The following is a 56,971-nucleotide window of genomic DNA, read 5'->3' as shown; positions in this document are numbered from 1 at the left end:
GACGAGTCCGAGGAGGCCCACGCCGGTGGAGATGAAGAGGCCGAGTCCGGTGAAGAGACCCGGTTGCAGGGGGGCCGCCTCGGCGAGTTCGAAGCGGCCGCCCGCCAGATAGCGGGTGATCAGGGCGAGTCCGGCGACGAGTCCGGCGACGAACCCGCCGCCGGGCAGGCTCTCGGCGCAGAACAGCAGATAGACCGAGAGCACGAGGATCGGGTGGAACAGCAGCCGCGCCACCACTTCGAAGACGATCGAGCGGTGCTCGGGGGCGAGGGTGGCTCCGGCGGCCAGCCAGCCGCGTTCGGGGGCCACGTCGTCGCCCTGCGGCAGTCGGGTGGAGTGCTGGGCCGACAGCGACCAGGCGGTGCGGCCCCGCAACTCCTCCTGGACCATGGTGCCCTCGCTGCGGCGGTGCAGGTAGATGAGGCTGGTGACGCCGATCGCCGCCGCCGCGAGCACGGCGGACTCCCCCATCGTGTCCCAGGCGCGCAGGTCGACGAGGATGGTGGCCACGACGTCCTTGAGCCCGTGGTCGGCGACCTCCCGGACCATGGCGGCGCCGGCCGGCTCGGCGGTGCGCGCGGCGGCGGCGACCCACATGCCGACGCCGACGGTGGCGGCCGCCGCGAGGGCCATCGGGACGCGGGCGGCCCGCCGCCAGGTGCTCACGGTCTCCTGGAAGTGGACGGGCATCCGGCGCAGCACCAGCACGAAGACGATCATCGAGACGGTCTCGACGCAGAACTGGGTGAGCGCCAGGTCGGGCGCTCCCTGGACGACGAAGAGCAGGGCCGCGCCGTAGCCGGTGAGGCCGGCCAGGACGACGGCCTTCATGCGCCGTCGCACCGTCAGGCACAGCAGGGCGGCGGCGCAGGTCAGGGCCGCGACCGCGCCCTGGAGCGGGTTGTCCCAGAGCCGGGGGCGTACGGCCCCGTCCCAGGGGGTGTCGACCATGAGGACGGCGAACTGTCCGGCGAGCATGGCGAGGAGCGTGGTGGCGAGGTACACGGAGAGGGAGCCGCGCTGGATGAAGCCGGTGACCTGGAGGGCGAGACGTTCCTGCCCGAGCAGCAGGTGGCCGAAGACGCTGTCGGCGGTGGGCCAGGCGATCCGGCGGGAGAGCCGGGTGACGTGTGCGCGGCCGAGGAAGAGCACGGCGCCCGCGGCCCAGGCGAGGGCCGACAGGAGCAGCGCGAGGCCGAAGCCGTGCCAGAGGGCGAGGTGGTACGGCTTCCCGTCGGCCGGGAGCGTGTCGGCGTACGCGCCCAGCAGCCGGTCGGTCCAGCCGACGCCGGGGCCGAGGACCAGGCCGAGGGCGGCGAGCAGGGCGGGCGGGGCGAGGAAGGCCCACCCGACGCGGTGGACGGGGGTGTCGGGCACCCCTGGCTTGCGGGCGAAGGCGCCCCAGACGAACCGCAGGCTGTACGCGGTGGTCAGCGCGGACCCCGCGACGACGACGGCCAGCGCCCAGCGGTCGGCGGCGGATCCGTGCAGCAGCGCCTCGAACGCGGCCTCCTTCGCGGCGAAGCCGAGCAGCGGCGGGAGGGCGGCCATGGAGGCGGCGGCGAGCACGGCGACACCGGCGACGTACGGCAGGGAGCGGCCGACCCCGGACAGTTCGCGCAGGTCGCGGGTGCCGGCGGCGTGGTCGACGATGCCGGTGACGAGGAAGAGCGGGGCCTTGAAGAGGGCGTGCCCGAGGATCATCGCGGCGGCGGCGAGCGCGGCGTTCCGGTTGCCGGTCCCGGCGAGCAGGGTGAGGAAGCCGAGCTGGCTGACGGTCCCGTAGGCGAGGACGAGCTTGAGGTCGTTCAGGCGCAGCGCCCGCCAGCCGCCGAGCAGCATGGTCGCACCGCCGAGGACGATCACGACGGGTTTCCAGACGGGGACGTCGGCGAAGGCGGGGGCCAGCCGGGCGACCAGGTAGACACCGGCCTTGACCATCGCGGCGGCGTGCAGATAGGCGCTGACGGGGGTCGGTGCGGCCATGGCGTTCGGCAGCCACATGGAGAACGGCCAGATCGCGGACTTCGACAGGGCCCCGCACAGCACGAGGACCACGGCGACGGAGACGGCGAGGGTCGCCTCGGGCGGGTCGGCGACGATCGCGGAGATCCGGTACGTGCCGGCGGCCTGACCGAGGATCAGGAAGCCGACGAGCATGGCGAGGCCGCCGAACGTGGTGACGACGAGGGCCTGGAGGGCGGAGCGGCGGCTGTGCCGGTGTTCGCTGCCATGGCCGATGAGCAGGTAGGAGAAGACCGTGGTCAGCTCCCAGAACACATAGAGCGTGATCAGGTCGTCGGCGAGGACGAGGGCGAGCATCGTGCCCGCGAAGGCGAGCAGGTTCCCGGCGAAGCGGCCCAGCTGCGGGGTGTCGTCGGTGAAGTAGGAGGCGCAGTAGAGCAGGACGAGCGCGCCGACCCCGGCGGCGAGCAGCACCATCAGTTCGGCCAGCGCGTCCAGGCGCAGGTCGAGGGCGACGCCGTAGTCCGGGATCCACTGCCAGGACCAGGTGTCCGCGCCCCCGGACGCGGCGGTGCTCCAGCGGGTGAGGGCCCAGACGGTGGCCGCCGCCGGGGGCAGGGCCAGCACGACGAAGGCCCGTCGGCCGAGGCGGTGCACCAGCGGGCCCGCGCAGGCCGCGAGCGCGAAGTGGGCGACGATGAGCGCGATCACCGAGGGGTGTCCGGTTCGGGCGGCGGGGCATCCGGAATAAAATGCACTAAATACAGATATATCCCTCAGGCCGATTCACCCGACCGGCGCGCCGCGCACGTCCCGGCCACTGTCTCCGGAAGGGCGCCTCAGCCGTGTGCGGCGCAGGGTCCGCTGTGGTCGCAGTACGGCGTGTCGCCGGTGGCTCCGCAGCCGCAGAGCACCACCCGGGTCTCGTGGCGCGGTCCGTACGGGGTGGCGACTTCGAGATCCCCGCGCACGTGCAGCACCCCGTCGGCGTGGAGGGAGACGTGGGTGGGAACGTCCGGGACCTCGTCGGGCATCCCGTCGGTGCGGTGGTACTGGAGCGCGCCGCTCGGGCAGCGGTGGACGACGTCGGCGACCTCGTCGGCGGGGGCGTTGTCCGGCTGGATCCACGGGCGGCGGTCGACGTCGAAGACGGCGGGGAGCCCGCGCACGCACTCGGCGGCGTGCAGGCAGCGGTGCGCGTCGAAGCCGACGACGATGCCCTCGCCCTCGTAGGAGCGGGCGGCGGGGCTCGGGGGCGGCCGGCTGGTCACCGCTGACTCTCCTGGTCGGCTCGGCATCCGGTCCCCTTCAGCCTCGCCCCGCCGCCCTCCCGCCGCTACTCGGACGCCCGGCTCACGGCAGGACCGCGAACCCGTCGATCTCGACCATCGCCTGCTCGTCCCAGAGCCGGGCCACCCCGATGACGGCCATCGCCGGGTAGTCGCGCCCCGCGAGCCTGCGCCAGATCCGGCCCAGCTCGGGGGCGTGGGACCGGTAGTCGGCGAGGTCCGTGGCGTAGACGGTGACCCGGGCGAGGTCGGCGGGGGCGCCGCCGGCCGCGTGGAGGGCGGTGAGCAGGTTGCCCAGGGCGACGGCGAACTGGTCGGGCAGGGTGGCCCCGACGACCTTGCCGTCCGGGTCGAGTGCGGTCTGCCCGGCGAGGAAGACCAGGTGCCCGCCGGTGGCGACGACCGCGTGGCTGAAGCCGGTGGGCGGGGAGAGTTCGGCCGGGTTGATCCGGTGGGACGGACTCATGCGGGCGGCTCCTGGGTGCGGCCCGCGGGCTTCACGGGCTCCCGGGCGTCGGACTGCCGGGCGGCGGGGTGCCGGGCGTCGGGCGGCTGGGCGGCGGGCTGGTGGGCGGCGGGCCCGGAACGCTGGATATCGGGCCGGTGGGCCGGAGGGTCGGACCGCTGGGCATCGGGCCGGTGGGCCGGAGGGTCGGACCGCTGGGCATCGGGCCGGTCAGCCGGGTGCCCGGACCGGTGGGCGGCGTTCGCGTACAGCTCCTTGGCGATGATGGTGCGCTGCACCTCGCTCGCCCCCTCGTAGATCCGCGGCGCGCGGACCTCGCGGTAGAGGTGTTCGAGCAGATGCCCCCGGCGCAGGGCGCGGGCGCCGTGGAGCTGGACGGCGGCGTCGACGACGTACTGCGCGGTCTCGGTGGCGTACAGCTTGGCCATCGCCGCCCGGCGCGGCACGCCGCTCTCCCCCGCGTCGTACGCCGCGGCCGCCGCGTACACCAGGAGGCGGGCGGCCTCGGTGCGGGTGGCCATCTCCGCGACCTGGTGCGAGACCGCCTGGAGGTCGCTCAGCGGGCCGCCGAACGCGGTGCGGTGGGCGGTGTGGTCGAGGGTCGCGTCGAGGGCGGCGCGGGCCATGCCCACCGCGAACGCCCCGACGCTGGGCCGGAAGAGGTTGAGGGTGTTCATCGCGACGCGGAAGCCCCGGTCGGGCTCGCCGAGCACGTCGTCGGCGGTGACCGGTACGCCGTCGAACTCCAGGGTGCCGATGGGGTGCGGGGAGAGCATGTCGAGGGCGGAGCCGGTGAGTCCGGGGCGGTCGGACGGGACCAGGAACGCGGTGATGCCGCGCGATCCCGCCCCGGGGGTCGTCCGGGCGAAGACCACGGCGAAGTCGGCCTCGGGGGCGTTGGAGATCCAGCACTTCTCGCCGGTGAGCGCCCAGCCGGCCGGGGTGTGTCCGGCGGCCAGGCCCAGGGCCGCCGCGTCGGAGCCCGCGCCCGGCTCGCTCAGCGCGAAGGCGGCGACGGCCCGCCCGGACCGGACCTCGGGGAGCCAGCGCTCGCGGTGGGCGGCGGTGCCGGCCTGGACGATCGGGGTGGTGCCGAGGCCCTGGAGGGCGAGGGCCGTCTCCGCCTCGGTGCAGCCCCGGGCCAGGGACTCGCGCAGCAGGCACAGGTCCAGAGCCCCGGAGCCCAGCATCCGGCCGAGGAGGCCCAGCTCGCCGAGAGCGGCCAGCAGCGGACGGTTGACGCGCCCGGGCTCCCCCTTCTCCGCCAGCGGGCGCAGCTCCTGTGCGGCGAGGGTGCGGAGCTCCTCGCACCAGGCGGTCTGTTCCGGTTCGAGGGAGAATGCCGTCATGGCCGCGCCTCTCTTGTCGCGTCGTGTCGCATCGTTTCGCGCCGTGCCGGGTGCATGGCGGGTTGGTGCGTGTCGGGTGCGCTGTCGCGGCGCGCGGCATCTCGTCGCATCGCATCGCCCGTCCTGCCTTATCGCGGACCGTTGACTACCGTCACCCAAACGATACGCTCCAGAGGCGACAAGGGGGCGATCCTTCATGGAGCCGAATTCCTCGCCGAACACGCCCACAGCCGCCGCCGACGCGTCCGTACGCGTCCCCGGCGCGCATCCCGAGCCGTCCGGGCACGCCGCGGGCGCCCACGCCGACACCTTCACGCGCGACCATCTCCCGCCGCCGGAACAGTGGCCGGAGCTCCTCCTGGACGATCCCGCGCCGCGCTACCCCGACCGGCTGAACTGCGGGCACGAGCTGCTGGACCGCACCGTCGAGGAACGGGGCGCGGACCGCCCCGCGCTGCTCTCCGGCGACGGGAGCGCGTGGAGCTACGGCGAGCTGCTGGAGACGGTGGACCGCGTCGCCCATGTGCTGACCGAGGACCTGGGCGTCGTGCCGGGCAACCGGGTGCTGCTGCGCGGGCCGACGACGCCGTGGCTGGCCGCCTGCTGGCTCGCCGTCATGAAGGCGGGCGCGGTCGCCGTCACCGTACTGGCGCAGGCGAGAGCGGCGGAGCTGGCCACCATCTGCTCGCTGGCCCGGATCGGCCACGCCCTGTGCGACGCCCGGTCGGTGCGGGATCTGGCCGAGGCGGACGTGGACGGACTGCGGGTCACCTCGTTCGGCGGGGACGCGCCCGGGGACCTGACCCGGCTGGCCGAGGCCAGGCCCGGTCCGTACCGGGCGGTGGACACGGCCGCCGAGGAGGTCGCGCTCATCGCGTTCACCTCGGGGACCACCGGGCGGCCCAAGGGCTGCATGCACCTGCACCGGGACCTCCTGGCCATCGCCGACACCTTCTCCCGGCACGTCCTGCGCCCCTCGGCCGACGACGTGTTCGCGGGCAGCCCGCCGCTGGGCTTCACGTTCGGCCTGGGCGGGCTGCTGGTCTTCCCGCTGCGGGCCGGGGCCTCGACGCTGCTGCTGGAACAGGCGGGCCCGCGGCAGCTGCTGCCCGCCCTGGTCCGGCACCGGGTCTCGGTCCTCTTCACCGCGCCGACGGCCTACCGCACGATGCTCGGACAGCTGGAGGGCCACGACCTGTCGGCGCTGCGGCGCTGCGTGTCGGCCGGGGAGAACCTCCCCGAGGCGACCTGGCGGGCCTGGTACGAGGCGACGGGGCTGCGCATCATCAACGGCATCGGGGCCACCGAACTGCTGCACATCTTCATCTCCGCCGCCGACGACGCGATCCGGCCGGGCATGACGGGGGTGCCCGTACCGGGGTGGCAGGCCCGGGTGGTGGACGGGCACGGGGACGAACTGCCCGACGGCGAGCCGGGGCTGCTGGCCGTGCGCGGCCCGGTCGGCTGCCGCTATCTCGCCGACCCCCGGCAGACGGAGTACGTCCGGCACGGCTGGAACATGACCGGCGACACCTTCGTCCGCGAACCGGACGGCTACTTCCGTTACGTGGCCCGCGCCGACGACATGATCATCTCCTCCGGCTACAACATCGCGGGCCCCGAGGTGGAGGACGCGCTGCTGCGTCATCCGGAGGTCGCGGAGGCGGCCGTGGTGGGCCGGGCGGACGAGCTGCGCGGCGAGATCGTGGTGGCGCACGTGGTGCTGACGGAGGGCTCGGAGCAGACCCCGGACTCGCTGCGCGCCCATATGAAGGCCCGTCTGGCCCCGCACAAGTGCCCGCGCGTCTTCGTCTTCCCGGAGTCCCTGCCACGGACGGCGACCGGCAAACTCCAGCGGTTCCTGCTGCGGGACCAGCCCGACTCTCCCCCGGCCCGGCCTCTAGAGTGATCACGTGGCCGAGTTGCGCACCCCCCGTTCCCTGATCGTCACGCTCTACGGCGCCTACGGCCGCCCGCCGGACGGCGCCCCGTTCGCGGTGTCGGAGCTGATCCGGCTGCTGCACGCCGTCGGCGTCGACGCCCCCTCCGTACGCTCCTGCGTCTCGCGGCTGAAGCGGCGCGGGCTGCTGGTGGCCGCCCGTGCGGCGGACGGTTCGGCGGGGTACGCGCTGTCGCCGGACGCCCGGCAGCTGCTGGACGACGGGGACCGGCGGATCTACGGGCGGCCCGCACCGCGGCTCTCCGACGGCTGGGTGCTCGCGGTGTTCTCCGTGCCCGAGGCGGAGCGCAACAAGCGGCACCTGCTGCGCTCGCGGCTGGCCCGGCTCGGCTTCGGCACGGCCGCGCCAGGGGTGTGGATCGCGCCGGCCGGGCTGTACGAGGAGACCCGGCACACCCTGGAGCGGCTCGGACTCGCCCCGTACGTGGACCTGTTCCGCGGCGAGCACCTCGGCTTCGCCGCCACCCGCGAGGCGGTGGCCCGCTGGTGGGACCTGGCGGCGGTGGCGCGGCTGCACCAGGAGTTCCTGGAACTGCACGAGCCGGTGCTGCGGGACTGGGAGGCTTCCGAGGACGCCGGGGACACCGACGACCCGCCGCGCCCGCAGACCGCCTACCGGGACTATCTGCTGGCCCTGGACTCGTGGCGGCAACTCCCCTACGCGGACCCGGGTCTGCCGCCGGAGCTGCTGCCCGGGGACTGGCCGGGCGGCCGGTCGGCGGAGGTGTTCGGCCAACTGCACGAGCGGCTGCGGGACACCGGGGAGCGGTACGTACGGCCGTGAGCCCCGCCGGGGGTGAAATCCAGGTGCCCCGGGCCCCGGCCCACGGGCAGGATGAGGCATGGCCTGGACCTTCACGCACGACACCGGCACGTTCCTCGCCGCGGCCGGCGCGTCGCTCGCCGCGCGGCCCGTCGCGCACACGGTGACGCTGACGGTCACCGAGCGGCTGAGCCGCAGCGGCCCGCACCACTACGGCGAGGGCGATCCGGTGCTCGGCTGGTGGCGCGGGGCGGACGGGGCGGTGGCGGGGACCCTGCTGCGCACTCCGCCGCATCCGGCCCTGCTGGACTCCGTGCCCGCCGAAGCGGTGGGTCCACTGGCGGACGCCCTGGGCGCGGGCCCGGATCTGGACGCCGTCACCGCGGACCGGGACACCGCGGCACTGCTGGCCGCCCGGCTCCCCGGCTACCGGACCGAGCAGGAGCAGCGGCTGTACCGGCTGGGCCCGCCGCGACCGCCCTCCCCCGCGCCGGAGGGCCGGGCCAGGACGGCGACGCGGGCGGACCGGGCGCTGCTCGTGGAGTGGGTGCGCGGCTTCGCCGACGCGACCGGGCAGTCGAAGTCCTCGGCCGAGTGGCTGGTGGACGAGGGCACGGAACGCGGGGCGCTGACCCTCTGGGAGAGCGGCGGGGCTCCGGTGGCTCTCGCGGGGCGCTCCCGGATGCTGGCGGGCACGGTGCGGGTGACCTTGGTGTACACCCCGCCGGAGCTTCGCGGCCGGGGGTACGCGGCCGCCGTGACGGACGCGGCCGGACGGGCCGCCCGGGAGGCGGGGGCGGCGGAGGTCGTGCTGTTCGCCGACCTCGCCAACCCGACGAGCAACGGCGTGTATCTGCGGATCGGTTACGAACCGGTGGCGGACCGGATGCTGTTGAGGAGGAACCCGTGACGGAGCAGCCGACGGACGCGGAGCCCGTCACGGTGGAGCCCGTGGCGGCGGAGCCGTTGTGGCTCGTCGCCGCGAACGTGGTGCGGTGGCGGCGGTACGGGGACGGCGGGCAGGAACTGCGGCCCGGGACCAAGGCGTACCGGGGCGGGTCGAAGGTGCATGTCGTCGGCACCTACGGAGGCATGGGGCACGAGGAGCTGACCACCATCGGGCGCGGCCGGCACACCGGCGCGTACATCACCATCGACATGGCGACCCGCAATCTCCACACGTTCCGGCCCGTCGCGGTGTACAGCCCGGCGGTGCTGCGCCGCGCGGCGGCGGTGGGCGTCGACGGTTCCTGGGCCACGCGGGAGCACGCCGAGGAGCTGACCGCCCTGCTGGCCCGCCTGGCCCCGCGGTACCGCGAGGAGCACTGGGGTGCGGTGCCGCACCCGGTCCCGTGCCGGTGCCACGACTGCCTCAGCCCAGCGTGAGCCGGGGCTTCGGCCCGTCGGTGCGGCCGGTGGGCGGGGGGCGGCTGCCCGCGCCGTACGGAAGGGGCCAGGGCGCTCCGGGGCCCGAGTAGCCCTGTTCGGCCGCCGCGTGCAGGGTCCAGTGCGGGTCGTACAGATGCGGGCGGGCCAGGGCGCAGAGGTCGGCGCGGCCCGCCAGGAGCAGGGAGTTGACGTCGTCCCAGGAGGAGATCGCGCCGACCGCGATGACAGGAACGTCGACGGTGTTGCGGATCCGGTCGGCGTACGGGGTCTGGTAGGAGCGGCCGTACTCGGGGCGCTCCCCGGCGACGACCTGGCCGGTGGAGACGTCGATGGCGTCGGCCCCGTGGTCGGCGAAGGCGCGGGCGATCTCCACGGCGTCCGCCGCCTCCGTGCCGCCCTGGGCCCAGTCGGTGGCGGAGATCCGCACCGTCATCGGCCTCTCCCGCGGCCAGACTTCGCGTACGGCGTCGAAGACGTCGAGGGGGAAGCGGAGCCGTCCGGCGAGCGGTCCGCCGTAGGCGTCGGTGCGGCGGTTGGTGAGCGGGGAGAGGAAGCCGGAGAGCAAGTAGCCGTGGGCGCAGTGCAGTTCGAGGAGGTCGAAGCCGGAGTCGGCGGCGCGCCGGGCGGCCGCCACGAACTGCTCGCGCACGGCGTCCAGTCCGGCCCGGTCCAGCTCCGCGGGGACCTGGCTGACGCCCGGCTCGTACGGGAGCGGGGAGGCGGCCGTCAGTGGCCAGTTGCCGGTCTCCAGGGGCTGGTCGATGCCTTCCCACATCAGCTTCGTGGAGCCCTTGCGGCCGGAGTGGCCGAGCTGCACACCGATGGCGGCGCCGGGGGCACAGGTGTGGACGAAGTCGGTGATCCGCCGCCAGGCGGCGGCCTGTTCGTCGTTCCACAGGCCGGTGCAGCCGGGGGTGATGCGGCCCTCGGGGCTGACGCAGACCATCTCGGTCATGGTGAGTCCCGCGCCGCCGAGCGCGCGGGCCCCGAGGTGGACGAGGTGGAAGTCGGCGGGCAGCCCGTCGGTGGCGGAGTACATGTCCATGGGGGAGACGACGACGCGGTTGCGCAGTTCGAGGCCGCGCAGGCGCAGCGGGGTGAACATCGGCGGGGTGTCCGGCGGGCAGCCGAACTCCTCCTCGACGGCGGCGGTGAACGAGGCGTCGCGCAGCCGGAGGTTGTCGTGGGTGACCCGGCGGCTGCGGGTGAGCAGGTTGAACGCGAAGCGGCGGGGCGGCTGGTCCACGTAGGTGGCCAGCTCCTCGAACCAGCGGAGGCTGGCGGCGGCGGCGCGCTGGGTGGAGGCGACGACGGGGCGGCGCTCGGCCTCGTACGCGGCGAGGGCCGCCGGCAGGTCCGGCTGTTCCTCGACGCAGGCGGCCAGCGCCAGGGCGTCCTCGACGGCGAGCTTGGTGCCGGAGCCGATGGAGAAGTGGGCGGTGTGGGCCGCGTCGCCGATGAGCACGGTGTTGCCTTGTGACCAGCGGGAGTTGGTGACCGTGCGGAAGGCGAGCCAGGAGGACCTGTTGCCGCGCAGCGGGCGGCCGTCCAGCGCTTCGGTGAAGAACTTGGCGCAGCGGGCGGTGGATTCGGCCGCGTCACAGGTGTCGAGCCCGGCGGCGCGCCAGACCTCCTCGCGCATCTCGACGATGACGGTGGAGGCGTCCGCCGCGTAGGGGTAGCCGTGCAACTGCATGACGCCGTACGGGGTTTCGGCGATCTCGAAGCGGAAGGCGTCGAGCGCGAAGTCGGCGGCGAGCCAGATGTAGCGGTTGCGGTGTTCGGTGACGCTCGGGCCGAAGGAGTCGGCGTGGGCCGCGCGGGTGGCGCTGTGCACCCCGTCGGCGGCGATGACCAGGTCGTGGTGGGCGGCCAGCTCGGCGGCGGGCGGGGCCGGGGCGCGGAAGCGGAGGTCGACGCCGAGGCCGGCGCAGCGCTCGTGCAGGATCTCCAGGAGCCGGCGGCGGCCGAGGGCGGCGAAGCCGTGGCCGCCGGAGGTGTGGGTCCGGCCGCGGTGGACGATGTCGATGGTGTCCCAGCGGACGAACTCGGCCCTCAGCGCGCGGTACACCTCGGGGTCGGCGTGTTCGATGCCGCCGAGGGTCTCGTCGGAGAGGACGACGCCGAAGCCGAAGGTGTCGTCGGGGGCGTTGCGCTCGAAGACGGTGACGGCACGGTCCGGGTCCAGCCGCTTGAGGAGGGCCGCGGCCCAGAGCCCGCCGGGGCCGCCGCCGACGACCGCGATCCGGCGCACGCGGTCCGGCACGGCGGCGCCGGGGCGCCGGGCGGCCCCGGGGGCCGGTGCGGCGGCTGCCTCCCCCGCCGTTCCGGGAGCCGGCACGGCTACCTCCCCCGCCACTTCGGGGGCCGCTTCTCGGTGAAGGCGGCGTGGAACTCGGCGTAGTCCTCGCCGTGCATCAGGAGGGCCTGGGTGTTGGCGTCCAGCTCGACGGACGCGGCCAGCGGCATGTCCAGCTCGGCGGTGAGCAGGGCCTTGGTCTGGGCGAGCGCGAGGGCCGGTCCGTCGGCGAGGCGGCGGGCCAGCTCGGCGGCGCGTTCGCCGGCCCTCCCCTCCTCGACCAGCTCGCTGATCAGCCCGATCCGCTCCGCCTCGGGGGCGCGGACGGCGTCCCCGAGCATCAGGAGCCGGGTGGCGTGGCCGAGGCCGACGACCCGGGGCAGCAGGTAGGCCGCGCCCATGTCGCCGCCGGAGAGGCCGACCCGGGTGAAGAGAAAGGAGAAGCGGGCCGACGGATCGGCGATCCGGAAGTCCGCGGCCAGGGCCAGCACGGCTCCGGCTCCGGCGGCGACACCGTGGACGGCGGCGATGACCGGGAAGGGGCACTCCCGCAGGGCCCGGACGACCTGGCCGGTCATCCGGTTGAAGTCGAGGAGCCGCGCGGTGTCCATGGCCAGGGTGGCGCCGATGATCTCGTCGACATCGCCGCCGGAGCAGAAGCCGCGCCCCTCTCCGGCGAGGACGAGGGCGCGGACGGAGCGTTCCCGGGAGAGTTCGGCGAGGAGGTCGCGCAGATCCGCGTAGGCGCCGAAGGTGAGCGCGTTGAGTTTCTCGGGGCGGGCGAGTGTGACGGTGGCCACACCGTCGTCCCGGGTCAGCCGCAGATGACGCCATTCCTCGGCGCTCGGGGCCGAGCTGGGAAACGGGCTCATGGAGGGGTCCCCTTCAGCGATCGGGCTGGTGCCGGCCGTGCGCGGGTCGCGTTCCGCCTCCGAAGTTATCACCTTTGCGTGACTGCCGTCACGAGGTCGCAATACACCATCCATGAGACCGTTGTGGCGAAAGTCCCCTTTGCTCCGGCCGACCGCCTCTATGGCCGGCCCGGAGCGGTTCGTAAAGTTGAAACCAGGAAGTCTCGACACGAGTACCGCGTGAACCCCAGAAGTCGAGACCTCCCGCTTCGAGGAAGACCCGCTCCCGAACGGAACCCTGCCGTGCCGCCCGACGTCCCCGTCCCCGCCTCCTGGCGCATCGCCCTGCCGCACTCCACCGCGGCCGTGCCGATCGCCCGCGCTCTCATCCGTACGGCACTGTCGGACATCGACGCCCCGGCCGACAGCGACACCGCCGAGCTGCTGACCGCCGAGCTGGTGGCCAACGCGGTCGAGCACACGCTGGGCGGTGAGCCCATCGAGCTGGTCGTGGAGCTGCTGCCCACCGGCTGCCAGGTCGAGGTGCACGACCGCGACCCCGCTCCGCCGGGCGACCTGTCCCGGCCGCGACCGGGCTTCGAGGTCGATCCCTGGCAGGAGCACGGCCGCGGCCTGCTGCTGATCCGGACCCTCAGCTCCGCGTGCGGTCACCGCACCACGGAGCACGGCAAGGCCGTCTGGTTCACGCTTCCGGCGATACCGGCGCAGCCGGGTCCGTCCCCGGGGAGCTGACCAGCCGGGAGCGCTTGCGCCCGTAACCGGCGTACAGGAGCGAGCCCACGGCGAGGAAGACCGCGAACTGGACCCAGGTCGTCCAGCCGGTCCCGTACATCAGATACAGGCAGAACGCGACGCCCAGCAGCGGGCTCACCGGGTAGAGCGGCACCCGGAAGGTCCGCTTGAGCCCGGGGGCGCTCCGCCTGAGCACCACCACCGCGACATTGACGGCGACCATCGTGGCGAGTGTGCCGATGGTCGTCAGGTTCACGACGACGTCGAGCGGGACGAACGCGGCCGGGACCGCGAAGACGCAGGCCACGATCCAGGTGTTGGCGACCGGGGTGTGGGTCTTGGGCGAGACCCGCTCGAAGACGCGCGGGATGAGACCGTCGCGGGACATCGACATGAGGATGCGGGTCTGCCCGTACATCACGGCGAGCACCACCGAGGCGATGGCGACGACCGCGCCGAAGGCGATGATGCCGCCGCCGACCGTGGAGTCGGTGACCTGGTTGACGGCGATCGAGAGGGCCGCGCTCTTGTTCGCGACGGCGTCCGAGCCGATCGCGCCGATGGCCGAGAGCGCCACCGCGCAGTAGAGCAGGGTGACGACGCCGATGCAGACCAGGATGGCGATGGGGATGTTCCGCCGGGGGTTCTTGACCTCTTCGCCCGCGGTGGTGATGGCGTCGAAACCGATGTAGGAGAAGAACGCCAGTGAGGCGCCGGCGGTGATGCCGCCGAGCCCGTGGGTCGCGAACGGCATGAGGTTGTCGTCCTGGAACGCGCTGAACGCCACGGCGCAGAACGCCACCAGGATGCCGATCTTGAGGATCGCCATGGCGGCGGTCGCGGTGGCGCTCTCCCGGACACCGCGCACCAGCAGCGCGGCGGCCATGGCGATCACGACGACCGCGGGCAGGTTGACCACACCGCCGTCGGCGGGACCGGCGGACAGGGCCTCGGGGATTTCCCAGCCGATCACGCTGTTCAGCAGCTCGTTGACGTACTGGCTCCAGCCCACCGCGACGGCGGACACCGACACGCCGTACTCCAGCAGCAGGCACCAGCCGACGAGGAACGCGGTGCGCTCGCCGAGGGCCGCGTACGCGAAGGAGTACGAGCTTCCGGAGACCGGGATGGCGCTGCCCAGCTCCGCGAAGGACAGCGCGGTGAAGATGCACGTGATCGCGGCGAGGACGAAGGAGATCACGACGGCGGGGCCGGCCTCGGCGACGCTGTCGGACAGCCCGACGAAGATGCCGGTGCCGACGATCGCGCCGACCCCGAAGCAGACGAGCTGGAAGAGGCCCATCGTGCGCTTGAGGCCGTGGCCCTCCAGGTCGCCGCCGGACTCGGCGATGAGCTGATCGGGGCTCTTGCGGCGCAGCCCCGGCTTCGAGGGGCCGGGGCGCTGCGGGGTGCCGGAATCCGGCAGACCGGTGCTCATGCGGGACGTTCTCATCTCTGGTGGTGCAGTGGGGGGACGTTTCCCGGTGTGCACGGCGGCCGTGGGGACCGCGGTCGGCACATGGGAAGGGGTCCGGGCATCGCGAGCCCGAACCCCACCAAGAGGCGACATCGTAGCCACCACCGCGCATGTTCACCCAATCGGGCGTATGGGGATGCGCACCCCTGCTCCGTACCCGTACCGGCTGGTGCGGCGGCTGGGCTACTTCCCCGCGAGCGTCGCGACCAGCACGGCCTTGATCGTGTGCATCCGGTTCTCCGCCTGGTCGAAGACGACCGAGTGCGCGGACTCGAAGACCTCGTCGCTGACCTCCAGCTCGGTCAGCCCGTACCGGCTGTGGATGTCCCGGCCGACCTGGGTTCCGAGGTCGTGGAAGGCGGGCAGGCAGTGCAGGAACTTCACCTCCGGATTGCCGGTGGCCCGCAGGACGTCCATCGTCACGGCGTACGGCCCGAGGGCGGCGATGCGCTCGGCCCACACCTCCTTGGGCTCCCCCATGGAGACCCAGACGTCGGTGGCGACGAAGTCGGCGCCCCGGACGCCCTCGGCGACATCGCCGGTGAGGGTGATCGTCGCGCCGCTGACCTCGGCCAGCACCCGGGCCCGCGCCACGACGGCCTCGTCCGGCCAGTACGCCTCGGGGGCGACGATCCTGACGTCCAGACCCAGCAGGGCGCCGGTGATCAGGTAGGAGTTGCCCATGTTGAAGCGGGCGTCCCCGAGATAGGCGAAGGCGGTCCCCGCGACGGGCCCCTCGCGGAACTCGGTCATGGTGAGCACGTCGGCGAGCATCTGGGTCGGGTGCCAGTCGTCCGTGAGCCCGTTGAAGACCGGCACTCCGCCGTACGCGGCCAGCTCCTCGACCGCCTGCTGGCTGTCACCCCGGTACTCGATCCCGTCGAACATCCGGCCGAGCACCCGGGCGGTGTCCTTCACGGACTCCTTGTGGCCCATCTGGGAGCCCGACGGGTCGAGGTAGGTGGTGGAGGCGCCCTGGTCGGCGGCGGCGACCTCGAACGCACAGCGCGTACGGGTCGAGGTCTTCTCGAAGATCAGCGCGATGTTCTTCCCGCGCAGCCGCTGGACCTCGACCCCGGCCTTCTTGGCCTCCTTGAGCTCGGCGGCCAGGGAGACCAGGCCGAGGAACTCCTCGGAGGTGAAGTCCAGCTCCTTGAGGAAGTGACGGCCGGTGAGGTCTATGGCCATGATGACTGCTCCTGGGGTCGGACGGGGATCGGCGCACTGCGCGCGGGCAGAACTGGAAGTCTATACGATCTACCGTATCCCTATACAGGGGCAGGGGGTGCGGTCCGTCCGTCCCTCACGCCACGGGGTCCCGCTCCACCGGGCAGCTCATGCAGCGCGGCCCGCCACGCCCCCGGCCCAGCTCGCTGCCCCGGATCTCGATCACCTCGATGCCCTGCTTGCGCAGATAGGTGTTGGTGGTGGCGTTGCGCTCGTACGCGACGACGACACCGGGCTCGACCGCGAGCACGTTGCAGCCGTCGTCCCACTGCTCGCGCTCGGCCGCGTGCACGTCCTGGGTGGCGGTGAGCACCCGGATGGAGTCGAGGCCGAGGGCGGCGGCCATGGCGCGGTGCATGTGCTCGGGCGGATGGTCGGTGACCTTCAGCTCGCGGGGGCCGCTGCCGGGCTCGATGGTGTACGAGCGGAGCATCCCGAGACCGGCGTACTGGGTGAACGTGTCGCCGTCGATCATCGTCATCACCGTGTCCAGGTGCATGAACGCCCGGGCCTTGGGCATGTCGAGCGCCACGATCGTGCGCGCCGAGCCGGCGTCGAAGAGGCCCCGGGCCAGCATCTCCACGGCCTGCGGTGTGGTGCGCTCGCTCATCCCGATGAGGACCGCGCCCTGCCCGATGACCAGGACGTCACCGCCCTCGATGGTGGAGGGATAGTCGTCCTGGCCCTCCGACCAGTGGTGGAAGGCGCCCGCCTCCGGGCCGGTGAACAGGGGGTGGTGCCGGTAGATCGCCTCGAAGTGGACGGTCTCGCGCTGCCGGGCGGGCCAGCGCATCGCGTTGATGGAGACCCCGTCGTAGATCCACGCCGAGGTGTCCCGGGTGAAGAGGTGGTTCGGCAGCGGGCCGAGCAGGAAGTCGTCCAGGTCCATCACATGGAAGCGCACGGAGGTCGGCTCGCTGTGCCGCTCCAGGAACTCCCGCTTGGTCATGCCGCCGACCAGCGCCTCCGCCAGCTCCTGTGAGGACAACTCCTCAAAGGCGGCCCGCAGATGCTCGGTGGCGAGCGGGCCGTACTCCTTCTCGTCGAAGACCCGGTCGAGCACGAGCCGCCGGGCGACCGGAATGTCGAGGGACTCGCGCAGGAGATCGCCGAAGAGGTGCACGACGACCCCCCGGTCGCGCAGCACGTCGGCGAACCCGTCGTGCTCCTCCCTGGCGCGGCGCACCCACAGGACGTCGTCGAACAGGAGCGCGTCCTTGTTCCTGGGTGTGAGCCGCTTCAGCTCCAGATCGGGCCGGTGGAGTATGACGCGGCGCAGCCGCCCGGCTTCGGAGTCGACTTGGTATCCCATGCCTTCATCCTCACCGCGCGGAGCGCCGTTCACCCGGCGAATCGCCTACGGGTTGGACCCGGGGGTGTGCGGCGGATCCTGGCCGGTCCACGACGCCCCCCGGCTCAGAGCCGGGGGTCCACCGGCTCCGACTCCAGGGCCAGGACGGCGAACACCGCCTCGTGGACCCGCCACAGCGGCTCGCCCTCCGCCAGCCGGTCCAGGGCCTCCAGGCCGAGGGCGTACTCCCGCAGCGCCAACGAGCGCTTGTGGCCGAGGAACCGGGAGCGCAGGCGCTCCAGATTCTCCGGGCGGGTGTACTCGGGGCCGTAGACGATGCGGAGATACTCCCGGCCGCGCACCTTGACGCCGGGCTGGACGAGCCGGCCCCTGGCATCCCGGACGAGGGCGCCGAGCGGCTTGACGACCATGCCCTCGCCGCCCCGCCCGGTCATCTCCAGCCACCAGTCCACGCCCGCGCGCACGGAGGCCTCGTCCCCGGTGTCGACGACGAGCCGGCGGGTGATCCGGAGCAGCCCGGTCGGGTCGTGCTCCACGAGCCGGTCCAGCCAGGCGAGCTGCTCGTCGTGCGGCACGGAGGCCAGGGAACGGCCCTGGACGGCGAGGATCTGGAACGGCGCGAGCCGCACCCCGTCCAGCCCCTCGGTGCTCCAGCAGTACCGCCGGTACGCCTCGGTGAACGCGGCCGCGTCCCTGGCGCGGGCCCGCTGGAGTCCGGCGAGGCCCGCCACCTCGACGCCCCGGGCGACCGCCTGCTCCAGCGCGGCCACGGCCGGCGGGAGGACCGCGCCGGACGCCGCGCCGACCGCGGCGTACTGCGAGCGCAGCAGCCCGCCGGCCTTGAGCGACCACGGCATCAGCTCGGCGTCCAGGAGCACCCAGTCGGTGTCCCACTCCTCCCAGAGCCCGGCGGCGGCGACGGCGGTGCGGAGCCGGTCCAGGACCGCCTCGGTCATCGCCGTGTCGTCCAGGAACGGGCGTCCGGTGCGGGTGTACAGCGCGCCGGTGGGGCCCGCCGTGCCGAACCGGGCGGTCGCGGCCACGGCGTCCTTGCAGACCAGGGCGACGGCCCGGGAGCCCATGTGCTTCTCCTCGCACACGACCCGCTCCACGCCGTCGGCGGCGTACTGCGCGAAGGCCTCGGCCGGGTGCTCCAGGAAGCCGTCCTCGCGGGAGGTGGCGGTGGGCGCCATGGTGGGCGGGAGGTAGGCGAGGAGCTGAGGGTCGACGGCGAACCGGCTCATCACCTCCAGCGCGGCGGCGGCGTTCTCCTCGCGGACGGCGACGCGGCCCAGGTGCCGGGTCTCCACGACCCGGCGGCCCTGGACGTCGGCGATGTCCAGCGGCCGGCCCTCCCGGCCCCCGGGCGCCTCGCTGGTCAGCGGCTTGACGGGCTCGTACCAGACCTTCTCGGCGGGTACGTCGACCAGTTCGCGCTCCGGATAGCGCAGCGCGGTCATCCTCCCGCCGAAGACGACCCCCGTGTCCAGGCAGATGGTGTTGTTGATCCAGGAGGTGGTGGGCACCGGGGTGTGGCCGTAGACCACGGTGGCGCGGCCCCGGTACTCCTCGGCCCACGGGTAGCGCACGGGCAGCCCGAACTCGTCGGTCTCCCCCGTCGTGTCCCCGTACAGCGCGTGCGAGCGGACCCGGCCGGAGGTGCGGCCGTGGTACTTCTCGGGCAGCCCGGCGTGAGCGACCACCAGCTTGCCGCCGTCCAGGACGTAGTGGCTGACCAGGCCGTCGATGAACGCCCGCACCCGGCCCCGGAAATCGGGGTGCTCGGCGTCCTCGCGCTCCAGCTGCTCGACGGTCTCGGCGAGCCCGTGGGTGAGCTGGACCTTGCGGCCCGCGAGGTAGCGGCCGAGCTTGTTCTCGTGGTTGCCGGGGACGCAGAGGGCGTTGCCCGCCGACACCATGGACATGACGCGGCGCAGCACGCCGGGGCTGTCGGGGCCCCGGTCCACGAGGTCGCCGACGAACACGGCCGTACGGCCTTCGGGGTGGGCGCCTTCCACGTAACCGAGCTTGCCGAGCAGGGCGTCCAGCTCGGAGCGGCAGCCGTGGACGTCCCCGATGATGTCGAACGGGCCGGTGAGGTGGCGCAGGTCGTTGTAGCGGCGCTCCAGGACCACCGTCGCGCTCTCGGCCTCCTCCTCGGTGCGCAGGACGTGCACCTTGCGGAAGCCCTCGCGCTCCAGGCCGCGCAGGGAGCGCCGCAGCTCGCGGCGGTGCCGCTGGATGACGTGGCGCGGCATGGAGGCCCGGTCCGGGCGGGCCGCGTTGCGGGCGGCGCAGACCTCTTCGGGGAGGTCCAGGACGATGGCGATGGGCAGGACGTCGTGCTTCCGGGCCAGCTGGACGAGCTGCTTGCGGCTCTCGGACTGGACGCTGGTGGCGTCGATCACGGTGAGCCGCCCGGCCTCCAGGCGCTTGCCGGCGATGTAGTGCAGCACGTCGAAGGCGTCGCGGCTGGCGCTCTGGTCGTTCTCGTCGTCGGCGACCAGTCCCCGGCAGAAGTCCGAGGAGACGATCTCGGTCTGCTTGAAGTGCCTGCGGGCGAAGGTGGACTTGCCCGATCCGCTCGCGCCGATGAGGACGACGAGGGAGAGGTCGGTCACCGGCAGGACCCGCGCGGCGGTGGTGGCGGCGTTTTCCGTACCGGCGTCGCTGTGGTCGTTGTTCATGCGGCTTCCGCCTCCTTCGTCTTCCCGGTCTTCTTCCCGGCCGGCTTCCCCGCCGTTCCGGTGGTCGTGGTGGCGTCGGTCCGGGTGAACACGGCCATCTGGGTCGGCGGCCCCACCTCGGGGTCGTCCGGCCCGACGGGCACGTACCGGACGGCGTATCCGTGCCGCCCGGCGACCTGCCCGGCCCAGTCGCGGAATTCGGCCCGGCTCCACTCGAACCGGTGGTCCCCGTGCCGGACGTGCCCGGCCGGGAGGGTCTCCCAGCGGACGTTGTACTCGACGTTCGGCGTGGTCACGAGCACCGTCCCCGGTCGCGCCGCGCCGAACACCGCGTACTCCAGGGCGGGCAGCCGGTCCGGGTCCAGGTGCTCGATCACCTCGCTGAGCACGGCGGCGTCGTACCCCGTCAGCCGCTTGTCCGTGTAGGTCAGCGAACCCTGCCGCAGGGTGACCCGGTCCGCCTGGCGCTCGCCCATCCGGTCCAGCTTCAGCCGCCGCGAGGCGATGGTGAGGGCGCGCATCGAGACGTCGACGCCCACGATCTCGGTGAAGCGCGTGTCCCGCAGGAGCGCCTGCACCAACTGGCCCTGTCCGCAGCCGAGATCGAGCACCCGGCCCGCCCCCGCGGCGCGCAGCGCGTCGAGGATCGCCGCGCGCCGGTGCTCGGCGAGCGGGACCGGCTTCTCCTCGGTGTCGGTGCTCTCGTCCACCGCGTTGTCGACGCTGTCGACATCGAGGTCGTCCGACTCGGCGAGCCGGACCAGCTCCAGGGCCTGGTCGGCCTGGCGGGTGAGCCCCCAGCGGTGGGACAGATAGCGCCGGGTGATCAGCGGCCGCTCGGGGTGGCCGGCCAGCCAGCCCTCCCCCGCGCGCAGCAGCTTGTCCACCTCGTCGGGCGCGACCCAGTAGTGCTTGGCGTCGTCGAGCACCGGGAGCAGGACGTAGAGCTGCCGCAGCGCGTCGGCGAGCCGCAACTCGCCCTCCAGCACCAGGCGTACGTAGCGGGAGTCGCCCCAGGCGGGGAACTCCTCGTCCAGCGGTACGGCCGTGACGTCGACCCGCGACCAGCCGAGCGGCGCGAACAGCTTGCGCACCAGCTCGGCGCCGCCCCTGGCGGGCAGGGCGGGCACCTCGATCCGCAGCGGCAACGGGCTTCCGGCCCGCTCGGGCATGGCCCGGCAGACACCGCCGAGCGCGGACTTGAACACGGCCGCGAGGGCGACCGACAACAGCGAGGACGCCGCGTAGGGCCGGTCGTTGACGTACTGCGCGAGCGCCGCGTCGGGCGCGCCTCCCCGGCCCTTGCCCTTGCCGCGCCGCACCAGCGCCACCGGATCCACCTCCAGCAGGAGTGCGGCCGTGCAGCGCTCGGCGGACGCCTCGGGATAGAAGACGTGCGCGGGGCCGTGCGAGGTGGAGAACGCCTGCGCCTTGTCGGGATGCTTGTGCAGCAGGAAACCCAGGTCCGTGGCGGGACGTTCAGGAGTGCCGGTCGTACCGATTGTCAGGAACACCTGTCCGAGTATGATCCTCGCCCCCTGCCCTCACCAGGCAATTTCTCGCGCACCCTGCCTTCCGCGACCCGCTTCAGCGCTCCAGCCGGCCTGCCAGCTCCGTGATGAGGTCCGGCCCCACCCGGCAGCAGCCTCCGACGAGCCCGGCTCCGGCCCGCGTCCAGGCCCGCACCCGCCCGGGGTCGAAGGTGCCGCGCCCGGTCCACCCCCGCGCTCCGGCGTCCCACCCCTCCCCACTGTTCGGGTAGACCACGGCGGGCCTGCCCGTGACCGCCACCGCCTGCTCCACCGCACCCTGCGCCTCCTCCGGATCGCAGCAGTTGACCCCGACCGCGAGAACGGAGTCCCGCCCCGCCGCCACCGCGAACGCCTCCTCCAGCGGCTGGCCGGCCCGGGTCCGGCCGCCGGCCACGCTGTACGAGAGCCAGTACGGCAGTCCGGTCTCCTCGGCCACCCGGACCAGGGCCTCCGCCTCGTCCAGGTCCGGCACCGTCTCCAGCGCCAGGGCGTCCGGCCCGGCGGCCGCCAGCGCCGCCACCCGGGGGCGGTGGAAACGCTCCAGCTCCCGGACGCTCAGCCCGTAACGGCCCCGGTACTCACTGCCGTCCGCGAGCATCGCCCCGTACGGTCCGACCGAGGCGGCGACCCAGGTCTCCCGCCCCGGGTCGGCCCGGCGCGCCGCGTCGGCGGCGCCCCGGGCCAGCTCCACGCTGCGGGCGAGCAGGGCCCCGGCCCCGGCCCGGTCGATCCCGTACCGCCCGAACCCTTCGAAGGTGGCCTGATAGCTGGCCGTGATGAGCACCCGCGCGCCCGCCCGGAGGTAGGCGAGGTGAGCGGCCTCGATCTGTTCCGGCGCGGCGGCCAGCAACCGGGCCGACCACAGCGCGTCGGACAGATCGCAGCCCTGCGCCTCCAGTTGGTTGGAGAGCCCGCCGTCCAGCAGGACGGGCCCGGCCTCCAGCGCGTCGGCGAGCGTGCGAACGCCACTCACAGCCGCCTCCTCCTCGTCAGGTCAGGTCAGGTCAGGTCAGGTCAGGTCAGGTCAGGTCAGGTCAGCTGCGACTGGATCTGCGAGGAGATCAGTTCCAGGTGGCCCAGGTCGTCCAGGTCGAGGACCTGGAGGTAGATCCTCGACGAGCCGATCGCCCCGTAGGCGCCGATCTTGTCGACCACCTCGGCGGGCGAACCCGCCAGCCCGTTCGCCTTGAGCTCCTCCACGTCCCGGCCGATGGCCGCCGCGCGACGGGCGACCTCCGCGTCGTCCTTGCCCGTGCAGACGATCAGCGCGTTGGAGTACACCAGGTCGTCCGGCGAGCGCCCGTGCGCCTGCGCGGCGGCCCGGACCCGGCCGAACTGCTTCTCGCTGTCCTCCAGCGAGGCGAACGGGATGTTGAACTCGTCCGCGTACTGCGCGGCGAGCCGCGGGGTGCGCGTCGCGCCGTGACCGCCGATCAGGACGGGCACCTTGGCCTGGGCGGGCTTGGGCAGCGCGGGCGAATCGGTGAGCTGGTAATACGTCCCGTCATAGCTGAAGGTCTTGCCGACCTCCGTCGCCCACAGGCCGGTGACGATCGCGAGCTGCTCCTCCAGGCGGCCGAACTTCTCCTTCGGGAACGGAATGCCGTAGGCCTTGTGCTCCTCCTCGAACCAACCTGCCCCCAGGCCCAGTTCGACCCGGCCTCCGGACATCTGGTCGACCTGGGCCACCTGGATGGCCAGCACGCCCGGCAGCCGGAACGTGCCGGCGGTCATCAGCGTGCCGAGCCGGATCCGCCGGGTCTCGCGTGCCAGTCCCGCCAGGGTGATCCAGGCGTCGGTCGGCCCGGGCAGACCGTCGCCGGAGCCCATGCGGAGATAGTGGTCGGAGCGGTAGAAGGCGTCGAAGCCCAGGTCCTCGGCGGCCTTGGCGACGGTGAGCAAGGTGTCGTAGTCGGCCCCTTGCTGGGGCTCGGTGAAGATGCGAAGATCCATGCCCTCCATCCTGCCCCTCCGGCACCCGGTCCCGCCCACCAGCCCGGCCGGGCCTCCCCGCGTCTCCCCCCGTCCTGCCCTGCCGGACTCCTCCGCCCTGCCCCGCCGTCTTCCCCTCAGGGCCCCGCCGCCGATGCCGCGGGGCCGCGTATGCCGCCGTAGGGGCCGTCGCGCTCCCTCTCCGCCAGCCGCCTCAGCATCCCGTGCACGCGTTCCAACGATTCGTCGGCCGCGTCCATGGCCTCGATGCACTGCCAGTACAGACCGTCCTCCCCCGTGTCGCAGGCCACCCCGACGAGGGCGATACCGGCCTCTCCGAGCAGCAGCGCGAGCCCGGCCAGGACCGACCGCACATCGGCGATCACCGACAGCCGGGCGGCCCTGGCGCCGCCGGAGAGCACCGTCGGGTGATCCAGCGCCGAGCATCCGGCGCCGATCTCCCCCAGCGCCCGCGCCTCGCTCCGTAATTCCACCGGGCCGTACAGCTCCAGCCGACTGCCGATCGCCCGGGCCAGCGCCTGTGCCTGCCAGGCCTCCGCCATGACGTCCAGCGCACCCCGGCTGCCCGCCAGAGCCCGCCGGCCCGCCTCGATGAGTCGCTCCGCTTCCATGTGTCTCCCCCGTCCGTACGAAAACCCGCTCACCTCATTCATTACCCACAGTGAGGTAGACAGCACCGTAAGGCCAGAGGAAATCGGAAATCTGTGGACAGGAAGTCGACTGTGGATATCTCACTCACTCCGAAGAGTGACGATCGGGGGGTTCCGGAGCGCTCGGCAGGGGGAAGCGTTTCTCGTTCCGCTCCAACTTGGCCGCCAGCGCCGCCGTCGGATCGATGCCCAACACCTCGCAGAACTGCAGGAGATAGGCGAGCACGTCCGCCACCTCGTCGGCGACCCGGTGCGCCGATTCGGGGTCCTCCATGATTCCCGCCGACTGTTCGGGCGTCAGCCACTGGAAGATCTCCAGCAGTTCGGAGGCCTCGACACTGAGCGCGGCCGCCAGGTTCTTCGGGGTGTGGTACTGCTCCCAGTCGCGCGCCGCAGCGAACGCGACCAGCCGCCGCTGGAGTTCTGCCACATCGATGTATGTCACGGCCCCAGGTCTATCACCGGCCACCGACAGTGCCTCCCCCGCCCGCCACCCGGCACGGAGGACGGAACGGCCCGGCCGGGGGCGGCGGTCCGGTCCGGCTGCCGCCCCGACTGCCGCTTCCTCCTCCTGGGCGAGGCCCGCGGGCTACTGGGCGAGACCCGCGGGCGTGACCCCTTCGACCTCCATGCCGACCGGCGCGAGCAGGAAGACGTTGCGGTCGACACGGTGCATGCCGCTGCCGAGGCCGAAGACCACACCGCTGCTGAAGTCGAGAATCCGCTTCGCCACGTCCGTTTCCGCCGCTGTCAGGTCGAGCAGCACCGGAACCTGGGCGACCAGGTACTCGGCGACCTCGCGCGCGTCCGCGAAGACCTGCACCCGCAGGACGACGAGGCGGCGCTGTTCGGCGGCGCGCTCGTCGGGGACGGTGCGGTGGTCGATCCGGGACGGCCACTCGTCGCGGCCGCGCAGCGGTACGACCTGTGCCAGCCCCTCCCACTGTTCGTCGGTGGCGTCGTATCTGTCATACCTGTCGTACCTGCTCACAGGGCCACCCCGTCGTCGAGCCGGTCGGGTTCCCGCCGGCTGCACTCACTGTTCATCGGGCAATCCTCTCGCCCCTCACCCGTTCGGCGTACCAGCGACACGGCGAAGTCCGCCTCCGTGTCGCATCCGATACCCGGTGGACATCGGTTCATGACGACCGGACCCGTCAGACCGTGATGACCTGCACCCCCGCCTCGCCGAACCGGACCCTCGCCTCCGCCCCGATGCGGGTGTCGGTGACCAGGACGTCGACGAGGCCCAGGTCGCAGACGCGCGCGAAGGCCCGCTTGCCGATCTTCGACGAGTCGGCCGCCACCACCACCCGCTGGGCCCGTTCCGCGAGCAGCCGGTTGACGCTGGCCTCGCCCTCGTGGTGGACGTACGCACCGCGTTCGATGTCGATGGCGTTCACCCCGAGGACGGCGACGTCCAGGGTGATCTCGTTCATCACGCCGACGGCGAGCGGGCCCGTCAGCTCGTACGACTGGGGCCTCGCGACACCGCCCGTCACGACCATCTTGATCTGCGGACGGATCGCCAGCTCGCTCGCGATGTTGAGGGCGTTCGTCACCACGGTCAGCGTCGGCTGGCCGCCCGCCACCGCCGTCTCGCCCACGATGTCCGGGCGTACCGCGAGCGCCCTGGCCACCTCGGTCACGGTCGTTCCGCCGGTCAGGCCGACGACCTCGCCGACGGCGACCAGGCCGGACACGGCGCGGCCGATGGCCTGCTTCTCCGGCGCGTGACGGCCCGTCTTGTAGCGGAGCGCCAGTTCGTAGGAGACCCCGTGCGCGACCGCGCCGCCCCTGGTGCGGGTGAGCAGGTGCTGTTCGGCCAGCTGGTCCAGGTCGCGGCGGATGGTGGCGGCCGAGACGTCGAGCGCCGTCGCCGCCTCCTCGACGTCCACCCTGCCGTGCTTGCCGACCAGTTCCAGCAGCGCGTCCCACCGGGCGTCCCTGGACAAGAGCGTCTCCTCACCGTCCGGCGCGGGCACCGCGTTTCGCGGGAACGCGGTCGCCGGTGGCCGGACCGCCGCAAGCGTCGCACAGGGCCTCCCGGGAGCCCCTCACCCACCTGCGGCTTGCTTGTTTTTGCTCGATAACTGCATGTAACGTGCAGAATTCTACATGCGGGCTGATCGGCCCAGCTCAGCCCCGTTCCCGTGGTCCACCTCGTTCCCGTGGAGTGCAGACGTGTCGTATGCCGAGACCGAGACAGCCAGTCAGCCCGCCTGCTGGCGGCGCGCAGCCGCCCTGGCGGGCGGCCCCGGGGCCGCCGGCCTACCCGTCGCGGGCGAGCGGATCGCCGTCGTCGGCTGCGGTACCTCCTTCTACATGGCGCAGGCCTACGCCGGGCTCCGCGAGGGCTCCGGCCAGGGCGAGTCGGACGCCTTCGCCGCCTCCGAGTTCCCCTTCGGCCGCGGCTACGACCGCGTCGTCGCGCTGACCCGCTCGGGGACCACGACCGAGGTGCTGGAGCTGCTGGAGCGGCTGCGGGGCACCTCGCGCACGGTGGCCGTCACGGCCGATCCCACGACCCCGGTCAGGGCGGCGGCCGACGACCTCGTCGTCCTGGACTTCGCCGACGAACGGTCCGTCGTCCAGACGCGCTTCGCCACGACCGCCCTCACCCTGCTCCGCGCCCACCTCGGCCTGCACTCCGAGGCCGTGGTCGCGGACGCGGAGACCGCGCTGGCCGAGCCGCTGCCCGACGGGCTGCTCGGGAGCACCCAGTTCTCCTTCCTCGGGCGGGGGTGGACGGTCGGACTGGCCCATGAGGCGGCGCTGAAGATGAAGGAGGCGTCGCTGTCCTGGACGGAGTCCTATCCCGCGATGGAGTACCGCCACGGGCCCATCAGCATCTCCACCGCGGGTACCGTGACCTGGATGTTCGGCGAGGCCCCCGAGGGCCTGCCCGGGCAGGTGCGGGCGACGGGCGCCCAGTGGGTGGACGGCGCCCTCGACCCGCTGGCCGATCTCGTACGCGTACAGCGCCTCGCTCTGGCCCGTGCGGCCGCGCGGGGGCTCGACCCGGACCTGCCGCGGCATCTGAGCCGTTCCGTGGTGCTCGACGGAGCCTGAGGGACCATGGACCCATGCATCTGACCCTGGCAGCCGCGCCGGAACCGCTCGCCGCCCCGGATCCGCAGGGGGGCGTCGTCGGCTGGGCCACCGGGCTGGTCGAGACGTTCGGCGGTCCCGGCGCGGGCGCGGCCATCGCGCTGGAGAACCTGTTCCCGCCGCTGCCCAGCGAGGTCATCCTGCCGCTGACCGGGTTCGCCGCCTCGCAGGGGGTGCTCAGCATCGTCTCGGCCCTGTTCTGGACGACGCTCGGCTCGGTCGTCGGCGCGGTGGTCCTGTACGGGATCGGGGCCGTGTTCGGCCGGGAGCGGATGCACGCCTGGTGGGCGAAGCTGCCGCTGGTGAAGGCCTCCGACCTGGTGCGGACGGAGGAGTGGTTCGCCCGGCACGGCACCAAGGCGGTGCTGCTGGGCCGCATGGTGCCGGTGTTCCGGAGTCTGATCTCGGTGCCCGCGGGCGTGGAGCGCATGCCGCTGCCGCTGTTCGTCGGGCTGACGACGGCGGGCAGCCTGGTGTGGAACACGGTGCTCGTGATGGCCGGATACTGGCTCGGCGACCAGTGGGACGTGGTCGGGGCGTACGTCGGCGTCGTGACCAAGATCGTGCTGGCACTGGCCGCGGTCGCCCTGGTCGGTTACGTCGCGATGCGCGTCCGGGGCCGCAACCGCGAGCAGCCCTGACCGCACTGCCGGGCGCGCCGCACGCGGGGGCCGGACCCGGTGTCACGAAGCGACCCGGCGCGCGACGGAGCGCGGTACGAGCGGCCGTGGGGCGGCGCTCGCCGCCGCACGGCAGGACCCCGGCGCCGCGCGGCGCGGCCGGAACCGCCGTCCGGCCCCCGCCTCATCGGCGGGACGCCCGTGAGACACCCCGGCGGGGTGTCTCACGGCAGACGGCTCAGGACTCCTCGAAGTAGGCGTCCAGGACGGTGTCCAGCTCGGCCGGCCAGCCCTTGAGCTCGGCGCGGCTCGCCGCCTCGACCTCGGCGTTGAACCAGCGGCGGCTCGACACGTGGACGGTCACCGTGAACCGGCGGCCGAAGCGCGCCGGGGTGGTCTCCACCGCGCCGATCTCGTCCCAGCCGAACTCGGCCTCCTGGTCGTCGAGCGTGAAACGGATGCCTTCCCGCGCCACCCGGATCGAGCCGCGCCGGTCGCTGACCTCGAAGACGGGGCCCTCCTCGGCCGCGTCGCCCTCGCTCCCGGCCCGGTCCTCCGCTGTGGCGTCGCCCGCCGCCGATGCCGCCGATTCCGGTTCCTGGTCGGCGTCGGCGTCGGCGTCGGCGTCCGCCACGGCCTCGGCGCCGCGTTCCGCCTCCTTCTCCGTTCCCGATTCCGGAACAGCGTCCTCCGGACCGGCCTCCGATTCCGGTTCGGGCTTCCGGGTCGCGACGGGCGCCGCCAGTCCGGGCAGGGGGATGAACGCCGGGTCGGTGCCTGCGGCGAACTCGGGCTTCTTGTTCGAATCTATGCTCTGCTCCACGGCGGGCAGTATGGTCGACGAACCTGTACGTGACCAGTCGTCACCGCCCCGGTGCCGCCTCCGGCCCTCTCCCCGCGGCCGGACCGCCTGCCACCGGAGGGCCGGAGCACCTGTCGGCGGCAGGGAATTCCCGCCCGCTCAGAGCACGCCCTTGCGCCATTCCCGTACCAGCAGATAACCGAGGTACGCGCCGCCGATCGCCATCGTGTAGATCCCGACCGGCAGGTCGTCGAAGAGCGCCAGCTGCTGGGAGCAGAGGTCCGCGAGCACCAGCAGCAGGCCGCCGGTGAGGGCGGAGAGCAGCAGGTGCGGGCCGGAGCCGCGGGTGAGGCGTCTGGCGATCTGGGGCGCGGTCAGGGCGATGAAGGCGATGGGTCCCGAGACGCTGACCGCGGCGGCCGAGAGAGCGATGGCCAGGACCACGGCCAGCGTCTTGGCCTTCTTCGGCTCGGAGCCGAGCCCCTCGGCGATGTCGTCGCCCATCTCGCCGATGTCGAGCCGCCGGGAGATCAGCGCGGTCAGCGGGGCGGCGACGAGCAGGACCAGCCAGACGGTGGTGGCGTCGGTCCAGGAGCGGGCCGTCAGGCTGCCGTTGACGTAGGCGGTGAGAACGGAGGCCTTGTCGCGTTCCAGGGCGTAGACGACGTACTGGGTGACGGCCGCGCCCATCGCGGCGACGCCGATGCCCGCGATGACGAGCCGGGCGGGGTTGCGGAAGCCGGTGCCGGTGGAGACGTACACCAGGGCCATCGCGAGGATCGCGCCGATGAGCGCGCCGACGGGGACCGGGACCGTGTCGGGGAACATCAGCGCGCAGAACGCGGCGCCCGCGCCCGCCCCGGCGGAGAGCCCGATGACGTCCGGGCTGCCGAGCGGGTTGCGGGTGACGGACTGGAACAGCGCGCCGGAGACGCCGAGCGCCGCGCCGACCCCGATGGCGACGGTGAGGCGGGGGCCGCGCAGCCGGTTGAAGACGAACCGGTCCTTGCCCTCGGCGTCCCCGACGAGCGCTGCGGGCAGGTCGGCGAGGTCGATGCCGAGGCGCCCCCAGGCCAACGTCGTTACGGCGGCCGCGAGGAGGAGGACGAAGAGCCCGGCGCCCGCGAACACGGAGGCCCGGCGCATGGGTATCGCCACGGTGCGGCCGACGACCAGGTAGCCGCGGGGGGCCTTGGGAGCCTTGCGTACGGGTGCGGTCCGTTCGGTGACGGTCATGAGGTGCCCCGCATCCTGCGTACGGCGATGAGCAGCGCGGGTGCGCCGATGAAGGCGGTGACGACGCCGACCATGAGTTCGGTGGGGCGCATGACGACCCGGCCGACCACGTCCGCGAGGAGCAGGAGGGTGGGGCCGAGCAGGGCGGAGAAGAGGATCTGGGCACGGAAGTCGACGCCGACCAGGCCCCGGACGACGTGCGGAACGGCGAGGCCGACGAAGGCGATCGGGCCGACAGCCGCGGTCGCGGCGGCGCTGAGCAGCGTGGCGGCGAGCAGTCCGCCGCCCCGGGTGCGCCCGGGGTGCGAGCCGAGGGCTACGGCGGTGGCGTCGCCGAGGGCCAGGGCGTTCAGGCCGGGGCCGAGGGCGAGGGCGAGCAGGAAGCCGACGGCGGCGAAGGGCAGGACGGACCAGAAGACGTCGAAGTCGCGGCCGCCGAGCGCTCCGACGACCCAGTAGCGGTAGCTGTCGAAGACCTGCGGTTTGCTGAGGGTCACCGCCTGGATGAACGCCATGAGCACCGCGGTGAGCACGGCTCCGGCGAGCACCAGGCGCACCACGCTCGTCCCCGTACCGGCGGAGCCGATGACGTGGACGAGAATGCCGGCGACCAGTGCTCCGGGCAGCGCCCACCACATGGTGTCGGTGGCGCCCGAGGCCCCGAGCCAGGCGGTGGCGGCGACGATGCTCGCGGAGGCGCCGGCGTTGATGCCGAGGAGGCCCGGTTCGGCCAGCGGGTTGCGCGAGACGCCCTGCATGAGGGTGCCCGCGACGGCGAGGCAGAGTCCGGCGAGGACGCCGAGGACGGTGCGGGGGTAGCGGCTCTCGACGATGACGGTGACGTTGGGGTCGGCGGTGCCTCCGAGGACGTCGACGACCTCACCGAGCGAGGTGCTGCGGCTGCCGAACATGACGCTCGCGCAGAGCGCGAAGGCCAGCGCGGCCAGGCCGAGGAGCAGGAGGAACGCCAGCCGAGCGGCGTCGGTACGGGAGGTACCGGCGCCGCTCGGCGGTGCGACCGTGGTGGTTGCCATGGGAGTGGAGTGTGCCTTGTGGGCTCGGCGGTCCGGATACCGGTCTTACTTGCCGGCGGTCTTGACGGCCTTGTCGATGATCGGCAGGTAGCGCTCGATCGTCCAGGGCACGGTCAGCGGGTTGATGATCGAGGAGGCGGTGACGAAGGAGTTGTCGTTGCTCGCGACGACGGCGCCCTTCTTGATCGCGGGGATCGCGCCGTACAGCTTCTGGCCCTCGATCTCCTTGCGGTTCTTCTCGTCCGTGTAGAACGTGAAGACGAGGTCGCTGTCCTTGAGCTTCTCGGCGTTCTCCAGGCCGATGAGGGCCGAGTCGGTGCCGGGGGTCTCCTTGAAGCCGTTGACGACCGGGTCGACCTTCAGGCCGAGCGAGGAGACCATCTTGACGCGCTGTTCCTCGGGCTTGAAGACGCCGAGGGTGCCGGGGCCGGAGTTGTAGATGTAGGAGAAGGTGACGTCCTTGTAGTTCGGCCGGGTGGCCGCGGCGTCGGCGAGCTGCTTCTCGATCTTCGTCTTGAGGGCGCCGGTGTCCTTCGTCCGGCCGAGCGCCTTGCCGATGATGTCGATCTGCTGGTCCCAGTCGGTGCTCCACGCCTGGTCGGGGTAGGCGACCGTGGGGGCGATGTCCTTGAGGACGTCGTACTGCTTCTGCGTGATGCCCGACCAGGGGGCGAGGATGACGTCCGGCTCCAGCTCGGTGATCGCCTCGAAGTCGATCTCCTCGCCGCCCGTGAACTGCTTGGGGAGCTCGTCGCCGGACTTCTTGACGGCCTCGTTGATCCACGGCAGGTAGCCGGACTTGTCGCTGCCCCAGGGGTAGCTCTCGATGCCGACCGGGGTCTGGCCGAGGGCTATCGCGGTCTCGGCGGAACCCTGGCCGAGGGTGACGATGCGCTCGGGCTTCTCCTCGATCTTCGCGGTGCCGAGCGAGCTCTTGATCGATACGGGGAAGGCGCCGCCCCCGCTCTTCGCCGAGTCCTTCGCCCCGTCCTTGTCGCCGTCGCCGTCCGAGGAGCAGCCGACGAGGGCGACGGCGAGGGCGACGGTGGTGGCCGTCGCGGCGATGGTGTGGCGGCGCACGCGGGTGAAGCCGAGCATGGGGGGTCCTCAGGTTGGCCGAGCAGGTGAAGGTTAGGTAAGCCTAAGCCAGAGGCGTCGGCACCTCAACAAGCGCCCCTCCCGCACCACCGCGCACCAGGGCCGCGCGGCGGGGCCGCCGGGCCTCACGCCCCTCATCGGCACGCCGCTCCGAGGCGGGGCGGATCCGTGGACTGGCCCCGGGGACAAGGCTGTTGCTCGCCGGGGCCGTCGGCCGGCCCTCTCCGCCCGTACGCGCTCCGCCCGTGTGCCGATCGTTATGCGGTCCGCCCGGAAGGGACGGGCCGCGGTCAGTGCGCGTGCTCGGCGGACTTCTCGTCCTCCGGCACGGGCTCCCCGGCCGCCGCGCCCCCGGCGTGCACGGTGAAGGCGGCCGTACGGACCTTCCCCTCGTGCCGGAAGTCGAGGAAGAGGCGGTAGGCGCCCTTGCTCGGGGCCGTCGCGGTGAAGGAGACGTCCGGTCCGGGCTCCGTCCGCCCGTCGCCCGGTTCGCCGTTCGGGTGGACGTGGAGGTACGCCAGGTCCCCGGCGCGCAGCGCGACGAGGTGGCCGTACGCGCCGAGGTAGGGCTGGAGGTCGGTCACCGGCTTGCCGTCCTTCTCGACCTCCAGCTTCAACTCGCTGCCCGCACCGGGGCGCAGCGCCCCGTCGAGCGTCACCTCGTACCCGTCGACGGTCACCGTCCGCTCGGCCTTCGGCAGTGCCTCGGGGCGCGCGTCGCCCGATACGGCGAGGTCCGCGCCCAGGGTGACGCCCTCGGCGTTCTTCACGTCCGGGGTGAAGTCGGCGAAGAGCCGGTAGCCGCCGGCCCCGGGGAGCTCGACGGGGGCGGACCAGGTGCCGTCGGCGGCCCGCTCGGGGTGCAGGTGCCGGTAGGTGGTGAGGTCGCTCGACGCAACGATCAGGTGCAGCTCCTTGCCGTGCTCGCGGCTGAAGGCCGTCACCTTGCGGGAGGTGTCGTCGTCCACGACGGCGAAGCGCAGTTCGGCGGGTTCGCCCGCCTCGACGCGCGGGGTGCGGAGGTCGAGGGTGTAGCCCCCCTGGGAGATCTGCAGGCCGCCGGGAAGCTCCGGGGCCTGGCCCGCGCTCTTCTCCGCGCCTTTCTCCACCGCCCCCTTCTCCGCGGCCGGGCGATCCTTCGCGCCGTGACTGTCCTGGTGGGACGACTCCTTCGCGGCGACGGCGGGATCCATGGCCCCGCCCGCCGCGTACGCCGATCCGAAGGTCGCCGCGAGCCCTGCGGCGAAGGCCGTGATCTTGAGACCGGTATGCATGGCTCACTCCTCGTCAAGGTCGCCGGATCGCGACCACTCACCGCCCAAGATACCCCCCAGGGGTATGAAGTCAACCGGAGGGTGACCTTGTGGAGGGGCAGGGGAAACGCAGGCGGGTTGCTGATCGGGCAGGCGGCCCGGCCGTGCGCACAGCGGATGCGGACCGGCGGGCGGGCCTTCCGGGGCCATCCCCGCGGCGGGCCGCGGGGATGGCCCCGCTCAGGAACGGGCCGTCACCGACCCTCGGGACCGCCCATCGCCGCCAGGCCGCGCAGCAAGGTGTCGGTCTGCTCGTCCATCGGGAAGAACGACTCCACCGCGAGCTCCGAGAGGGTCACGTCGGCGGGAGCCCCGAAGGTGGCGATCGTGCTGAAGAACGCCATGTCGCCGAGCGGCGTGCGGATGCGCAGCGGGACGACGATGCCCGTCGGGTCCACCGGTCCGGGGTCGGCGTCGAGGTCCGGCGGGGCCGGGTAGGCGGACACCTCCTCGTACAGCTCCCGCAGATCGCGGTGGCCGGTGGTGTCGGCCTGGTGCCGCAGCCGCCCGAGGGCGTGGGCTCGGACCTGGGCGAAGTTCAGGCACTGGGGGGCGAGGCCCTCCGGGTGGAGGATCAGGCGCATCACATTGCCGCCCGACTCCGTGAGGTGCGGCGGCACGGTGCCGAGCAGGAGGGACATCGCGTCGTTGCGGTCGACGATGTCCCAGATCCGGTCGATCGCGGCGGCGGGGTACGGCTCGTGGCCGGCCAGCATCGCCCGGACCGCGGAGCGGACCATGGCCATCCGGTCGCTGTCGAGCGGCGACTCCCGGTACGCGGGGGCGTAACCGGCCGCCAGCAGCAGGCCGTTGCGGTCCCGCAGCGGGACGTCGAGGTGCTCGGCGAGCCGGAGGACCATCTCCCGGCTCGGCCGGGCACGGCCCGTCTCCACGCAGGAGAGGTGCCGGGTCGAGGAATCCGCCCGCAGCGCCAGGTCGAGCTGGCTGAGCTTGCGACGGCGACGCCACTCCCGGAGCAACAGGCCCACCCGGGGCGGCTCTTCGGTCTCCATGACCTCACCGTATCCAGTGTCCGCCGCCCAGGCCCCCATGACCTGGGAGGTCATGGAGTGCGGGCCCCCGCGCGTGGCACGGTGTCACCGACCCCACCGGCCGAAGGAGATCCGAGATGACGTACGCCCTCACCCCGTCCGCGACGGTGGCCCCCGCACGGGACGCCGCCCGGTTCCTCCGTCTGGTGCTGCGCGTCGACAGCGCGAGCACCGCCGTGATGGGCGTCGTGCTGGTCGCGGCGGCCGTGCCGCTCGGCTCCGCGACCGGGATGCCGGTGGCGTTCGCCGTGGCGTTCGGGATCTTCCAGATCGGCGGGGCCGCCTGCCTCGCGCTGATCGGCGGCTATCCGGTGATCCCGCCCGCCCTGGCCAGGACCGTCGTCGTCGTGAACGCCCTGTGCGCGGTCGGGTGCGTGGTGATGGCCCTCGCCGACTTCGTGCCGCTCAACGGGTTCGGGGTGGTGTTCCTGCTGATCGGCGCCGTGATCGTGGCGGTCTACTCCGCGCTCCAGTACACGGGGCTGCGGCGGATGACGGCGGCGTCCTCGTCACGGTAGTGCCATGCACCGCCCGGCGGACGGCAGCTCGACGACTCCACCAGGGCCCGGCGTGGTGTCACGAGGGTCTTCCTTGCCGTCCCTAGCCTGGCCGGAGCGGTACCCGACGGCAGGACAGGCGCACCTCATGGCACCACGCACCCACTGGCTCTTCGGGGACCAGCTCGGCCCCCACTTCCTGGACCCCCGCCGCGGCGGACCGGACGCACACGCCCCCGTCCTGATGATCGAGGCCCGGTCGGTACTGCGCAGACGTCGCTTCCACCGGGCCAAGGCCCACCTCGTGCTCTCCGCGATGCGGCACCGGGCGGCCGAACTGGGCGACCGCGTCCGCTACGTACAGGCCGAGACCTACGCCGACGGCCTGGCGGAGGCGGGGTTCGGTGGCCATGGGGACCGCCTGACGGTCTGCCACCCGACCTCCCGCGCCGCGCTGGGCTTCGTGACCGCACGGGACGAGGTCGACGTCCTCCCGGCCCGCGGCTTCCTGCTGCCGCAGGAGGAGTTCGGGGCGTGGGCGGAGGAGCACACGGGCGGCCGTCCGCGGATGGAGGGCTTCTACCGGTGGGTCCGCCGTCACCACGAGCTGCTCATGGACGGCGACGAGCCCGCCGGGGGGACGTGGAACCTCGACCACGACAACCGCGAGCCGCCGCCCCGGGGGTGCTCGACCCTGGAGGCGCCCGCACCCTACCGTCCGCGCGAGGACGGGATCGACGACGAGGTGCGCCACGACCTCGACCGCTGGGAGCGTGACGGGGAGGTCTCGTTCGTCGGCCGCGACGGCCCCCGCCGCTTCCCCGTCACCCGGCGGGAGGCGCTGGCCGCGCTCCGGCGCTTCGTCTCGCACCGCCTCGGCGACTTCGGCCGCTACGAGGACGCGATGCTCGCGGCCGACCCCACGATGAGCCACAGCCTGTTGTCCGTCCCCCTCAACCTGGGGCTCCTGGACCCCGCCGAATGCGTCGAGCGGGCCGAGGATGCCTGGCGCGCGGGCAAGGCCCCGCTCAACAGCGTCGAGGGCTTCGTGCGCCAGATCGCCGGCTGGCGGGAGTACGTGTGGCAGCTCTACTGGCACTTCGGCGAGGACTACCGGGGCCGCAACGCGCTGCGCCACACCGCGCCGCTGCCCGACTGGTTCCTCGACCTGGACGCGGACGCGGTCACCGCGAACTGCCTCTCCACCGTGCTGGCCCAGGTCCGGGACACCGGCTGGACGCACCACATCCCGCGGCTCATGGTGCTGGGCAGCCGGGCCCTCCAGGACGGCTGGGACCCGGCCGCCGTGACCGACTGGTTCCACCGCTGCTTCGTGGACGGCTACGACTGGGTGATGCTCCCCAACGTCGTCGGCATGTCGCAGTACGCGGACGGCGGCCGGATGACGACCAAGCCGTACACCTCCGGCGGCGCCTACATCAACAGGATGAGCGACCTGTGCGCCCCGTGCGCCTACCGCCCCACCGACCGGACCGGCGACCACGCCTGCCCGTACACGGCGGGCTACTGGGCCTTCCTGCACCGCCACCGGACCACCCTGAGCGGCAACCACCGCATGGCGAGGGCGGTCAAGGGCCTGGACCGGCTGAAGGACCTCGACGGACTTCTGGAGGAGACCTCGGAGCGCGGGGACCGGGCGCCCTGAGGGCGGCCACGACCGCGGCTCCGGCCTCCACCGTGAGGGCCGCGCCCGCCCGCCGGGGAGCGCGCCCTCACTCCCCCGCGTAGTCGTCCGGAGCCGACCGGGCGAGGTCGGCGAGGGTCGCGAGGGCCCGGGAGAGGACCTCCCGGGTGGGTGACGCCAGGCCGAGGCGGATCGCCTGCGGGCCCCGGGGGCGGCTCGCGGTGAACGCGGCGGCCGGGGTCACCGCGATGCCCTGCCGCGCGGCGGCGGCGACGAAGGTGTCGGCGCGCCAGGGGCCGGGCAGTTCCCACCAGCGGTAGTAGGAGAGCGGGGCGCTGCGCGTGCGGAAGTCCCCGAGGTGCCGGTGGGCGATCTCCTGCCGTGCCCCTGCCTCCCGCTGTTTCGCCCGTACGAGGGCGTCGACGGCGCCGTCCGCCCGCCACTGCGCCATCGCTTCCAGTGGGAAGCGCATGGGGGTCCACCCGCCGGAGCGCAGGGCCCCCGCGACCCTGCCCGCCGTCGCGGCGGGGGCCACGGCGAATCCGAGTGACAGCCCCGGGGACAGGCGTTTGGAGAGGCTGTCGACGAGGACGGTCCGCTCGGGGGCCCGCGCGGCGAGGGGCGCCACGTCGTCCCGGAGGAAGGCCCAGACGGCGTCCTCAATCGCGTGGATCCCCGATGTCAGCAGCACCTCGGCCAACTGGTCGAGCCGCCGCTCGGGCATGGTGAGGGACAGGGGGTTGTGGAGGACCGGCTGTACGTAGACGGCGTGCAGCGGATCAGCGCGGTGCGCCTCCTCCACCGCCTCCGGGATCAGCCCGTCCCCGTCCATGGCCAGGGGCACGAGGACGACACCGAGCCGGGCGGCGATGGCCTTCAGCACCGGATAGGTGAACTCCTCGACGCCCAGCCGGGCGCCCGGCCGGGTCAGCGCGGCGACGGCGGCGGAGACGGCCTGGCGGCCGTTGCCCGCGAACAGGATCCGCTCCGGGTCGGGCCGCCACCGCCCGCGCGCGAGGAGATCGGCGGCGGCCTCGCGGGCGGCGGGCGTACCGGCGGGCCCGACCGGGCGGAGGAACGACTCCAGGCGGTCGGCGCGCACCAGCTTTTCCAGGCCGGCGGCGAGCAGCCCGGCCTGTTCGGGGACGACGGGGTGGTTGAGCTCCAGGTCGACCCGGCTGTCGGCGGGCTCGGAGAGGGCCGGGGCGGGAGCGGGAGCGCCGGGTGCCTCCGTGACGAACGTGCCGCGTCCGACCTGGCCGACGGTGAGGCCCCGGCGGGCCAGCTCCTGGTAGACGCGGGCGGCGGTGGAGTCGGCGATGGCGTGGAGCCGGGCGAACTCCCTCTGCGGAGGCAGTCGTTCCCCACCCTTGAGCCGCCCCGCCGCGATCTCCTCCGCCACCTCGTCGGCGACGGACCGGAAGTCCTTCACGGGCTTCGCCTCCCTGGTGAGCGTTCGGCATCGAATCCCTGGCGAGCGGCAGTCAAGCATGGCATTGCACCGAGTGCAATAGCACCTATTGAACCGAGCAGAACGGCGACCCTAGACTCCGATTGCACCGGTCGCGGGGGGCCGGTGCACAGGGCGCCGGACCCGACCGTCGCCCCACGAACAGAGCGGCGGGCGACCATGGTTGAGCTGAGCGGGGTGCTGGGGGTCGCGATGGTCGCCCTGGGCATGGTGCTCACCCCGGGCCCCAACATGATCTATCTCGTCTCCCGGAGCATCACGCAGGGGCGACGCGCGGGGGTGATCTCCCTGAGCGGTGTGGCCGTGGGCTTCCTGGTCTACCTTCTGGCCACGAATCTCGGACTGTCGGTGGTCTTCCTCGCGGTGCCCGAGCTGTACGTGGCCGTGAAGCTGGCCGGCGCCGCCTACCTGGCCTATCTGGCCTGGAACGCTCTGAGGCCCGGGGGCGTGTCCGTCTTCGCCCCCGAGGAGCTGCCGCACGACTCCCCGCGCAAGCTGTTCACCATGGGCCTGATGACGAATCTGCTCAACCCGAAGATCGCCATCATGTACCTTTCCCTCATCCCGCAGTTCATCAGCCTGGAGGCGGGAAACGTCCTGCTCCAGGGCTTTCTGCTGGGCTCCGTCCAGATCGTGGTGGCCCTCACCGTCAATCTGGGCATCGTCCTGGCGGCGGGAGCCATCGCCGTCTTCCTCGCCCGCCGCCCCACCTGGCTCCGCGTCCAGCGCTACCTCATGGGCGCGGCGTTGGGCCTGCTCGCTGTCTCGGTGGCGACGGACACCTCGGCACCGGCCCGAGCATGATGAGCAGGCGCGTATCGGCCTTGAGCTTCCTGTTCACCGAACGGCTCTGCACATAGACCTCCAACTTGGGGTTGTTGCCGGCTGAAGTTCCCCTGTGATCTTGGACACTCGTTCGTTATGTCGCGAGGGCGTGTTGGTGCCGCTGTCTGGTTTCGGCCGGTGTGAGGTAGCCGAAGATCTTGTGCTTGCGCAGGCGGCGGCGGTTGTAGAAGGTCTCGATGAAGGAAAAGACCTCGGCGCGGGCGGTGGCCCGGTCGGGCCAGGTACGGGTGCCGATCTCTTCCTTAAGCAGGGCCCAGAAGCTTTCCGCGGCAGCGTTGTCGTAACACGATCCGGTGCGTCCGCAGCTCTGCCGCAGCCCCAACGTCCGTATGTGGTCGCGGAATTGCGCCGATGTGTACTTGCTGCCGCGATCGCTGTGGATCACGCATCCGGGCTCCAGGCCGCCTCGGCCGTAGGCCATGTCGAGGGCGTCGACGACGAGCTCGGCGCGGTGGTGGTCGGCCATGGCGTAACCGACGATCTCGCGGGTGGCCAGGTCCAGCCGGCAGGCGGGGTAGAGCCAGCCCTCGGCCGTCGGGAGGTAGGTGATGTCGCCGACCAGCCGGGTGCCGGGACGCTCGGCGTGGAAGTCGCGGACGATCAGGTCCGGGGCCGGCTTCGCCTTCGCATCCGGCCGGGTCAGCGAGCGGTGCTTGCGGTGGGTGACGCCGCGGATGTCGCGCTCACGCATTACGCGGGCGACGCGCTTGCGGTTCACCCGTCGGCCCAGGCGGCGCAGTTCGGCGTGGATGCGCGGGACACCATAGGTGTGCCGGGAAGCGATGTGCACCACGGTGATCTCGTGCGCGAGCGCGTCGTCGGCGGCCTGCCTGACACGACGGGCGGCCTCGCCCTCGCACCAGGCGTAGTACGAGGAGCGGGCCACCTTCAGCACCCGGCACAGCAGGACGATCGGGTATGTCGCCTTCTCCGCGTGGATCAACCGGTACAACGCGGTCACCGGTCGCTCTCCTTCACGAAGAAGGCCGTCGCTTTTTTCAGGATCTCGATCGTCTGCTGCTGTTCACGGACCTCCTTGCGCAGCCGCTTGAGCTCCTCGCGCTCGGCGCTGGTCAGCTCACCGGAGCCACCCTCTCCCCGGTCCGCCTTCGCCCGGCGGTACCAGCCGCGCAGGGACTCGGAACTGATGCCCAGTTCCCGGGCGACGGCGGTGACCGTCTTGCCCGAGGAGTCGACGAGCGCGATCGCGTCCCGCTTGAACTCCTCGGTGTACCCCTTCGTGTACTTGTTTCCCACCTGGTGCTACTTCCTCCGGAACCTCGAGTCCCAGTCTCCAGGTGTCCACGATCAAGGGGAAGCTTCAGTAGCGCCAGAACCGTGCGACGTGAACAGAGCCAGCATTCCTGATCGGCCGACAGTCTCGGTCTCGCGGGAGATCGACCGTTCGGGTAAGCGGGCCCGTCACCGGAACGCGTTCGAGTGCGACCGCCTCCTTCACCGCCGACACCGGTGCACGTGCGGCAACTTCCCGCGTGGCCACTGACGCGCCATTCAGGCCAGTTATTGGCCGACACAAGCAGAAAAGATACTTTTTACCTCGGAATCCGGCGCTGCCCCTCGATGCACTGCCATGATTCATCCGAACGCTATGTGACATTTCACATTGCTCTCCAGTGAGGGCAACGAAAGAGAGAGGGACCCCATGAAGAGTCTTGCCGCTGTTGCGGTCGCCGCTGCGACCCTGGCTGCCCTGGCCACCGGCCAGGAAGCCGTCGCCGCGCCGACCGCGCCGACCGGGTCGGCCGGCCCCGTCATCACCTGCGGCACCCCCGGTGCGCCCGGGATCTTGCTGACCCGAGCCTGTGTCGAGGTGACCGGCAACCAGGTGCGCTTCTACGGGGTCGCAGCCACGACCAACTCCGGGTGGCAGCCCCAGCAGGTCGGCTTCACGGTCTCCGGAACGGTTGTCGGCGGCGCCCCGATCGCGCCCATCAACCCGACCGTCCTCGTGCAGGCGGGCACGACCTCGGTCGGCAGTATCGTCACTACCGCGCCGTGCGGTTCGACGGTCACCGACAGCTTCTCCGTGAACCAGTGGGGCTGGCCCCCGTCGACCGCCACCGTCTCGGCCGTGGTGTCCTGCTGACCAAAGACTTCGCCCGGCCCCTGAGCCCACACCAAGGCTGAAACGGGACCAAACCGACCCGCCGGGCTCCAATGGCAGCCACTTCCAGGTAGAGCCTGGCGAGTAGCAGGTCCGCGCACCATGAGGAGGGCCGCCGTCCGTGAGGCACGGCGGCCCTTCGGCAGCGGCTTGCCCAATACTGAGGTTGTAGGCGCGATTGAAGCTTCCCCTTGATCGTGGACACCTGGAGACTGGGACTCGAGGTTCCGGAGGAAGTAGCACCAGGTGGGAAACAAGTACACGAAGGGGTACACCGAGGAGTTCAAGCGGGACGCGATCGCGCTCGTCGACTCCTCGGGCAAGACGGTCACCGCCGTCGCCCGGGAACTGGGCATCAGTTCCGAGTCCCTGCGCGGCTGGTACCGCCGGGCGAAGGCGGACCGGGGAGAGGGTGGCTCCGGTGAGCTGACCAGCGCCGAGCGCGAGGAGCTCAAGCGGCTGCGCAAGGAGGTCCGTGAACAGCAGCAGACGATCGAGATCCTGAAAAAAGCGACGGCCTTCTTCGTGAAGGAGAGCGACCGGTGACCGCGTTGTACCGGTTGATCCACGCGGAGAAGGCGACATACCCGATCGTCCTGCTGTGCCGGGTGCTGAAGGTGGCCCGCTCCTCGTACTACGCCTGGTGCGAGGGCGAGGCCGCCCGTCGTGTCAGGCAGGCCGCCGACGACGCGCTCGCGCACGAGATCACCGTGGTGCACATCGCTTCCCGGCACACCTATGGTGTCCCGCGCATCCACGCCGAACTGCGCCGCCTGGGCCGACGGGTGAACCGCAAGCGCGTCGCCCGCGTAATGCGTGAGCGCGACATCCGCGGCGTCACCCACCGCAAGCACCGCTCGCTGACCCGGCCGGATGCGAAGGCGAAGCCGGCCCCGGACCTGATCGTCCGCGACTTCCACGCCGAGCGTCCCGGCACCCGGCTGGTCGGCGACATCACCTACCTCCCGACGGCCGAGGGCTGGCTCTACCTCGCCTGCCGGCTGGACCTGGCCACCCGCGAGATCGTCGGTTACGCCATGGCCGACCACCACCGCGCCGAGCTCGTCGTCGACGCCCTCGACATGGCCTACGGCCGAGGCGGCCTGGAGCCCGGATGCGTGATCCACAGCGATCGCGGCAGCGAGTACACATCGGCGCAATTCCGCGATCACATACGGGCGTTGGGGCTGCGGCAGAGCTGCGGACGCACCGGATCGTGTTACGACAACGCTGCCGCGGAAAGCTTCTGGGCCCTGCTTAAGGAAGAGATCGGCACCCGTACCTGGCCCGACCGGGCCACCGCCGCCCACCACCGCCGGCCGCCCCGCGCACGGCCGAGCCGGGGCCGGCGCCGATGGCGCCGACCCCGGCCGGGGGTGAAGCAGTGGGTCAGTACTCGGTGGTGACGGTGGCGCCGCTGAAGGCGGCCGCCGCGTAAAGGCTGATGTAGTTGGCGCCGGACGGCGGGTTGCTGATGGTCAGGGTGTGGGAGTTGCCGGCCCCGGTGGCCCGGTTGGTGTGCGCGCCGGTGGTGGCCCAGCCGAAGTTGCTGTAGTAGAGGTCGGCGTTGCCGGTGCCGCCACTGACGGTGATCTTCAGCGTCTTGGTGCCGGCCGGGATGTTCAGGTAGTGGTAGGCGTAGTTGCCGGTAGTGGCGGAGAGGTTTCCGCGCCGGCAGTTCTTGCCCAGCACGCGGGTGTCGGATGCGGTGCACTCACCGACCGCGGAGCCGCCGGTCACGGTGACCGACCGGGTGGTGGTGGCCGTGGTGCCCTTGTCGTCGGTCACGGTCAGCCGGACGGTGTAGCTGCCCGCGGCGCTGTAGGTCTTGGCGGGGTTGGTCTGCGTGGAGGTGGTGCCGTCGCCGAAGTCCCAGGAGCGGGAGGCGATGGTGCCGTCGGCGTCGGTGGAGCGGTCGGTGAGGGTGACCGTCAGGTCCTTGACCGCCGCGGTGAACTCGGCGGTGGGGGCCTGGTTGCCGGGCTGGCCGCCGCCGCCACCACAGTCACCGGCGGCGCAGGCCGCCAGCCAGGTCTTCCAGTCGCTGTCGTAGCGGGTGCCCACGGTGCTGGTGAGGTAGGTGCGGGCGGCACTCCACTCGCCGGCGCGGTAGTGGGCGAGCACCTTGTCCAGGTCGGCGGGGTGCTTCTCCAGCATGTACCGCACGGCGAGGTAGCCCCAGCGGTAGACCCGGGTGGTGTCGTGGCTGTAGTCGGTGCTGAAGAGGGTGGACAGGGCGTAGGTGCCCTTGCCCGCCTCGGTCATCGCCGCGGTGTAGGGCTCCTGGCGGTAGTGGTAGGAGATGTACTCCGCGAAGCCCTCGACCCACCAGATGGTGGGGGTGGTCATGTTGTCGGCGAAGTCGCCGTGCATCGTGAAGCGGCCGTCGAGGTAGTGGGTGTACTCGTGGTTGAGGTTCCAGATGTGGAAGTCCGGCCGCAGCCACTCGGCCTCGTAGGCGATGAAGCGGGGATGGTTGCCCACGACGGAGGGGTCGCCCTCCAGGTACATGCCGCCGTTGTTGGTGTCGATCCCGTACATGGCGCCGGCGTAGGTCTGGTAGTCGTCGCTGGAGTCGTAGGCGATCACCTCGATGGCGGTGTTGTTGTCGTCGGCGACCGGGCCGTTGTCCTTGGCGATCCGGTGGAAGTAGGCGTCCTGCTGGATGAGGCTGGTGCAGCTGGCGCTCAGCTCGGCGGACGTCATCTGCTGGGCCAGGATGCGGATGCTGGGGCTACAGGTGTGGCGGACCGGCAGGACCTCGCGCTTGAGGCGCTCCTGGAGGTCGCAGACGCCGTACGTGGCGCAGTCCGCCTTGTCGTAGTAGTCGGCCATCTCCGCTATGCCCACCCAGAGCGGGGCGGTGGGGCCGGTGATGGAGGTGTCCCGGAGCAGGGCGGTGACCAGCGGCCGGACCTTGCTCCGCAGGCTCGTGTGCTGGAGGAACCGGCCCAGTTCACGTCCGGCGTTGGAGGTCAGGTACGCGTGGTCGCCCTCCAGCAGGGAGAGGTGGTCGGCGGCGAAGCGGTACAGCGAGTCGATGAGGCTCGGGTCCGACTCGACGGCGCTGACGAACGCGGGCACCTGATGACCCCGGAAGGTCACCGTGTAGACCTTGTTGAGCGCGGCGAGCATCCGTGAGGACGCGTTCCAGGAGGAGTCGTAGTCGGCCAGCATCCGCTTGACGACGGAGATGTACCGGGCGTTCTCCTGGGCGCTGTCGATCAGGACGACCGCCTCGGCGAGCGTGTCGCCGTTGGCGTCGGTGACGTCGCGCGAGCGGGGGCTGGCGAAGAACGCGTCGAGGCCCGAGCGGATCGCGGTCTGGAGGGTGGGGCCGTACGGTCCGACGACGTCCGGGTTGTACCACTGCACGTAGTACCCGGCGCGGAGGTACAGCACGAGCTGCGGGATGCCGGTGCTCCCGTCACCCGGGTAGGAGGCGGCGTTGTCGCGCAGCGCGTAGGCCACCGAGGTCATCTGGGCTTCTCGGAAAGCCAGTTGGGCGTTGCTGCCGGTCAGGCTGAACAGGGTGTTCACACAGTCCGTGGTGGACGCCCTGATGTGCCGGACCAGTTCGGCGCCGGTGCGGCCGGTGAATTCGGCCGGGTCGCACACGGCGGCCGCCTTCGCCGAGGACTTCTGGCCCGCGCTCTGCTTCGACGGGGCGTCGTGCTCGCCGTAGGCCTCCTTGAGGGGGGACTTGTCGGCGCTCAGCGGGGGGAGCTGGGACGCCTTCAACCGGTCCTTGGCCTGGTGGCCGGGGTCCGAGGTGGGGGACTGCTGCGCCTGCGGCGCGGGGTCGGCCGAGCCGGCGGGGCGGGACGGCTGGGACGCGTTCGATGCCGTGGCGGCCGAAGGGGAGTTCGGCTGCGCCTGGGCCGGCTGCACGAGCAGCGCGAGGCTCATCGCCCCGGCCAGAGCCAGGGGCAGAACGGCACCCACACCTCGGCGGACGAGTGTGGTTCTCACGTTGTTTCCTCCCATGAGGGATCGGAGGCACGCACATGCGTGACCGATGGGATGCACAGGGCGTGGGCCAGGGGGTGTTGTCGTGCCGTGCTGTCGGCCGGACGGATTGGGGTCCATGTCCGGAATTGACATGCCCACGCCCTGTGACATGTACAATGGCACAGGTCACACATCACTGGGAAGACATGTGGCCGAATCCAGTACGACTTTCTGGTGAACGCGGCCCGGCGGGGAGGGGGCGGCCCCGCCGGGCGCCTGACGGGCCGCCTGGCGCCTGTCAGCCCGTCTCGGGGAAGTGGCAGGCCGCCGTACGCGCGCCGGAGCCCACGACCTGGAGCAGCGGCCGCTCCGTACGGCACACGGCCTGCGCCTTGGGGCAGCGCGGATGGAAGCCGCAGCCGCTGGGCGGCGAGGCCGGGCTCGGCGGGTCGCCGAGCAGGAGGATCCGCTCCCGGCGGCGCTCCGCCGCGGGGTCGGGCAGCGGAACCGCCGAGAGCAGCGCCCGGGTATAGGGGTGCGCCGGCCTGTCGTACAGCTCGCGCTTGTCGCCGATCTCGACGATGCGGCCCAGGTACATCACCGCCACCCGGTCGCACACCCGCTTCACGACGGACAGGTCGTGGGCGATGAAGAGGAACGACAGCCCCAGCTCGTCGCCCAGATGCTCCATCAGGTTCACGACCTGGGCCTGTACGGACACGTCGAGCGCGGAGACCGGCTCGTCGGCGACGATCAGGCGGGGGCCGGTGGCCAGCGCGCGGGCGATGCCGATGCGCTGGGCCTGGCCGCCGGAGAACTGGTACGGGTGCCGGTCCAGGTGCTCGGAGCCCAGCCCCACCAGGTCGAGCAGTTCGGCGGCCCTGTCCCGGGCCGCCCCGGGCGTGGCCCCCTGCACGAGCAGGGGTTCGGAGATGATCCGGGCGACGGTCTGCCGGGGGTTCAGGGAGGCGTGGGGGTCCTGGAAGATGATCTGGAGGTGCTGCCGGACCGGCCGCAGCTCGCGCTGGGACAGATGCGTGATGTCGCGGCCCTCGAACTCGACGGTCCCGGCGGTGGGTTCGAGGAGCCGGACCAGCATCCGGCCCGTGGTGGACTTGCCGCAGCCGGACTCCCCGACCAGCCCGAGGGTCTCCCCCGCGGCGAGCTCCAGATCGACGCCGTCCACCGCGCGGACCGGCGCGGCGGCCCGGCCGAGGACACGGCGTCCGGGGAACGTCTTGACCAGACCGCGTACGGACAGCAGGGGCGCGGCGCCCTCACTCTCCGTGGAACTCGCGTCCGGAGCAGGGGACTTGGAGAGCGTGGGTTTCATCGGGCCTCCTCGGCCGGTACGGGGGACCCGCCGGGCGGACCGGAGTGCGGGACGGCCAGGACGGCCGAAAGGGGCAGGTGGCAGGCGACCAGCCGCCCGCCGCCGGGCACGCCGGTGGGGCGGGGGCTCTCCCCGGCGCAGCGGGCCCGCTCCGGGGCGGTGGCGGCGGCAGCCCGGGGGCAGCGCGGTTCGAAGGGGCAGCCGGCTCTCGGTTCGGCCGGTGACGGCGGTGAGCCGGGGATCGCGCGCAGCGGTGCGTCGTCCGGGTCGTCCAGGCGGGGCAGGGAGTCCAGCAGACCCCGGGTGTAGGGGTGCGCGGGACTCTGGAACAACTCGTCCACCGGGGCCTGTTCGGCGCCACGCCCGCCGTACATGACGAGCACCTCGTGGGCGACGCGGGCCACCACGCCCAGGTCGTGGGTGATCATCAGCACGCCGAGTCCGCGGTCCTGCTGGAGCCGGGCGATCAGTTCCAGGATCTGCGCCTGGACGGTGACGTCGAGCGCGGTGGTCGGTTCGTCGGCGACGAGGAGTTCGGGTTCGCAGGCGAGGGCCATGGCGATCATGGCCCGCTGGCGCATGCCGCCGGAGAACTGGTGCGCGTACTCCCCCGCCCGGCGGGCCGGTTCGGGGATGCCGACCTCGCCGAGCATCTCCACGGCGCGTCTGCGGGCGACGCGCCGGCCGCTGCCGAAGTGGTGGCGGTGGGCCTCCGCGATCTGTTCGCCGACGGTGTACGCGGGGTGCAGTGCGGACAGCGGGTCCTGGAAGACCATGGCCATCCGGCGGCCGCGCAGCCGGCCGAAGCGGCGGTCGGTCAGGCCGAGGAGTTCCTGTCCGGCGAGGGTGATGGATCCGCTCACCCGGGCCCGGCGGTGCAGGCCCATCACGGCGAGGGAGGTGACCGACTTGCCGGAGCCGGATTCGCCGACCAGCCCCAGGGTGCGGCCGGCCTCCACGGTGAAGGAGACCCCGTCGACCGCCTGGACGGTTCCGGCGGGGGTGTCGAAGGCGACCCGCAGGTCGTGGACGCGCAGCAGGGGGTGGTCCGGTTCGGTGGTGGGCGGCACGTCAGTTCCTCACCCTCGGGTCGACGACGGCGTACAGGAGGTCGATGACGACGTTGGCCGCCACGATGAAGAAGGCGGCGAGCAGGGTGACGCCGAGCACGACGGGCTGGTCGGAGCGTTGCAGGGCGTCGTAGAAGAGCCTGCCGACGCCGGGTATGCCGAAGATGGACTCGGTGATGACCGCTCCGGCCAGCAGGGCGCCGAGGTCCATGCCGAAGAGCGTGAGGACCGGCATCATCGCGGACCGCAGCCCGTGTTTGACCACGACGGTCCGGGCGGGCAGGCCCTTGGCGCGGGCGGTCCTGATGTACGGCTGAGCCATCGTCTCGATCATCGAACTGCGGCTCTGGCGGGCGTACATGGCGGCGTAGAGCAGGGCCAGGGCGATCCAGGGCAGCAGCAGGTTGGCCGCCCAGGCGAGGGGGTCGTCGGTGAGCGGGACGTACGCCGGATAGGGCAGCAGCCCGGTGAGCCGGACCAGGCCGTACAGGAGCATCACCGCGGTGAAGTAGACGGGCAGGGACGCGGTGGCGACCGCGCCGACCATCAGGGTGCGGTCGAGCAGTCCGCCCTTGCGCAGGGCGGCGGTCACCCCGGCGCCCAGCCCGAGCACCAGCCACAGGCCGGCGGCGCCGAACGCCAGGGAGACGGAGACGGGCAGGCGGTCCATCAGCAGGTCCCACACCGGCAGGGCGTTCTCGTAGGAGTAGCCGAGGCAGGGGAAGCCGCACTGGAGCGCGTGGGGGCCGCTGCCCAGCTCGCGGCCGGCGAAGATCCCGACGAGGTAGTCGCCGAACTGCCGCCACACCGGCTGGTCGAGGCCCATGAAGTGGCGAACTTCCGCGAGGCGTTCGGGGCTGCACGTCTTGCCGCAGGCCGCCGAGGCGGGGTCGGCGGGCAGCAGGTAGAAGATGACGAAGGTGACGGCGCAGATGGCGAGCAGGACGCCGGCGACGCCGAGGAGCCTGCGGATCAGGTAGGCGATCACGGGCGTCCTCCCTGGGGGTCGAGGATGTCGCGCAGCGCGTCGCCGAGGACCGTGAAGGCGAGGACGGCGACGAAGAGGAAGGCGCTGGGGACGATGAAGTACATGGGGTCCGTCTCGTAGTAGGCGACGGCCTCGGCGATCATCTGGCCCCAGGAGGGGGTGGGCGGGCGCACGCCCACCCCGAGGAAGCTGAGCGCCGCCTCGGTGCTGATCATTCCGGGGATCAGCAGCGTGGTGTACGCGATGACGGGTCCGGAGATGTTGGGCAGCACCTGCCGGGTGAGGATGCGCCAGGGTCCGCTGCCGCAGGCGCGGGCGGCCTCGACGAACTCGCGGTGGCGCAGGGAGAGCGCTTCGGCGCGCACCACGCGGGCGATGCCGGGCCAGCCGAAGACGCCGATGACGACGGTCATCAGCACGACCCGGTCGACGTCCTGGGCCACCGACATCATCGCGATCATGAAGATGAGCGAGGGGAAGGACATGGTGAGGTCCATCAGCCGGCTCAGTACGGTGTCGACGCGTCCGCCGAAGTACCCGGCGGCGATGCCCGCGGCGGTGCCGGTGACGACGACGATCGCGGTGGCGGTGAAGGCGATCAGCAGGGACACCTGCGCGCCGTGGACGACGCGGGCGAACAGGTCGCGGCCGGTGACCGGTTCGACGCCGAGCCAGTGTTCGGCGCTGATGCCGCCGAGGGCGCCGTGGGGCAGGCCGCCGAGGTAGGGGTCGATGGCGTCGGCGTCGAAGGCGGTGGGCGACCAGCCGCCCAGCCGGCTGAGCAGGGGCGCGGTGAGGGCGACCAGGATCAGCAGGGCGGCGGCGATCAGGGCGGTGCGGCTGCCCCGGTCACCCCACAGGCGGCGCCAGGTGGTCCGCCAGGGGGCGTCGGGCAGGACGGGTGAGCCGGGTCCGCCGGCTGCCGGGGCGTCGCCCGGTCCGGTGGCCGGGGCGGTGACGGTGCTCATGGGTAGGCGTCCTCGTCCCCTCAGCCCTTGCTTCGGGACGGGTCCTTGAGACCGATCACGGCGAAGTCGAACTGGCCGGTCCAGGAGGGGTGTCCGAAGGCTCCGGCGATGTTGTCGCCGACGAGCAGCGGCTTGCGCTCCCAGAGCAGGGGGACGGCCGGGGAGGTGCGCTGGATCTCCCGGTCGAGTGCGGTCCACGCCTTGTTGGCGGCGCTCGCGTCGGCCATCGCGGCGATCTCGTCCATGCGGCGCTCGACGGCCTTGTCGCGGAACTGGGAGACGTTGCCCTGGTTGCCCTTGGGCTTGATGGTGCGGCCGTCGAAGACGAACGGCAGGAAGGTGGCGGCGGACGGGTAGTCGGGGCACCAGCCGCTGATGGCCATGTCGGGGGCGGCGGCGGTATCACCGATGGTGTCGTAGTAGACGGAGGGGTCGACGGTCTCGATCCGCAGGCGTATGCCGACCCGGGCCAGACTCTGCTGGAGCGCCTCGGCGCGGGTCTTGTCCCCGGTGGACACGGTGATCGTGGTGTCGAAGCCGTCACCCTTGCCCGCCTCGGCGAGCAGCTTCTCGGCCTTCTTCACATCCCCGGTGGCGGGCCCGCCGTGGACCGGGGCGGCGGCCCGGCCGCCCGTGAGGGACGGGGGCAGATAGGCGGTGGCGACGTCGTTGAGGGCCGGTCCGCCGTTGGCGGTCACCTGGGCCTCCTTGTCGACGGCGTACTGCATCGCGAGGCGGAGCTTCGGGTCGTCGAACGGCGCCCGGGAGGTGTTCAGCGCGAGCATGTCCGTACAGCCGGTGCGCTCGGCGGAGAGCCGCTGCCGGACCTCCGGCTTCGGCAGGACCTTGGCGACGCTGGAGGGCTGGAGGTCGGACCACTCGACGGCGGAGGCGTCGACGCCCGCGCTCTCGATGATCCGGTCGTCGATCTGGCCGCCCTTGAGCCCCTGGATCACGACGATGCGGTCGGGGTAGGCCTTGCGCACCGGGTCGGTCGCCGCGTCCCAGTGGGTGTTGCGGACGAGCACCAGCTTCTTGCCGCGCGCGTAGCTCTCGATGCGGTACGGGCCGGAGGAGAAGGGCCGCAGGTCGTACTGGACGCCCTTCTCGCGGGACTCGGGCACGGGCGAGAAGGTGGGCAGCGTGACCGTGTAGGAGAACTCGGCGACGGGCCTGCGCAGCGAGAAGACGATGGTCCGGTCGTCGGGGGTGCGGATCGAGTCGAGGTGCTCGCCGTCCAGCGGGCCGGCGTACCCCTCGGTGTCGGCCAGGTAGCGCTGGGCGTAGTCGGGTCCGCCGGCGAGGTCGGGGGCGAAGGACCGCTCGACGTTGTACTTGATGTCGCGGGCCCGGATCGGGGTGCCGTCCTCGTAGACGAGACCCGGCTTGAGGGTGAAGGTCCAGGTGCGGCCGCCGTCGGAGGATCTGCCGAGGTCGGTCGCGAGGTCGGGGACGATCTCGCTGCCCTTCTTCCCGGGTGCGGCGCGGAAGGTGGTCAGGGTGCGGTAGATCAGCCGGGTGCCGAAGTCCATCGTCGGCATGACCCAGTTGCGGGCCGGGTCCAGGTGGGCGAAGTCCTGGTTGGACAGCACGGTCAGGGTGCCGCCCCGCTTCGGCGTGCCGCCGATGACGGTGCCGGTCGCCACACCGGGCTGTCGCTTGTCCGGGTCGCGGTCGTCACCTCCCTGCGTGGAGCAGGCGCCCAGCAGGGCCAGGGCGAGCGAGGTGCTCAGGGATGCGGACAGCATCCGGGTGCGACGGGACATGGGTGCACTCCTCGTACGGGGAAAAAGGCGCGGCAAAAGCGGGAAGAGGCCGGAGGAAAGGGACGGCCCGGAGGGCCCGGTGGTCCGGACGGCCGAGCGGCCCGGAGGGCGACTGCTTGCGGAACGCGAGGCGGAGCGGGCCGGAAAAGCGTCCGCGTCCGTATGGTGTGACCCGTAACATAGTAATGTGAAATTGCACAGCCAAGGTGTGCGCCATCCCGTTACCGAAACGTGTCCCCGCGGCACGGACCGCCCACCGGTCCCGTGAGCACCGCGGACGCCGGGGCCGACGGACGCTCTCCGCCCGCCGCCAGGGCACCCTCGCCCCTGTCGGGTCGCTTCTCACCGGCCCGGCGCGGCGTCTGCGAACTGGCCTTGGCCGCACAGGAAACGGCCATCGGCGCCCTGCGCCCCGGGGCCCGGTTCCGGGACTTCCACCGCGAGGCCATGCGGGTCATCGCCGAAAGGCTGCACGCGTGGGGCATCCTGCCGGTTCCGGCAACGGAGGCGCTCGCCGACGACAGCGGCCTGTGGACGGCCCGCCCCCTGGACGGGCAGCCGACAGCGCAGACCTTCGAGCGATGAGGCACAGCGCAACGTGACATTGTATAGTGCGGTGCCACATCATTGAAGGGGAATGCATGAGTGAGCTGAGGTCCCGCAAACTCATCTCGGTGCAGGAGCATCTGCGCGACCAGGTGGCGGGCGCCCTGCGCGCCGCGCTGATCGCGGGCGAACTCCAGCCCGGCGTGATCTACTCCGCGCCCACCCTCGCCGCCGAGTACGGCGTCTCCGCCACGCCCGTGCGCGAGGCCATGCTGGATCTGGCCCGCGAGGGCCTGGTCGAGGCGGTGCGCAACAAGGGGTTCCGCGTCACCGAACTCTCCGAGCGCGACCTGGACGAGTACACCGAGATCCGCGCCCTCATCGAGATCCCCACCATCGGCCGCGTGACCCGCACCGCCTCCCGCGAGCAGTTGGAGGCGGTGCGCCCGGTCGCCGAGGAGATCGTGACCGCCGCGCAGGCCGGCGACCTGATCGGCTACCTGGAGTCGGACCGCCGCTTCCACCTGGACCTGCTCGCCCTCGCCGGGAACGCCCGGCTCGTGGAGACCGTGGCCGACCTGCGCAAGCGCTCCCGGCTCTACGGCCTCACCGATCTGTCCGAGGAGGGGTCGCTGGTGGGTTCGGCGCGGGAGCACACCGCGCTCCTGGACATCATGATCGCGGGGGACGCGGAGGGGGCCGAGGAGCACATGCGCCGCCATCTCGCGCATGTACGGACCCTGTGGGCGGCCCGGAAGCGGGAAGCCGAACGCACCGCCCCGTCCCGCAAGCTCGGCGCGCGCTGACGCGAAGTGCGGTCGGGGCGGCGCGCGTCGGCGCAACGGCCCGCCAGGGGTACGGGTCGGGCCGGCGGCGGGTGCTCAGCTCCGCTCCCCCGGCGCCTCCTCGTTCCTCTCCTTCCCTTCCTTCCCTGCCTCCCGCTCCTTCCGTCGGTGGGCCGCGACGGCGACCACCAGGTCCTGCCAGCCCATCCCGCACGTCTTCACGACCAGCGGGCGGCCGGCCGGGACGTCCCCCCTCGAACCGGTCGGCTCCGCCAGGGAGATCAGGTCGTCCGGGGCGAGCGAGCCCTCGCCGATCGCCATGACGACATCACCCGCCTCGCGGAGGGCGGTCGCGCGGCTCTCCACCAGGACGGTGGCGCGGCCCATCAGCACGCTGTCGAGCTCGCGCGCGTCCGGTTCGTGCGAGCCGACCGCCAGCACCACCGCGCCGCCGCGCACCAACCGCCCGTCGACCACCGGTTCACGCGCCGACGTCGCGGTGACGACGACGTCCGCCCGCCGCACCTGGGCGCCGACGCCCCCGCCGTCCGCCGACAGGTGCCGGTCCGCCCAGCCCGGCGCGGGCCCCCCGCGCCGGGTGACGACCGTGACGTCGGCCACCGGGACGTGGGCCCGGACGGCGGCGGCGTGGCCCTCCCCCTGGGGGCCCGCGCCGAAGACCACCAGGCGCAGCCCCCCGCCCCCGGCGGCGAGCGCGCGCAGCCGGTCCAGGCAGGCCGCGACCGAGACGGCGGGAGTGCGCAGGGTCGTCAGCGCCACCCCGTCCAACAGGGCCACCGGCCTCAGGGTCGCGCTGTCGTGCAGCAGATACGTGGCGTTGATCCTCGGCAGCCCGCGTGCGGCGTTGCCGGGCGCGACGGTGGCGACCTTCACGCCGAACCAGCCGCCGGACTCCGAGGGCATGAGCAGCCCCTGACCGTGGGCCAGCGGCACGACCGCCCTCGGTACGTCGCCGTCCGGGTCGAGTCCCCCGGCCAGCGCCTCCCGGACCGCGGCGACGGCCCCGGCCGGACCGAGCGCGCGCACGTCCGCCGCGTCGAGCGTCACCGTCATCGCAGCACGAACCCGGGTGCGAGGGCGTCGTCGGGGTCGACGGTGAAGCGGCTGGTCCCGGTGGCGTACGCGGTGCCCGTCACGGCCGGCACGACCGCGGACAGGCCGTGGACCGTCGTCGGCCGCTCGATCCGGGCGCGGAAGACGGAGCCCACCACGGATTCGTGCCGCAACTCGTCGCCGAGGCGCAGTTCCCCGGCGTCGGCGAGGAGCGCGACCAGGGCCGCGGTGCCCGAGCCGCAGGGGGAGCGGTCGACCTGGCCGTCCGCGAACACCGTGACGTTGCGGTGGTGCAGCAGCCAGGTGCCGTCGGGCCGTTCGACCGGGGCGCCGGCCTCCTCGGTGAACACGGTCCCGTAGACGCCGGACAGCCGGGCGTCCTCGGGGTGTTCGGCGGCGCGGGCGGCGTTCAGCGCGTCGCGGATCTCGCGGCCGGCCGCGACGAGCGCGGTGACGTCCCGCGGCCGGACCCGCAGGCCGAGCCGGTGGACCGGGAGGACGGCGTACATGGCGCCGCCGTACGCGATGTCGACGGTGACGGTCCCCCACGAGGTGGCCACCTCGACGCCGCGCGCGTGGACATGGCCGGGGACGTTGACGAACGTCACGTCCGCGACCCGGCCGCCGGCCGTGCGCACGCTCGCCGTGACGCGGCCGGAGGGGACGTCGACGACGACGTCCGTCGTGCCGTCGGCCGGCGCCGGGACCAGGCCGGTGGCGACCGCCCAGGCGCCGAGGGCGATCGTGCCGTGGCCGCAGGCGGTGGAGAAGCCGTCCTTGTGCCAGAAGAGGGCGCCGAGGTGGGCCCCGGCGTCGTCCGGCGGCACCAGGAAGGCCCCGTACATGTCGGCGTGGCCGCGCGGCTCGCCGCACAGCAGGGCCCGGGTCCACTGCACCCCGGCGTCGGCGACGGCGGCCGTGCGGCGCTCGGCGACGGTGGGCCCGTGCCCGGTCACGGCCGACGGGGACTCGGGCACGATCCGGAAGGGTTCGCCCCCGGTGTGCCAGTCGACCGTGTCGATCGGCCCGGTGTACGCCGTCCGGTCCGGCCCGGTGTACGCCGGAGCGGTCTGCACGGCGGACGGATCGGAGGTCATACGGTGAATCCCGTCGGGTAGGGGTCCGTGGGGTCGAGCAGGTACTGCGCGGTCCCGGTGATCCAGGCGCGGCCGGTGACGGACGGCAGGACGGCGGGCCTGCCGCCGACCGTGGTCTCCGCCAGGATCCGGCCGATGAAGCGGGAGCCGATGAAGGACTCGTTGACGAAGTCCTGCCCGGTCCTCAGCAGTCCCCGCGCGTGCAGTTGGGCCATCCGGGCGCTGGTTCCCGTCCCGCAGGGCGAGCGGTCGAACCAGCCGGGGTGGATGGCCATGGCGTGCCGCGAGTGCTCGGCGGTCGAGCCGGGCGCCTCCAGATAGACGTGGTGGCAGACGTCGATCGCGGGGTTCTCCGGATGGACCACCGGGTTCCGCTCGTTGATCGCCCCCATGACGGCCAGGCCCGCCTCCAGCAGTCGGCCCTTCTCCGCCCGGTCGAAGGGGATGCCGAGGTCCTCGGTGCGCACGAGGGCGTAGAAGTTGCCGCCGTACGCCATGTCGTAGCGGACCGGGCCGAACCCCTCGACCTCGACGACCTGGTCGAGCGCGTGGCTGTAGGAGGCGACGTTCTCCAGGGTGACGGACTCGGCGCGGCCGTCGCGCACGGCGACCCGTGCCGTGACGAGGCCGGCGGGGGTGTCGAGGCGGATGACGGTCTCCGGTTCGACCGCCTCGACCATGCCCGTCTCCACGAGGACCGTCGCGACGCCGATGGTTCCGTGGCCGCACATGGGCAGGCAGCCGGAGACCTCGATGAACAGCACGCCGAAGTCGGCGTCCGGCCGGGTCGGGGGCTGGAGGATCGCTCCGGACATGGCCCCGTGCCCGCGCGGCTCGCACATGAGCAGGGTGCGCAGCCCGTCGCGCTCCGCCAGGAACCGCTGCCGGCGTTCGGCCATCGTGGCGCCGGGCAGGACCCCCACACCCCCGGTGACGACCCGGGTCGGCATGCCCTCGGTGTGTGAGTCGACCGCGTGGTAACAGACCTTGCTGCGCACGTCAGTTCACCCCGGCGTCGATGAGGGCCTGGGTGGCGGCGCGGACGACGGCCTCGGTCTCCGGGTCCAGGGCCTGCCGGGGCGGACGGCAGACGCCGCCGGTCCGGCCGATCATGTCCTGGCCGAGCTTGATGGCCTGGACGAACTCGGTCCTGCTGTCCCAGCGCAGTACGGAGTGGAGCTGCCGGTAGAGCGGGAGCGCGGTGTCGAGATCGCTCGCCAGCGAGGCGTTGTAGAGGTCGAGGCAGGCGCGCGGGAAGACCTGGGGGTAGCCGGCGACCCAGCCCTTGGCGCCGGCGACGCCGACTTCCAGGAGGGTGTCGTCGGTGCCGATGATCAGGTCGAGCCCGGGGGCGAGTTCGTTGATGGCGTAGCACCGGCGGACGTCGCCGGAGAACTCCTTCACGCCCACGATGAATCCCTCGGCGTGCAGCTTGGCCAGCAGCTCCGGGCGCAGGTCGACCTTGGTGTCGATGGGGTTGTTGTAGGCGGTGACGGGCAGTCCGGCGGAGGCGACCATCGCGTAGTGCTCCAGGACGGCGCGGTCGTCGGCCCGGTAGGCGTTGGGCGGCAGGCACATGACGGCCTGGCAGCCGGCGTCCTTGGCGAACCGGGCGTGCCGCCTCGCCTCGATCGCGCCGTACGCTCCGACGCCCGGCATCACGGTGAAGCCCTCCGGCGCGTTCGCAACGGCGGTCTCCACGACGCGGTCGCGCTCCTCGTACGTCAGGGTCTGGTACTCGCCCAGCGATCCGTTCGGGGCGACGCCGTGCAGGCCCTGTTCGGCGAGCCAGGCAACGTTGTCCCCGTAGGCGCCGTGGTCGACGGCGAGGTCCTGGTCGAACGGGAGGCTCGTCGCGACGATGACTCCGTGCCAGGGCATGCGGGTGGGGGCGGAGGTGCGGTCCAGGTCCATGGGAACTCCTCAGGTGTGGTCGGGAGTGGGCTCGCCGGAGTCGGCGAGCGCACCGAGGGTGACGGGGGTCGCGATCAGCCGTTCGGCCGGGGTGTACGGCTGGTCGCGGGCCACGAGGCAGTGCACGGCGGGCCCGCACATGCGGCCCTGGCACCAGCCCATACCGGCCCGGGTCAGCTGTTTGACCTGCCGGTGGTCGGCGGCCGAGTCGTGGGCGCGGGCGGAACGGACCGCCCCCGCGGTGACCTCTTCGCACCGGCAGACCGGTGTGTCGTGGGTCAGCCAGGCGGGCCAGGCCGGGGGCAGGGGGTGGGCCCGTGCCATCGCCCGGGCGAAGGCGCGGTGCCGGGCCACCGCCCGGCGCTCCGCGGCCGGGCCGCGGGTGCCGGGCCGGCCGGGGGCGGAGAGGTCGGTGAGCACCGAGACGGCGGCGAGGCGGCCCTCGCTCACCGCGAGCGCGGCCCCGCCCACGCCGCAGGTCTCGCCCGCCGTGTACACCCCGGGCACGGTGGTGCGCTGTCCGTCGTCGACGGCGGCTGCCATGGTGCCGTCGCCCGCGTCGGCGAGGTCGCAGCCGAGCGGGAGCAGCAGGTCGAGCTGGGGGACGAAGCCCCAGCCGACGCCCACGGTGTCGGTCTCGATCCGGCGTTCCGTGCCCGGGCGCGGGCGCCCGTCGGCGTTCAGGGAGGCGATGCGCACGGCGGCGA

General features: G+C 72.6%; 51 protein-coding genes and 1 pseudogene (2 of these 52 cut by a window edge). 15 read left to right on the top strand and 37 right to left on the bottom strand.

Features of this window, described 5'->3' with window-relative positions; all coding sequences use genetic code 11:
- The 4 genes from OG245_RS29870 to OG245_RS29855 all read right to left on the bottom strand — a co-directional run.
- Window positions 1–2,676 carry the 5' portion of a Na+/H+ antiporter subunit A gene (locus OG245_RS29870; protein ID WP_371626461.1) on the bottom strand. The gene continues 228 nt to the left of window position 1, outside the view, so the window shows 2,676 of its 2,904 coding nt (coding positions 1–2,676); it begins with the start codon at window positions 2,674–2,676; its stop codon lies beyond the left edge, outside the window.
- 128 nt (window positions 2,677–2,804) lie between these two features.
- The gene (locus OG245_RS29865; RefSeq protein ID WP_371626460.1) at window positions 2,805–3,263 is read right to left on the bottom strand and encodes a (4Fe-4S)-binding protein; all 459 of its coding nucleotides are present in this window, start codon (window positions 3,261–3,263) and stop codon (window positions 2,805–2,807) included.
- Between the two features lie 55 nt (window positions 3,264–3,318).
- On the bottom strand, window positions 3,319–3,720 hold the full coding sequence (locus tag OG245_RS29860) for a RidA family protein (RefSeq protein ID WP_371626459.1): 402 nt from the start codon (window positions 3,718–3,720) through the stop codon (window positions 3,319–3,321).
- Window positions 3,717–5,069 (bottom strand): acyl-CoA dehydrogenase family protein, encoded by a 1,353-nt coding sequence (locus OG245_RS29855; protein ID WP_371626458.1) that lies wholly within the window; start codon window positions 5,067–5,069, stop codon window positions 3,717–3,719. The genes OG245_RS29860 and OG245_RS29855 overlap by 4 nt, the downstream gene beginning before the upstream one ends.
- A 196-nt stretch (window positions 5,070–5,265) precedes the next feature.
- Between OG245_RS29855 and OG245_RS29850 the strand changes: the two genes are divergently transcribed.
- From OG245_RS29850 to OG245_RS29835, 4 genes are read left to right on the top strand one after another with little or no spacing between them, the layout of a single operon-like run.
- Window positions 5,266–6,978 (top strand): AMP-binding protein, encoded by a 1,713-nt coding sequence (locus OG245_RS29850; RefSeq protein ID WP_371626457.1) that lies wholly within the window; start codon window positions 5,266–5,268, stop codon window positions 6,976–6,978.
- A gap of 4 nt (window positions 6,979–6,982) precedes the next feature.
- A complete protein-coding gene (locus OG245_RS29845; protein ID WP_371626456.1) occupies window positions 6,983–7,813 on the top strand; it encodes a PaaX family transcriptional regulator C-terminal domain-containing protein in 831 nt (276 codons plus the stop codon).
- Window positions 7,814–7,871: 58 nt separating this feature from the next.
- Complete coding sequence (locus tag OG245_RS29840) at window positions 7,872–8,702, top strand: GNAT family N-acetyltransferase (protein WP_371626455.1); 831 nt, start codon at window positions 7,872–7,874, stop codon at window positions 8,700–8,702.
- On the top strand, window positions 8,699–9,178 hold the full coding sequence (locus tag OG245_RS29835) for a hypothetical protein (RefSeq protein ID WP_371626454.1): 480 nt from the start codon (window positions 8,699–8,701) through the stop codon (window positions 9,176–9,178). The genes OG245_RS29840 and OG245_RS29835 overlap by 4 nt, the downstream gene beginning before the upstream one ends.
- Here OG245_RS29835 and OG245_RS29830 read toward each other — a convergent pair.
- On the bottom strand, window positions 9,165–11,435 hold the full coding sequence (locus OG245_RS29830) for a bifunctional salicylyl-CoA 5-hydroxylase/oxidoreductase (protein ID WP_371628025.1): 2,271 nt from the start codon (window positions 11,433–11,435) through the stop codon (window positions 9,165–9,167). The two genes, OG245_RS29835 and OG245_RS29830, sit on opposite strands and share 14 nt — an antisense overlap.
- An 89-nt stretch (window positions 11,436–11,524) precedes the next feature.
- Window positions 11,525–12,352, bottom strand: a complete 828-nt coding sequence (locus tag OG245_RS29825) for an enoyl-CoA hydratase family protein (protein ID WP_371626453.1) — start codon at window positions 12,350–12,352, stop codon at window positions 11,525–11,527.
- A 282-nt stretch (window positions 12,353–12,634) separates the two neighbouring features.
- Between OG245_RS29825 and OG245_RS29820 the strand changes: the two genes are divergently transcribed.
- Window positions 12,635–13,084 carry an ATP-binding protein gene (locus OG245_RS29820; RefSeq protein ID WP_065481144.1) on the top strand — a complete coding sequence of 150 codons (450 nt, stop codon included), beginning with the start codon at window positions 12,635–12,637 and terminating at the stop codon, window positions 13,082–13,084.
- Here OG245_RS29820 and OG245_RS29815 read toward each other — a convergent pair.
- The 11 genes from OG245_RS29815 to OG245_RS29765 form a co-directional block, all read right to left on the bottom strand.
- Complete coding sequence (locus OG245_RS29815) at window positions 13,035–14,522, bottom strand: amino acid permease (RefSeq protein ID WP_371626452.1); 1,488 nt, start codon at window positions 14,520–14,522, stop codon at window positions 13,035–13,037. The two genes, OG245_RS29820 and OG245_RS29815, sit on opposite strands and share 50 nt — an antisense overlap.
- Before the next feature lie 222 nt (window positions 14,523–14,744).
- Window positions 14,745–15,749, bottom strand: a complete 1,005-nt coding sequence (gene argF, locus OG245_RS29810; RefSeq protein WP_371626451.1) for an ornithine carbamoyltransferase — start codon at window positions 15,747–15,749, stop codon at window positions 14,745–14,747.
- 115 nt (window positions 15,750–15,864) lie between these two features.
- Complete coding sequence (locus OG245_RS29805; protein WP_371626450.1) at window positions 15,865–17,100, bottom strand: arginine deiminase; 1,236 nt, start codon at window positions 17,098–17,100, stop codon at window positions 15,865–15,867.
- Window positions 17,101–17,204: 104 nt separating this feature from the next.
- A complete protein-coding gene (locus OG245_RS29800) occupies window positions 17,205–19,787 on the bottom strand; it encodes a polynucleotide kinase-phosphatase (protein WP_371626449.1) in 2,583 nt (860 codons plus the stop codon).
- The gene (locus tag OG245_RS29795; protein ID WP_371626448.1) at window positions 19,784–21,301 is read right to left on the bottom strand and encodes a 3' terminal RNA ribose 2'-O-methyltransferase Hen1; all 1,518 of its coding nucleotides are present in this window, start codon (window positions 21,299–21,301) and stop codon (window positions 19,784–19,786) included. The genes OG245_RS29800 and OG245_RS29795 overlap by 4 nt, the downstream gene beginning before the upstream one ends.
- Window positions 21,302–21,374: 73 nt before the next feature.
- The gene (gene mmuM / locus OG245_RS29790) at window positions 21,375–22,292 is read right to left on the bottom strand and encodes a homocysteine S-methyltransferase (protein ID WP_371626447.1); all 918 of its coding nucleotides are present in this window, start codon (window positions 22,290–22,292) and stop codon (window positions 21,375–21,377) included.
- A 56-nt stretch (window positions 22,293–22,348) separates the two neighbouring features.
- Complete coding sequence (locus OG245_RS29785) at window positions 22,349–23,272, bottom strand: LLM class F420-dependent oxidoreductase (protein ID WP_371626446.1); 924 nt, start codon at window positions 23,270–23,272, stop codon at window positions 22,349–22,351.
- A 116-nt stretch (window positions 23,273–23,388) separates the two neighbouring features.
- Window positions 23,389–23,883 carry a DUF6099 family protein gene (locus OG245_RS29780; protein WP_371626445.1) on the bottom strand — a complete coding sequence of 165 codons (495 nt, stop codon included), beginning with the start codon at window positions 23,881–23,883 and terminating at the stop codon, window positions 23,389–23,391.
- A gap of 124 nt (window positions 23,884–24,007) precedes the next feature.
- The gene (locus tag OG245_RS29775) at window positions 24,008–24,367 is read right to left on the bottom strand and encodes a nucleotide pyrophosphohydrolase (protein ID WP_371626444.1); all 360 of its coding nucleotides are present in this window, start codon (window positions 24,365–24,367) and stop codon (window positions 24,008–24,010) included.
- A 144-nt stretch (window positions 24,368–24,511) separates the two neighbouring features.
- Window positions 24,512–24,913, bottom strand: coding sequence for a cell division protein SepF (locus OG245_RS29770; protein ID WP_007452275.1), 402 nt, complete (start codon window positions 24,911–24,913; stop codon window positions 24,512–24,514).
- Window positions 24,914–25,079: 166 nt separating this feature from the next.
- Window positions 25,080–25,877 carry a DeoR/GlpR family DNA-binding transcription regulator gene (locus tag OG245_RS29765; protein WP_371626443.1) on the bottom strand — a complete coding sequence of 266 codons (798 nt, stop codon included), beginning with the start codon at window positions 25,875–25,877 and terminating at the stop codon, window positions 25,080–25,082.
- Between the two features lie 229 nt (window positions 25,878–26,106).
- On the opposite strand from OG245_RS29765, the gene OG245_RS29760 reads away from it, so the two are divergent.
- On the top strand, window positions 26,107–26,994 hold the full coding sequence (locus OG245_RS29760) for an SIS domain-containing protein (protein WP_371626442.1): 888 nt from the start codon (window positions 26,107–26,109) through the stop codon (window positions 26,992–26,994).
- A gap of 14 nt (window positions 26,995–27,008) precedes the next feature.
- Window positions 27,009–27,674 (top strand): DedA family protein, encoded by a 666-nt coding sequence (locus OG245_RS29755; RefSeq protein WP_371626441.1) that lies wholly within the window; start codon window positions 27,009–27,011, stop codon window positions 27,672–27,674.
- A gap of 217 nt (window positions 27,675–27,891) precedes the next feature.
- Here the strand turns inward: OG245_RS29755 and OG245_RS29750 are convergent, their stop codons facing one another.
- The 6 genes from OG245_RS29750 to OG245_RS29725 all read right to left on the bottom strand — a co-directional run bounded on the left by OG245_RS29750 (window position 27,892) and on the right by OG245_RS29725 (window position 34,149).
- On the bottom strand, window positions 27,892–28,476 hold the full coding sequence (locus OG245_RS29750) for a hypothetical protein (RefSeq protein ID WP_371626440.1): 585 nt from the start codon (window positions 28,474–28,476) through the stop codon (window positions 27,892–27,894).
- 138 nt (window positions 28,477–28,614) lie between these two features.
- Complete coding sequence (locus OG245_RS29745; protein WP_371626439.1) at window positions 28,615–29,691, bottom strand: FecCD family ABC transporter permease; 1,077 nt, start codon at window positions 29,689–29,691, stop codon at window positions 28,615–28,617.
- Window positions 29,688–30,725 carry a FecCD family ABC transporter permease gene (locus tag OG245_RS29740; RefSeq protein ID WP_371626438.1) on the bottom strand — a complete coding sequence of 346 codons (1,038 nt, stop codon included), beginning with the start codon at window positions 30,723–30,725 and terminating at the stop codon, window positions 29,688–29,690. The genes OG245_RS29745 and OG245_RS29740 overlap by 4 nt, the downstream gene beginning before the upstream one ends.
- Window positions 30,726–30,770: 45 nt before the next feature.
- Complete coding sequence (locus OG245_RS29735; protein ID WP_371626437.1) at window positions 30,771–31,823, bottom strand: iron-siderophore ABC transporter substrate-binding protein; 1,053 nt, start codon at window positions 31,821–31,823, stop codon at window positions 30,771–30,773.
- A 290-nt stretch (window positions 31,824–32,113) separates the two neighbouring features.
- Window positions 32,114–33,097 carry a hypothetical protein gene (locus tag OG245_RS29730; protein ID WP_371626436.1) on the bottom strand — a complete coding sequence of 328 codons (984 nt, stop codon included), beginning with the start codon at window positions 33,095–33,097 and terminating at the stop codon, window positions 32,114–32,116.
- Between the two features lie 233 nt (window positions 33,098–33,330).
- Window positions 33,331–34,149, bottom strand: a complete 819-nt coding sequence (locus tag OG245_RS29725) for a helix-turn-helix transcriptional regulator (protein ID WP_371626435.1) — start codon at window positions 34,147–34,149, stop codon at window positions 33,331–33,333.
- A 116-nt stretch (window positions 34,150–34,265) separates the two neighbouring features.
- Between OG245_RS29725 and OG245_RS29720 the strand changes: the two genes are divergently transcribed.
- Both OG245_RS29720 and OG245_RS29715 read left to right on the top strand, forming a co-directional pair.
- On the top strand, window positions 34,266–34,706 hold the full coding sequence (locus OG245_RS29720; RefSeq protein ID WP_371626434.1) for a hypothetical protein: 441 nt from the start codon (window positions 34,266–34,268) through the stop codon (window positions 34,704–34,706).
- A gap of 127 nt (window positions 34,707–34,833) precedes the next feature.
- Window positions 34,834–36,351 (top strand): cryptochrome/photolyase family protein, encoded by a 1,518-nt coding sequence (locus OG245_RS29715; RefSeq protein ID WP_371626433.1) that lies wholly within the window; start codon window positions 34,834–34,836, stop codon window positions 36,349–36,351.
- A gap of 67 nt (window positions 36,352–36,418) precedes the next feature.
- Here the strand turns inward: OG245_RS29715 and OG245_RS29710 are convergent, their stop codons facing one another.
- Window positions 36,419–37,762 (bottom strand): PLP-dependent aminotransferase family protein, encoded by a 1,344-nt coding sequence (locus OG245_RS29710; protein WP_371626432.1) that lies wholly within the window; start codon window positions 37,760–37,762, stop codon window positions 36,419–36,421.
- Between the two features lie 198 nt (window positions 37,763–37,960).
- On the opposite strand from OG245_RS29710, the gene OG245_RS29705 reads away from it, so the two are divergent.
- Window positions 37,961–38,605 (top strand): LysE family translocator, encoded by a 645-nt coding sequence (locus tag OG245_RS29705; protein ID WP_371626431.1) that lies wholly within the window; start codon window positions 37,961–37,963, stop codon window positions 38,603–38,605.
- A 115-nt stretch (window positions 38,606–38,720) separates the two neighbouring features.
- Here OG245_RS29705 and OG245_RS29700 read toward each other — a convergent pair whose 3' ends face one another.
- Window positions 38,721–39,608 carry an IS3 family transposase gene (locus tag OG245_RS29700; RefSeq protein ID WP_371626430.1) on the bottom strand — a complete coding sequence of 296 codons (888 nt, stop codon included), beginning with the start codon at window positions 39,606–39,608 and terminating at the stop codon, window positions 38,721–38,723.
- Window positions 39,605–39,904, bottom strand: a complete 300-nt coding sequence (locus OG245_RS29695) for a transposase (protein ID WP_371626428.1) — start codon at window positions 39,902–39,904, stop codon at window positions 39,605–39,607. The genes OG245_RS29700 and OG245_RS29695 overlap by 4 nt, the downstream gene beginning before the upstream one ends.
- A 406-nt stretch (window positions 39,905–40,310) precedes the next feature.
- Here OG245_RS29695 and OG245_RS29690 point away from each other — a divergent pair, with 406 nt between their 5' ends.
- From OG245_RS29690 to OG245_RS29680, 3 genes are all read left to right on the top strand, one after another.
- The gene (locus OG245_RS29690) at window positions 40,311–40,754 is read left to right on the top strand and encodes a hypothetical protein (RefSeq protein WP_371626429.1); all 444 of its coding nucleotides are present in this window, start codon (window positions 40,311–40,313) and stop codon (window positions 40,752–40,754) included.
- A gap of 264 nt (window positions 40,755–41,018) precedes the next feature.
- The gene (locus OG245_RS29685) at window positions 41,019–41,318 is read left to right on the top strand and encodes a transposase (protein ID WP_371626428.1); all 300 of its coding nucleotides are present in this window, start codon (window positions 41,019–41,021) and stop codon (window positions 41,316–41,318) included.
- Window positions 41,315–42,178 (top strand): IS3 family transposase, encoded by an 864-nt coding sequence (locus OG245_RS29680; protein ID WP_371626427.1) that lies wholly within the window; start codon window positions 41,315–41,317, stop codon window positions 42,176–42,178. Before OG245_RS29685 ends, OG245_RS29680 begins: the two co-directional genes overlap by 4 nt.
- Here OG245_RS29680 and OG245_RS29675 read toward each other — a convergent pair.
- From OG245_RS29675 to OG245_RS29650, 6 genes are all read right to left on the bottom strand, one after another.
- Window positions 42,162–44,681, bottom strand: coding sequence for a collagenase (locus OG245_RS29675; protein WP_371628024.1), 2,520 nt, complete (start codon window positions 44,679–44,681; stop codon window positions 42,162–42,164). The two genes, OG245_RS29680 and OG245_RS29675, sit on opposite strands and share 17 nt — an antisense overlap.
- A 340-nt stretch (window positions 44,682–45,021) precedes the next feature.
- A complete protein-coding gene (locus tag OG245_RS29670; RefSeq protein WP_371626426.1) occupies window positions 45,022–46,056 on the bottom strand; it encodes an ABC transporter ATP-binding protein in 1,035 nt (344 codons plus the stop codon).
- A complete protein-coding gene (locus tag OG245_RS29665) occupies window positions 46,053–47,126 on the bottom strand; it encodes an ABC transporter ATP-binding protein (protein WP_371626425.1) in 1,074 nt (357 codons plus the stop codon). Before OG245_RS29665 ends, OG245_RS29670 begins: the two co-directional genes overlap by 4 nt.
- Window position 47,127: 1 nt before the next feature.
- A complete protein-coding gene (locus tag OG245_RS29660; protein WP_371626424.1) occupies window positions 47,128–48,114 on the bottom strand; it encodes an ABC transporter permease in 987 nt (328 codons plus the stop codon).
- Entirely contained in the window at window positions 48,111–49,082 is a 972-nt protein-coding gene (locus OG245_RS29655; RefSeq protein WP_371626423.1) for an ABC transporter permease, read from the bottom strand. Before OG245_RS29655 ends, OG245_RS29660 begins: the two co-directional genes overlap by 4 nt.
- A gap of 20 nt (window positions 49,083–49,102) precedes the next feature.
- Window positions 49,103–50,848, bottom strand: coding sequence for an ABC transporter substrate-binding protein (locus tag OG245_RS29650; RefSeq protein ID WP_371626422.1), 1,746 nt, complete (start codon window positions 50,846–50,848; stop codon window positions 49,103–49,105).
- 324 nt (window positions 50,849–51,172) lie between these two features.
- On the opposite strand from OG245_RS29650, the pseudogene OG245_RS29645 reads away from it, so the two are divergent.
- Together OG245_RS29645 and OG245_RS29640 are read left to right on the top strand one after the other, a co-directional pair.
- A pseudogene (locus OG245_RS29645) lies at window positions 51,173–51,382 on the top strand (M24 family metallopeptidase); the annotation flags it as partial.
- A gap of 107 nt (window positions 51,383–51,489) precedes the next feature.
- The gene (locus OG245_RS29640; protein ID WP_371626421.1) at window positions 51,490–52,200 is read left to right on the top strand and encodes a GntR family transcriptional regulator; all 711 of its coding nucleotides are present in this window, start codon (window positions 51,490–51,492) and stop codon (window positions 52,198–52,200) included.
- Window positions 52,201–52,275: 75 nt separating this feature from the next.
- Here the strand turns inward: OG245_RS29640 and OG245_RS29635 are convergent, their stop codons facing one another.
- The 5 genes in view from OG245_RS29635 to OG245_RS29615 are tightly spaced (at most 9 nt apart) and all read right to left on the bottom strand, a layout consistent with a single transcriptional unit that may run on beyond the window.
- The gene (locus OG245_RS29635; RefSeq protein WP_371626420.1) at window positions 52,276–53,253 is read right to left on the bottom strand and encodes an ornithine cyclodeaminase family protein; all 978 of its coding nucleotides are present in this window, start codon (window positions 53,251–53,253) and stop codon (window positions 52,276–52,278) included.
- Complete coding sequence (locus OG245_RS29630; protein ID WP_371626419.1) at window positions 53,250–54,350, bottom strand: proline racemase family protein; 1,101 nt, start codon at window positions 54,348–54,350, stop codon at window positions 53,250–53,252. Before OG245_RS29630 ends, OG245_RS29635 begins: the two co-directional genes overlap by 4 nt.
- Window positions 54,347–55,348: a proline racemase family protein gene (locus OG245_RS29625; RefSeq protein WP_371626418.1), complete on the bottom strand. Its 1,002-nt coding sequence runs from the start codon at window positions 55,346–55,348 to the stop codon at window positions 54,347–54,349. Before OG245_RS29625 ends, OG245_RS29630 begins: the two co-directional genes overlap by 4 nt.
- Window position 55,349: 1 nt before the next feature.
- Complete coding sequence (locus OG245_RS29620) at window positions 55,350–56,264, bottom strand: dihydrodipicolinate synthase family protein (RefSeq protein WP_371626417.1); 915 nt, start codon at window positions 56,262–56,264, stop codon at window positions 55,350–55,352.
- Window positions 56,265–56,273: 9 nt separating this feature from the next.
- On the bottom strand, window positions 56,274–56,971 hold the 3' end of the coding sequence (locus OG245_RS29615) for an FAD-dependent oxidoreductase (protein WP_371626416.1). Its footprint extends 820 nt past the window's final position; the window shows 698 of its 1,518 coding nt (coding positions 821–1,518); the start codon falls outside the window, past its right edge; the stop codon is at window positions 56,274–56,276.

The organism is Streptomyces sp. NBC_01116, assembly GCF_041435495.1.
GTDB lineage: Bacteria > Actinomycetota > Actinomycetes > Streptomycetales > Streptomycetaceae > Streptomyces.
This window is presented reverse-complemented; position numbering and strand designations above follow the sequence as displayed.

Coding starts and splice junctions, on each gene's coding strand:
- OG245_RS29865 (WP_371626460.1), bottom strand. CDS start 3,263: ATGCCGAGCCGACCAGGAGAGTCAGCGGTGACCAGCCGGCCGCCCCCG.
- OG245_RS29860 (WP_371626459.1), bottom strand. CDS start 3,720: ATGAGTCCGTCCCACCGGATCAACCCGGCCGAACTCTCCCCGCCCACC.
- OG245_RS29855 (WP_371626458.1), bottom strand. CDS start 5,069: ATGACGGCATTCTCCCTCGAACCGGAACAGACCGCCTGGTGCGAGGAG.
- OG245_RS29850 (WP_371626457.1), top strand. CDS start 5,266: ATGGAGCCGAATTCCTCGCCGAACACGCCCACAGCCGCCGCCGACGCG.
- OG245_RS29840 (WP_371626455.1), top strand. CDS start 7,872: ATGGCCTGGACCTTCACGCACGACACCGGCACGTTCCTCGCCGCGGCC.
- OG245_RS29825 (WP_371626453.1), bottom strand. CDS start 12,352: ATGAGCCCGTTTCCCAGCTCGGCCCCGAGCGCCGAGGAATGGCGTCAT.
- OG245_RS29815 (WP_371626452.1), bottom strand. CDS start 14,522: ATGAGCACCGGTCTGCCGGATTCCGGCACCCCGCAGCGCCCCGGCCCC.
- argF (WP_371626451.1), bottom strand. CDS start 15,749: ATGGCCATAGACCTCACCGGCCGTCACTTCCTCAAGGAGCTGGACTTC.
- OG245_RS29805 (WP_371626450.1), bottom strand. CDS start 17,100: ATGGGATACCAAGTCGACTCCGAAGCCGGGCGGCTGCGCCGCGTCATA.
- OG245_RS29800 (WP_371626449.1), bottom strand. CDS start 19,787: ATGAACAACGACCACAGCGACGCCGGTACGGAAAACGCCGCCACCACC.
- OG245_RS29785 (WP_371626446.1), bottom strand. CDS start 23,272: ATGGATCTTCGCATCTTCACCGAGCCCCAGCAAGGGGCCGACTACGAC.
- OG245_RS29780 (WP_371626445.1), bottom strand. CDS start 23,883: ATGGAAGCGGAGCGACTCATCGAGGCGGGCCGGCGGGCTCTGGCGGGC.
- OG245_RS29755 (WP_371626441.1), top strand. CDS start 27,009: ATGCATCTGACCCTGGCAGCCGCGCCGGAACCGCTCGCCGCCCCGGAT.
- OG245_RS29745 (WP_371626439.1), bottom strand. CDS start 29,691: ATGACCGTCACCGAACGGACCGCACCCGTACGCAAGGCTCCCAAGGCC.
- OG245_RS29740 (WP_371626438.1), bottom strand. CDS start 30,725: ATGGCAACCACCACGGTCGCACCGCCGAGCGGCGCCGGTACCTCCCGT.
- OG245_RS29735 (WP_371626437.1), bottom strand. CDS start 31,823: ATGCTCGGCTTCACCCGCGTGCGCCGCCACACCATCGCCGCGACGGCC.
- OG245_RS29730 (WP_371626436.1), bottom strand. CDS start 33,097: ATGCATACCGGTCTCAAGATCACGGCCTTCGCCGCAGGGCTCGCGGCG.
- OG245_RS29725 (WP_371626435.1), bottom strand. CDS start 34,149: ATGGAGACCGAAGAGCCGCCCCGGGTGGGCCTGTTGCTCCGGGAGTGG.
- OG245_RS29720 (WP_371626434.1), top strand. CDS start 34,266: ATGACGTACGCCCTCACCCCGTCCGCGACGGTGGCCCCCGCACGGGAC.
- OG245_RS29715 (WP_371626433.1), top strand. CDS start 34,834: ATGGCACCACGCACCCACTGGCTCTTCGGGGACCAGCTCGGCCCCCAC.
- OG245_RS29705 (WP_371626431.1), top strand. CDS start 37,961: ATGGTTGAGCTGAGCGGGGTGCTGGGGGTCGCGATGGTCGCCCTGGGC.
- OG245_RS29690 (WP_371626429.1), top strand. CDS start 40,311: ATGAAGAGTCTTGCCGCTGTTGCGGTCGCCGCTGCGACCCTGGCTGCC.
- OG245_RS29675 (WP_371628024.1), bottom strand. CDS start 44,681: ATGAGCCTCGCGCTGCTCGTGCAGCCGGCCCAGGCGCAGCCGAACTCC.
- OG245_RS29670 (WP_371626426.1), bottom strand. CDS start 46,056: ATGAAACCCACGCTCTCCAAGTCCCCTGCTCCGGACGCGAGTTCCACG.
- OG245_RS29655 (WP_371626423.1), bottom strand. CDS start 49,082: ATGAGCACCGTCACCGCCCCGGCCACCGGACCGGGCGACGCCCCGGCA.
- OG245_RS29650 (WP_371626422.1), bottom strand. CDS start 50,848: ATGTCCCGTCGCACCCGGATGCTGTCCGCATCCCTGAGCACCTCGCTC.
- OG245_RS29640 (WP_371626421.1), top strand. CDS start 51,490: ATGAGTGAGCTGAGGTCCCGCAAACTCATCTCGGTGCAGGAGCATCTG.
- OG245_RS29635 (WP_371626420.1), bottom strand. CDS start 53,253: ATGACGGTGACGCTCGACGCGGCGGACGTGCGCGCGCTCGGTCCGGCC.
- OG245_RS29630 (WP_371626419.1), bottom strand. CDS start 54,350: ATGACCTCCGATCCGTCCGCCGTGCAGACCGCTCCGGCGTACACCGGG.
- OG245_RS29620 (WP_371626417.1), bottom strand. CDS start 56,264: ATGGACCTGGACCGCACCTCCGCCCCCACCCGCATGCCCTGGCACGGA.